Source organism: Streptomyces sp. NPDC006261 (assembly GCF_040613515.1).
Taxonomy (GTDB): Bacteria; Actinomycetota; Actinomycetes; order Streptomycetales; family Streptomycetaceae; genus Streptomyces.
This window is the reverse complement of the sequence record NZ_JBEXSI010000048.1, coordinates 1-52,686: the sequence shown is the minus strand read 5'-3', so window position 1 is coordinate 52,686 and position 52,686 is coordinate 1. Positions and strand designations below refer to the sequence as shown.

The window sequence follows — 52,686 nt, the reverse complement described above, 5'->3', positions numbered from 1 at the left end:
CCTGACCGACCGCCTGGACCAGGACTGGGCGCAGCGCGCCTGAGCCGGACCGCCTCTCGGGAACCGAGACCCGTGCCAGGGTCGGGGCTCCCCACGCGCCGAGCCCCGACCCTGGGAGCGACCCCTCGCGGCGTCCCCTGCGCCGTGCCAGAACGACAGGGGGTTTGAGCACGCCATCCCGGGAGACGTGCAGCCCCCCGAACCGTCGTGGTGTGCACCGTCATGCGATGCGCCGTTCTGGCCGTCGCCGCCCGCGGCGGGTGGCAGAACCGGGCATGATCGCATGACCCCGGGTGTCGCCGCTGCCCCTCAGGCACTGCAGACCGGCCGCCCTATCACCGCTTCGTCGACTGGCACGCGGACTACCGGCCTTTACGGGCAGGTGGGACCCTCGGGAGGAGCTCCCACAAGGGGCGCCCGCCGCTCGCCCAGGTGGCGAGGGTACGCCGGTCGGCGAGGTGCATGTGCAGCTGCTGGGCCAGGGGCGCGCAGCGGGTGGTAGAGCGGCCGTTGGTGACGACGAGGACGATGTCGGCGCCGTAGAGCTGGCGGGCGGTGCCGTTGACGCGCTGGAGGTCGGGGGTGCCGACGGCTGAGCCGCGGTCGCCGTCCTTGCGGTGTTTCGCCTGGATGACCCAGGTGCGGCCGAGAGGGTCGGTGGCCAGGACGTCGGCGCCGTTGTCGCCGGCTCCGCCGATCCGGCGGGCGTCGGCGCAGCCGTCGCGGAGCATCAGGTCGCGGATGGCGTATCAGAAGTCGCGGTGGTGCAGGGCGTCCAACTCGGGCAGCCCGTAGCGCAGCGCTTGCTGCCGTACCCGGTTTCGTGCCTGCTGCTGGCGGTACCGGTGGACCCACCCCGTCCCGCCGACGGAAACGAGGGCCCCGAGCACGACCAGCGCCCACCAGTTCACCAGGAGCCAGGAGATCACCGCCCAGACCAGCGCGAGGCCCGCGACGGCACCGAACCCGAGCAGGAGCAGCTGGGTGTCGCGGCGCTGCTGCCGGCGCGAACGGCGGCGCGGAGGTGCGCTGCGGCGTGCGGGACGACGTGCCGCGGGCCTGCGGCGGGGCGGCGGGCGGCGGGCGGCCATCGGGCGCGCTCCGGTTTCAGCGGGAGGAGTCGGTGACGCCGGAGGCGAGCTGGCCCAGGAAGTCGCCGACGCCCCCACCCAGCGGGGTCGGGGCGATGACGACGCCGAGAGCGAGCACGGTGATCACGGTCAGCTTCTCCTCGTTCCGGTTCCGGGACTCCGTGCGCCGGCGCAGCCACGACAGGACGATGACGGCGACGGCGACGGCGACGGCGAGCAGCACTCCCACATTGATCGTCGGCACGTTCTTTCGCCCCCGGATCACCCTCGGTCTCGTTTCGACCCCTGTGTATCCACATCCCGCATCCCGCGCCTCCCGGTCACCGGATGATGACGCAAAGACACCGATTGGCTGGATCAGGCACAACAAGGCGCAGGTGGCGCGTCGAACGGCCGCACCGGGCACTGGCGCAAGAGAAGGTCGCCGTGGCACAGCAGGAGGTCATCACCGATTCGGGCGTCGCCCCGGGGACCGGCAGCATGCAGGCCGCCGACAGCGAAGGGCCGATGCCGGTGGCGCTGTACGAGACGGAACGCAATGCGCGATACCGGCCTTCGAGCGGGCGCGCGGTGGCCCCGGTCAGTACAGCGGTGACTGTGGCATGTGGTGGTCGGGCCAAAAGGGATCGGTGGAGGCGGGAGTGGGTTGGTCCAAGCCTCCGCAGCGGCGTTCAACCGCAACGGGGGCGTCCGACAGCGGCGGCGTCAGACAGCCCGCGGCCTGTCGGGGACAAGGTGGCGAGGCGGCAGGTATGGGCGCACGGCCTCATCACAAACTGGTGCTCAAGGTTCTGTGAGACGAACCCTCCGACCAAGGGCGGTGCTCCGGTCGGCCGGAGCACCGCCCTGGTGTCTCGTCTCGGGTTAGCTGGTGGGGAACGTGTCGGGGGTGCTGATGCGGTTCATCAGCAGCGCGCCTGACTCGGTCAGTACGTTGCTGCTGCTGTAGTCGCGGCCGTTGCAGGTGCCTGGCTTGAAGGACGCGCTGCTCTCGTCCGCGTCGGAATAGGTCCAGTTGGCGTAGCCGATCTTCAGCTGGTCGAGCAGGTCCAGCCAGGCCGTCGTGCTCGCGCGGTCCATCGCTCCCCCGCCGGTGGCGCTGACTGTGCCGAACTCGGTGACGAACAGTGGTAGCTGGGTGGCTGCGCGGCTCAGCGTCGTGCGGTAGGAGTCCTTGTGGCTCGCGGCGTAGAAGTGGAAGGCGTACATGATGTTGGCCGCTCGGACGGGGTTGTTGACGACCTCGCTCTCGTTGGAGCCGTCCGAGACGCCCAGTGAGGACCAGCCGCGGGTACCGACGATGATGACGGCGTCCGGGTCCGCGGCCCGGATCACCGGGATGACCTGCTCTGCGTAGTTCTTGATGGCCGTCCAGCTCACCCCGTTGGGTTCATTGGCGATCTCGTAGATCACGTTGTTCTTGTCGGCGTTGCGGGCCGCGACGGACGCGAAGAACGTCTTGGCCCGGTCGAGGTTGTAGTTCGGATCGCCCGGCGTCAGGGTGTGGAAATCGATCATGGCGTACATGCCGCGCGCTTCGGCCATGTCGACGAGGCCGTTCACCCGGCTGGTGAAGCCCGCCGGGTCGGTCTCGTAACCGCCTTCCTGGACGTACATGGCCACGCGCAGCAGGTCCGACTTCCAGTCCTCCGCGAGCGCGTCCACGGATGCGGTGTTGTAGCACTTGCTGAACCACTGGATGCCGTGGGTGCTCATGCCCCGCAGTTGTACGGGGCGGTCGTACTGGTTGCACAGGTGCACGCCGCAGACGTGGAGCTTGCCGTTGATGTCCACGGGTGTTCCGGCGCCCGGGACGGGCGGGTCGACGGGCGGGGGCTCCTCCACGGAGCCGGTACAGGCGACGCCGTTGAGCGTGAACGCCGTGGGTTTGGGGTTGGTGCCGGTGAAGGAACCCACCATCCCCAGATCGGCTGACGTATTGGTGGCCAGTGTGCGGTTCCAGTCGGCTCCGGCCGCGGAGACTGCGGAACCGGACTGCGACCAGGTCGCGTTCCAGCCCTGGACGAGCTTCTGCTCCACGTCGGGCATCGCGAACTTCAGGGTCCATCCGGTGACCGGTTCCCCCAGGTTGGTGACCTTCACTCCGGCCTGGAAACCACCCTGCCACTGGCTGGTGACCGTGTAGTCGACCTTGCATCCGGTGGCGGCGACCGCCTGTGGGCCGGGCAGGGCGGTGAAGCCCAGGGTCATCGCGCAGGTGGCCAGTAGAGCCAGAAGACGTTTCACAGCGATTCTCCTCGTTCGCAATGGGACGGGTCGGCCACTCATCGTCGTGATGTCGTCCCGCAGGCCTTGCCGTTCAGCCTGAAGACCTGGGGGTCGTGCACGAGGCCGGTGGGGCGGCCGTTGAAGCCGAACCGCACGGTGGCGCCGGGCGCGAGAGAGGCGTTCCAGCTCAGGGCCTCGGCGGTGACGCGTGGGCCCGTCTGCCCGATGTCGGCGCCCCAGGTGTCGGTCACCTGCTGCTGGTCGGCGAACGTCCAGTCGAGCCGCCAGGGCTGGACGGGGCGGTCGCCGGTGTTCTTCAGCGCGATGTGGGTGGTGAAGCCGTTGTGCCAGCGCTGCGAGGTGTACGTCACTTCGCAGCGCGCCGCCACGGGCTCACCGCCGCCCAGATCGTCCACGTAGGAAGCGACCCAGGCGAGGGGGGCGTTCCAGTTGATGGTGATCTCGTTCGTGGCCCAGGACTCGATGTCGTCGATGTAGCACATCGCCGGTGCGCAGTTCTTCAGCTTGGCCTGCGCGACCGGGTCCTCGATGGACGCGTTCGGACCGCCGGCCAGGGAGCCGGGAGCGGGATTCGGCAGGGCCGGGTCGAGCTGATCGGCCCAGAACCGGTGGTGCTGGTTGCGCGAGTCCCGCTCACCGTACCCGGTGACATAGGACTGGTTCAGCGCGTTGCGGCCCAGCAGGTAGTCGAGTCCGCGCAGTACGGCGTCACGGTAGGCGGTCCTGCCGGTCAGGTCGTGCGCGGAGCCCAGGACGACCATGTTGTTGGCGACCTGACTGTTCGAGCCCCATACGTAGTGCCCGTCGTCGGGGGCGTACGGGAGGCCGTACGCGGCCCGGGCCGAGTCGGTCGCGTATCCGTCGGCGGCTTCGGTCACCATGCCGCGCACCGTCGCGAGCTGGTCGGCGGACAGCTTGCTCGGCACACTGGCGAGGTTCAGGGCGCCGAGCCCGGCGACCGAGCCCCAGGACATGCCGCCGCGCGGGAAGACCGCGTCGGTGTCACCGTGCAGCGGGGAGCGGAGGACTTCCTGGCGGTAGCTCTCCTCGCCGGTGGTGAGGAAGAGTTCCGCCGCCGCCCAGTAGAACTCGTCCCGCACGTCGTCGTCGCTGTAGGCGCCGCCGCCCGTGTCGTCCTGCGGGTCGGCGAGGATGTCCGGGTGGGCCTTGGCTGCTGTCCACGCGGACCGCGCGGCCGCCCGGCACTGCGCGGCGAACTCCGCGTCGTAGACCTGGAAGAGGCGGGCGCACTGGGCGGCGGTGGCCGCCAGGTTGAGGGTGGCCGCCGTGGTCGGCGGATGCAGTTCCCGCGGCTGGGGGTCACGGTCCGGCCGGAGCGGCAGTCCGGTCCACGCCCTGTCGTGGAGCTTGTGGTGGGCCATACCGGCGAGCGACTCCCCCGCCGGCACCTGCATCCGCATGAGGAACTCCAGCTCCCAGCGCGCCTCGTCGAGGATGTCGGGAGTAGCGTTCCCGTGCTCGGGCAGCCGGAGCTCACCGTCACCGAGCGGCCCGGCGTCGGCGGTCTCCTCGTACAGGGTCCGTTCGAACGTGGACATCAACTGGCCAACCGATATACCGCCGTTGACCACGTACTTGCCGTGGTCGCCGGCGTCGTACCAGCCCCCCGCCGCGTCGAGACGGTAGTCGCACTCACCCGGCCGGCAGGTCACGTCGTTGTCGCCCTGGTTGGGGCTCACGCCGAGATGTCCGGCCGGCCGCGCGTACTGCTCGCCCACGATGTCCGCGTCGATCTCGATGCCGCTCCGGTTGTGGTAGAAGTACGCCAGCGCGTCGGTGCGCAGGGACGCGTAGAGGTTGTCGCCGATGGCGAACGGTTCGCTCTTCTCCCCCGCAACGGTGACGGTGTACCCCTCCCCCGCGGTCTGCACCGCACTGAAGTCGAAGGTGTGGACGTGTCGCCGCGAGGCTGTGTCCACGCCCGCCGGAGTGGTGGCGCCGCCGGCCATGCGTGTCCCGGCGGCCGAGTCGAGTGTCCAGGGCAGCGGGTCGGTCGCGTCGGTGACCACCGTGCCGGCCTTGGGGCCGTGGGTGAGGTAACCGACCTGGTTGACCCGGACCGGGGACCCGGTGTCCGGTTCGTACGGCGGCGGCGCGGTCCCGCCGCGCAGCGATACGTCGTCGACGCAGAAGGTGAGGGCCTGGGCGCTGCCCCCGATCTGGAAGACGAGCTGCGCCGCGTCGTGATCGGCTCCGGCCGTGAAGGTCTCCGTGACGCGTTCGGCGGTCGTCCCGATCGGCTGCGCGGTGGCCAGTTCCGTGGTCCACGGTTCGGTCGCCATCTGCACGTTGGTGCGGATGGTGACCGGGACGGTGGACGTCGCCGTGTAGCTCAGGGTGTATCCCTCCCCGGCGGTGAGAGCGAGTCCGTTCTGCCCGACGATGGCGTCCCACGCGTTGCCCGTGCCCGCGGGAACGTCGGCACAGAGGCGACCGTCCGAGACGGTGACGGGGCTGTTGTCCGTCGACCACCAGGGGGCGGTGCCCGCGGAGAAGTCCCCGTTGACGATGACCTCGTGGGCCTCGTCGAGGGCCTGAGCCGCACCGGCGGGTGCTGCGAGGGTGCCGGCCAGCAGCCCGGCGGTGGCTGCGATGCCCGCTAACACGCTGACGCGTCTGGAGCGGTCCGGTCGGCGAAACGTGCGGGAGTAGCGGGGAACACGTGGCTGATATCGCGGCACATTGAAGTCCTTACAGGAGAGGGCAGGGCACGCGGTGTCTGGAGAAACCGGTATTGCGTCTGGTGGGGCGACAAATGGGAGCGCTCCCAACTTCGGCGCCGCGAGACGTACCGTCAAGCGGTTGGACAGGATTCGCCGCCTTGCCGGCTTCCCGGGTAACGACCGTCCGGGCTGAGGACACCACGCGACTGCGTCCCGACAGGGCCCGGCGGTGGGAGCTCTGCCGCCCCGTCAGTCCGTACTGCCGAACTCGTCCAGCCGCAGGATCGGGTGTGGGCGTCTTTGGGGGGTGAGAACAGACTGAGTCCGAGTTCGGAGCGCCACGGCAGGGTTCTCTTGGCAGGGCGTGGCGGAGCCCGGCCTCCTACGTGATGAACACGCAGCGGAGGTAAGCCGTCCGCGATGTCGTGCTGCGCGTCGCGCCATCTACGACCTGGGCCGCATGGCTCTTCGTGGCCGCTTGTCCGCCGGCCGGGCGGCGTCTGGTGCCATCGCGCCGGTGGCGACGGAGAACGATCAGCCCCGCCCCCGCACCCGGCAATCCGCACGGCGCATCGTGCGCGATGGGTTGTCAGGAGCACGGCAACGCTTCTACAGTCCGTATCCAGGGATGGGAGCGCTCCCAGCACTGGACAAGGTGGCGCTCCTCAATTACGTGATCGCCCCCATCCGGACATCTCCCGTAAACAGGCCCCGCACGCGAGCGTCACCGCACTCCGCCCCTACCACGCGTAGCCCGCTCCTCACTCCTGCCGACGTCGGCCCCACGCGGCGCCGTCGACGTCGGGTCTCGCCCATGCGGGACCGGCCCCGACAGCGCGGCCGCACATGCACTGATCCGCACACCCCCCGGACCCGACACCACCACCTCCCCCACCCAACGGGCGCGGACTCCGCGACGTAGACCGCGCTGCTCCCAACACCCCGCATCCTCCCGGTCCGCCCATAGTCGACTCCTGCGGTGCGACGGCTGGTCCGTCCACAGCCGCCGCGGCCCGCCTCCGGGGGACCGACGCTACGGCCCGTACACCAAGCACGACTCTCACGACCAGAACCTCCCCACATAGGCACAGGAGACCTCATGGCCCGACGCAAGAAGCTGTTCACCTCCCTGGCAGCGGTGCTCGCGACACTGCTCGGCGGAATCGGCCTGACCTTACTGGGCCAGGACAGCGCGCAGGCACACGGTGTCACCATGACACCGGGATCGCGCACCTACCTCTGCATGCTGGACGCCAGGACCGGGACCGGCGCTCTGGAGCCGACAAACCCGGCGTGCAAGGCCGCGCTCGACGAGAGCGGCGCGACCGCGCTGTACAACTGGTTCGCCGTGCTCGACTCCAACGCGGGCGGACGAGGGGCGGGTTACGTCCCGGACGGAAAACTGTGCAGCGCCGGTGACCGGTCGCCTTACAACTTCACCGGTTACAACGCCCCACGCTCCGACTGGCCCCGGACGCACCTGACGTCCGGGCAGACGATCCAGGTCAAGCACAGCAACTGGGCGGCGCACCCGGGCTCCTTCCGGGTGTACCTGTCCAAGCCCGGCTACTCACCCAGCACCGAGCTGGGCTGGGATGACCTCGAGCTGATCGAGACCGTCTCCGACCCGCCGCAGGCCGGCGGGCCCGGCACGGACGGCGGCCACTACTACTGGGACCTGAACCTGCCCTCGGGCCGCTCGGGTGACGCGGTCATGTTCATCCAGTGGGTGCGCTCGGACAGCCAGGAGAACTTCTTCTCCTGCTCCGACATCGTCTTCGATGGCGGCAACGGCGAGGTGACCGGCATCCGCGGCTCGGAAGGAACTCCGCATCCGACACCCACCCCCACTCCGAGCCCGACACCCACGGACCCGCACACAGGGTGCATGGCTGTATACAGCGTGACCAACTCCTGGAGCGGCGGCTTTCAGGGCTCCGTCGAGGTCATGAACCACAGCACGATGGCACGTGAGAGCTGGGCCGTACAGTGGAAGCCCGGCGCAGGCGCCAAGGTCAGCAGCGCGTGGAACGGCACGCTGACCACGGCGGCCGATGGCACGCTCACGGTCAGAAACCTCGACTACAACCGCACCATCGCCCCGGAAGGCAGCGTCACCTTCGGATTCACTGCGACATCGACCGGCAACAACTTCCCGGTCGGCTCAGTCGGCTGCGTCACTCCGTAACCGCTGGCGCACGCGGCGCCGCTGCGCGGTGACCGCCCGCACGCCGTGACCCCACGGTCAGACGATCATCCGGTCGACTGGCCGACGTGACGGGAGATCATGGCCGGGTGATGCGTCGCCATAGGCTGTCCGATGCCGAGTGGGATCTCCTGCGGCCTTTGCTGCCGACACCCTCGACGGGCCGTCCTCGGTTGGACGACCGCACAGTCCTGAACGGGATTGTGCGGAAGTTCCGGACCGGTGTGGCCTGGCGGGACGTGCCCGAGCAGTACGGGTCGTGGGCCACTCTGCAGACCCGGTTCCGTCGCTGGGCCAGGGACGGCACCTTCGAGCGGATGCTGCAGGCGCAGGCGGACGCGGCCGGTGGCATCGACTGGCTCACCTTGGTCGACTCCACCGTCGTCCGTACCCACCACACGCCGCCGGTGCCCGAGAAAAGGGCTCCGCAACCGAGCGCTCGGCCGCTCGCGCAGCGGGCTGACCAGCAAAGTCCGCCTGGCGGTCGACGGACTCGGCGACCCACTCGCTCTGGTCCTCACTGGCGGGAAGACCCATGACTGCACTCAGTGCACCACCCTGTTCGACGCGATCCGGCGGCCCGGTTGCGCGTGGGTCGTCCCCGGATCCGGCCGGCGCACGTCATCGGCGACAAGGGGTACAGCTCGGAGGCGATCCGCACCTGACTGCGGCAGCGCAACATCACCCATACCATCCCCGAGCGCGCTGACCAGATCGCCGACCGACTCCGGCGCGGCCGTTCCGGTGGCCGTCCACCGTCGTTCGACAAGCAGTTCTACAAGCGCCGCAACGGCGTCGAACGATGCTGCAAAAAGCTGAAGCAGTGGCGCGGCATCGCAACGCGATACGACAGAACGGCCGAGTGCTAGCAGGCAGCCGTCACCCTCGCCTCGCTCCTCATGTGGGTGTGATCTTTGACATCGGTCCCTAACCGACCAGACGGCGACGCCAGCCCCACCGTCTTTCTGACCGACCTCACGGGACTGATCAGTCGCGAGCCATTTTTCCAGCTCGCCGGCAGTCATGTTGACAGCCTCGTCGAAGCGGTCGAGCGTGTCCTGCCGCTCCTGGTCGCTGGTCCCGGTCACGATCCGCCCCTTTTCTTCTTCCGGTCCAGTGACTCCGGACGGTGGACGGCCTTCTTGCCCGTCTTGGCGCTCTTCACCTCGTACTGCGGCTCTTCCTCCGAGGCGTCCACCGTCCGGCCGCCCGCCTCGGTCCGCCTATCGATCTTCGCGTTACAGAACCGTCGACCGTCTGCCCGTGGCTTTTCCAGGAGACGTCGTCCCCCTGGGACAGTTTCTTCCTCTTCTTGGTCATGGAAAGCTGCCTTCCGCTCGCCGACTGTTGCCGGACTCCGGGCCGGCGGGCGCCGGCCCGGTTCCGCCAGGATCGCGGCTGCGCGCCTTTCACGCGCGGCGGAGCGAAGGCGGGTACTCCGCTCGGCCCACGCCGGGTGAGGCTTTCCCGATGGCCGACCTGAGACCGTGTCCTACATGGTCAGTTTGAGGAATCGTCTGTAGCAGCAGAGAGCGGAAGCCAGTCCGAGAAGGGCCAGGTAGTTGCCTGGTTTCCGCTCGTAGCGGGTTCAGTCGGCGGTAGCCGCAGGAGCTGCAGAGTTCTCTGGTGCAGCCGGCCTCACCCTCCGGCTCTGGCCCAGATGACGAACCGTCGGTGCACGGTCGACTTCGACGCCCCGAAGCACGGCGGCAAGGCCCGCCGAGCGCACCCGCTGACCAGCACGTAGACGGTCGCCGCGAAGGCCGCCTCATCATCGATGTTCGCGACCCCACCGCCCTGCGGACGAACTCTGGCCGGCGGCAGTAACGGCCTCGCTATCTCCCGCAGTCCGTCCGGAACGATCCATCCCCACCGTCCACTTCCCATGAACAGCACAACCGCCGACTCGCCATGTAGGAGACGGTCTAAGCGTGGGCCACGACCACGACCTGGACGTCGTCTTCGTAGATGATCCGCCCTGGATCTGCGGATCGCAGGAGTTGGCAGTCGACGCCGTGGGCGGCCAGGACCTGGAGATAGCCGGGGACCCGTTCAAGGAGATGGGTGGCCGAAGGCTTGAACCATGCCGAGGCGCCGGGGTTGATCTCGTGATCGTAGACGGTGGGATCAACGGTCGAGGGGTCTGTGTACGCGGCGTTGTACCAGCTGTTGTTGCTCCGGCGGAAAGCTTCCTGCTGCTCCGTGAGCCTTCCCTCCCGCGCAAGGGTGTTGATGAGCCCGAAGACGCCGGTGAAACGTCCCCGCCGGTTCCGGTGCGGCGACTGGAACCGCACGTAGTGCACGACCTCACTGCCACTGTCAGCCAACTCCATGAACGCATCCTCCCACCCTCGCACCCGTGCAACGGCTGGCCCCTCCTGCTACCTCCCCGCACCGCCGCGTCAGTTGGTGCTGAGGACCTGGACCTCACCGACCCACGCCGTCCATGCGGTCTCGTGGGTCTCGGCGAAATCCCCGGAGGCGCCCAGCGCGGGGCGTTCCCGGCGATCGACCACGTCGCGGCGGCCCGGGTAGCGTCCGTCCGGCTTGTCGGAGGCGGGCCGTTTGGTAGCGGTGGCCGCCGTCCGGCGACATCGGCATGCCCTGCGCAGGGGGGTACGGGGTGCCGGGACCGTGGCAGGTGACCGTGGCGCCATCGCCCACCGGGCCGTGCTGACCTTCGCGGTCGCGGTGACCGTGACGCCGCCGGCCGTCGCGGATGCCGAGATGGGACCGGACGTCGTGGGGGACGGGTCCGTCCACATCCACATCGGCATCCCGACCACGTACTTCCCCGCCGCGCGAGGACTCGCCACGGCCGGACCGGTGAGCTTCATCGAGGCAGCGGCGCGGCGTGCACGGCTTCGGGGTCGATGTCCGGGGCGGCGTCCGGGGCCTGGCCGTCCGGCAGCCATACAGTCCGCGCCCCGCGCCTGCCCGCGCAGTACAGCCCGTAACCGCGCCCTTCTCCGACCGGTCGGGGCCCCTCCAGAACATGTTGTCCGGCGGCGGCTGCGGATCGAGCCGGGTGTACGTACACGTCGGCTTCGAGCTGCCACCGTCACAATCGCCGGCGGGCGTGGCCGCCGTGTCGCTGGCCGGGGCACCGGGCGGGCTGCCGCCGTCCGACGCGCAGACCGTGACGAACATCGTCGCGCCCTTGAAGACTCCGCCGCTGCGGCCGTCGTCCGCGTGCGCGGCCGGGGCGAGGACGCCCGCCAGCACCACCGCGGCTGCCGCCGCTCGCCTCAGCGGGGCCGGGCTCCGTCCGGGGTGAAGGATGATCCAGCGGACGGCTTCGCGCCGTCGTCGCCTCCCCCCGCAGCCCGTCAGGGCCAGCGCGAGCGGGCCTACGGAGTGACGGCCCCGCCCGACAGCTGGGGCCTCTCCAGCTTTCGGGGGCCCCGGAGAGCTGTACCCGTAGCCCGCTCTTCCAACTCGCCGGCCCTACTGGGCCGCGGAAGGTCGAGTCCCGCCCACCAGCGGCGTCCGTCTGGTGTGGTCTCGACGCCGACATCGCGGGGGCCGAGGGCGGCCACGGTGCGCATGTGCTCGGTGTCCCGGAGGACCTGGTCGTCGTCACCGGGCGGCATGTCCTGCCGGTGGCTGAGCGCCAGGATCAGCACCTGGTTCCGCTTCTCGTCGTCGGCCAGGTGCAGGGAGACGCGCCTGCCGCCGTCCTCCGCTGCCGAGCGGAACAGCAGTTCGACGACCTTCTGAGGTCGGTCGTCCTTCGGCCGGTAGCCCCAGCGGTGCAGTGCCTGCGCGACTTCCCGGCCCGCGCGGGCGGCAGCGGCCGGACTCGGAGTGAAGGCCCAGTTCCGTACGCTGCGGCCGCGGATCGTGACCGGGGCGGGGGCCTCGTGCTGCTCCGGCCGGGGAGGCTCAACGGGGCGTTTCGGCGGCGGCGGAGTCTTCGGCGGGAAGTCAGGACGGTGTGGCGGCACAGCAGCCTCCCGGCGGGGAACGGGGGTACCCATCGTAGAGCGGCCGCCCCAGGCTAGGGGTCGCTTTGGTCAACACTCGGGAGGCCCGTACTGCGACCACTCTGGGAGCCTGCCGGCAGTCTCACTGTGCACGGCAAAGCGTCGGGCCCCTCAACCCGTCTGAGGAAGCCTGACCGCAGTTTCGGCGGCGCGGCCGCCTAGCTTGATCTTTGACCTGTGCGGCAGGCCGCGGGGTGGTCGGCTTCTTGGCCCGGGACGCAGTGGTGCCCGTATTGCGGGGTGTGTGGACGTCGTGGCGTGGGGTGGGCCGGATGTTCCTGCGTCCGGGAGGTCGTCCGGGTCCGGGGCGGGCGGGTTTCGGTGCTCCGGCCGGGCAGGCGGTCTTGGCGCGGATGCGCCGGAAGTCGCGGCGGACGCGCGCTGGGGTGAGCCTGCCCACGGGAACGCGCCTCTCCCCTGGACGGTGCCGGTCGGCTGCCAGTGGCCGGGCGAGGGGGAGTTGGGTGCAGGCGGCGAGGATCAGCCAGGTCCAGCGGTCCGCTGCCTCGGGGGTGCGGATCTTCGGGCAGGTCCAGCCGAGGGTCTGCCTGAACAGCCGGAAGGTGTGCTGGACGTCGAAACGACGCAGGTATGCCTGCCGGAGCCGGTCGCTGTCGGCTGCGCTGGCACCGGTGCCCGACCACCACAGCCAGACCGGCTTCGGGGTGGCTCCGCTGGGAAGGTGCTCGATGTCCAGGCGGATCACGGTCCCCTCGACGACTGGAAGGGTGCCGTCGGCCGCAGCCCAGGACGAGCGGTGGGTGAGCTCGGGGCGGAGCCGGTCCCACGAACGTGCTCGGGCGGTGCCCGTAGAGGCGTGTGTTGGTGCGGTTTCGTTGTCTGGGTGCCTCAGGTGTCGGGCAGGTGTCGGGCTGTCCGAGGACGAACTCGCCGCCGTGCCGGGGGGCCGGCCCATGGTGTGAGGCTGCCGCGGCGGGGCCGGCCTGCGCGGGACACGGTCCGAGGCGTCCTGCGAGTAGTGAGCCACTTGCCCGCGGGTTAGGTCCTGTTGCGGAAGTCGATCTTGGTCATGGATGATCAGGGCCTGTCGGGCGTGGCGATCTGACGAACGGTCAGCGAGCTCAGCTGAGGCCGCCGATACGGCAGGGCATCAAACCCGGCCGTCCGCCGGCGTGGACGCGGCGGCAATTGACAGATGGCATACGGTGGCGCACTCGAACCGGTGCTCCCTGGCGAGACGTGCCGGAGCGTTACGGGCCGTGGGACCGGGTCGTTGACCTGTTCCGGCGCTGGCAGCGGGATGGCATCTGGGCGAGGATCGTCACCCGGCTCCAGGCCGAGGCGGACGCGCAGGGGCTGATCACCTGGGATGCGACCGTCGACTCGACCGTCTGCCGGGCGCACCAGCACGCCGCCGGGGCGGCGAAAAGGGGGACACGTGAGGCAACGCGGGAGGGTTCTCGAAGCTCAGAGGAGAACGCATTCCGCGAGACTACGCGGGATGCATCCCGCAGGCGCCTGCCGCCGCCCCAATCCGCGAGGCGGGGCGAACGTCGCCTGATGCGGCACTAGCCGGCGGCGTGCATCACGAACACTGACCAGGCGGCAGGGAAAACACCGAACAGGGAGGCGCCCGGCAGTACATATGCCCCATGGCAAACTTGGGTGTAATGTCTCATTTGGCCGCGTCGGCTGTGCCGCGCCCACCGGACGACGAAGAAGGCTTCCGCCCTCCGTGCCGCTCGGTCGGCTGAAGGATCGCCGAACTCATCCTCCACATCCGCCAGGCGGAAGGGTCTGCCATGAGCAAGGTCACCATGAGCGACGGGACGAGCATCTTCTACAAGGACTGGGGTCCGCGCGACGGCCGACCGATCGTGTTCCACCACGGCTGGCCGCTCAGCGCAGACGACTGGGACAATCAGATGCTGTTCTTCCTCGCGGAGGGCTATCGCGTGATTGCCCACGACCGTCGAGGACATGGGCGTTCCTCCCAGAGTCAGAGCGGTCACGAGATGGACACCTATGCCGCCGATGTGGCAGCGGTGACCGACGCTCTCGACCTGCGGGACGCCGTCCACATCGGCCACTCCACCGGCGGAGGCGAAGTCGCCCGGTACGTGGCGCGCGCAAAGCCGGGACGGGTCGCCAAGGCGATCCTGGTCGGAGCGGTGCCACCGATCATGGTGCGAACACCGTCCAACCCCGGCGGCCTGCCCATCGAGGTGTTCGACGGCTTCCGCGCGTCCCTCGTCGCCAACCGTGCGCAGTTCTACATCGATGTCCCCTCGGGGCCGTTCTACGGGTACAACCGGCCCGGCGCCGAGGTGTCCCAGGGAGTCATCGACAACTGGTGGCGCCAGGGTATGCGGGGAGCCGCCAACGCACACTACGAGTGCATCAAGGCGTTCTCCGAGACGGACTTCACCGAGGACCTCAAGGCGATCGACGTCCCCGTCCTGGTGGCACATGGCACCGACGACCAGATCGTGCCCTACGACGACTCGGCGCCGCTGTCGGTCGAACTCCTCAGGAACGGCCGGCTCAAGAGCTACGACGGTTTCCCTCACGGCATGCTCACGACGCACCCCGAGGTGCTCAACCCCGACCTGCTGGCCTTCATCAAGGAGTAGACAGCTCAGCCTTTGACCGTCGGCTCCCGACGGCGCACCGGACCTCCGGTGCGCCGTCACGGGCATGCGCGGGCCGAGCGGGGCGGGGGCGTTTCAGTCGGACCTCGTCTCCGGCTTCGGGCACCAAGCTCCCGAGTGGCGTGGGCCGCCTCCCGGGGTGAAGAGCGGCGTGCCCGCAGTCGGAGCGATTCGCCTTCGATCGCGGGCCGGCAGCCAGGGCGAGCCGGGTGAGTAACGGCAGCCCTTCAGGGACCGGAGTGACCGAGAAGCGGTGCGGGCCTCCTACCTCGCGCTCGTCGGACGCCCCGCTACGGAGCGTCCACCAGGATCCGCCCGTCGGCCGGGGTGCGGGAGGCGAGGCCGTTGGCGTAGAAGGATTCGACGCGGAACTGCTCCGTCGCGTTCGGGACGGCGTTCCTGCAGCTGGTACCGGCGCTCGAGCCCGACATCAGCTGGGAGCAGGGACCGGGCTTGGTGTCCGGCAGGCCCAGACTGTGGCCGATCTCGTGGGCGGCGATGCGGGTCTTGTCGTGCCCCTCGGTGACCGCCCGGCTGCCCAGTTCCACCCTGACCTGGCCGCCCGGGCGGACCGGTCCGAGTGTGGCCTGCGGCCAGCCGCTGGTGGCCACGATCTGGATCTCGGCGCGCGCGCCGGGCGCGGCCTCGACCAGCTTGACGTTGCCGACGTTCGCGTTCCACGAGGCGACCCCTGCCGCGATCGCCGCCTCCCAGCCGCCCGCACGACTGTCGTCGTATCGGAGTGTCACCACCGCTGCCGCTCCTTCCGCGACGTGCGGAGCCGGCGCCTGCGTGGCACTCGCCGCCGTGACGGTGGTCAGGGTGATCGCCGCGACGATGCCGGCTGTCTTCAGCGCTATCGAATTGAGCATTGCTGTCCCTTCACTCATGGGGGCTCGGCTCCGGACGGAGCCGAGAGTGCGGGAGGACGGTTGCTGCCAACCGGTCCGGCTGGAAGGCCAGTTGCCGAGTTTCCGGGAGCCGCAGAACCTATGCCCACCGAGAGGCTGTCGCCATGCTCCTGTCATGCGAGACAGGCCGGAAATCGCCCGTACGGATCGCAGGTCGGCAGCGTCTTCCCGTACCCGTCGGTCCACCCTTTCCCAGCCGTGGCCGGATAGGGTCGGCTTCCCACGGGCGCGGGACAGGAACGGTGCGCCCGTGGCGCGGTGGCGGCGCCGGGTTCCGGCGGCTCGTTCCGTACGCTGGGGGCATGCGCATGCGCCCCACCCTGAGCTGGACCCCCACCGAGGATCTGTCGCCGGGCACCACCGATCTGGAGCCGGTCGCCGACGCGCTGAGCAGGGGCGGTGTGCTGGTGCTGAGCGGGGCGGGTATCTCCACCGAGTCGGGCATCCCCGACTACCGGGGTGAGGGCGGGAGCCTGAGCCGGCACACCCCGATGACGTACCAGGACTTCACCGCCGACGCCCGGGCCCGTCGCAGGTACTGGGCGCGCAGCCATCTCGGCTGGCGTACCTTCGGCAGCGCCCGCCCCAATGCCGGGCACCGGGCCGTGGCCTCGTTCGAACGGCACGGCATGCTCTCGGGCGTGATCACCCAGAACGTCGACGGTCTGCACCAGGCCGCCGGCAGCGAAGAGGTCGTGGAACTTCACGGAGGCCTGGACCGGGTGGTCTGTCTCTCCTGCGGCAGCCTCAGCCCGCGCCGCGAGCTCGCCCGGCGGCTGGAGGAGGCCAACCAGGGTTTCGCGCCCGTGGCCGCCGTGATCAACCCGGACGGCGACGCCGACCTCACCGACGAGCAGGTCGGGGACTTCCGCGTGGTGCCGTGCACCGTCTGCGGCGGCATCCTCAAACCCGACGTGGTGTTCTTCGGGGAGGCCGTACCCGCCGAGCGGGTCGCGCACTGCCGCGCACTGGTCCGTCAGGCCACCACCCTGCTCGTCCTGGGTTCCTCGCTGACAGTGATGTCCGGGCTCCGGTTCGTCCGCCAGGCAGCCCAGGCCGGACAGCCCGTGCTGATCGTCAACCGGGATCCGACGCGGGGCGACCGCCACGCCGTCACCCGCATCGCGCTGCCACTGGGCGCGGCCCTGACCACCTTGGCCGGCCGACTGGGCATCCCCGTCGACGACGGGTCGGCCGGGGCCGGCTGAGCAGCCTGGTGGCGCCGGAGTTCGCGGCGCCGCACTTACGCCACGCTCGGTGAGAATTTTCGCCGCATGTGCATGCTCGCCTCATGTTCGTGCGCGGGTGTCATGAGTAGGCGTACTCGTGCCGTTCGGCCCTCCCGGCGCCATGCTGTGGCTTCCTGCCGAGTGACTGAGGAGTGAGTATGACGGGTGTACGGAAGACCGCGACGATGGCGCTGCTGACGGTGTTCGCGATCGCGGGTGCAGGCACGGTACCCGCCGCCGCGGCGACGGCCGGGGGACTGCTTCCCCATCCTGGCCCGGACGGCCTGGTGTGGGTGGAGGAGAGCAGGGGGGACGGCGGTGTCGCGTCGGGGGGTGCGTCGGACAGGTTGCCGACCGTGCTCACGGTGGCTTGTGAGGGCGGCGGAGATGTGCGGGTGACGATGGAGTCGCAGGCAATCCAGGTTGCGGCGTTCGCGGTGGACTGTCCGGTGGGCCGTGCGGGCGTGGGCTCGGTGGCGATGGACCCGGGGGTGGTGCGCTGGGGGTCGTTCTCCGTAGAGGTCGACGCCTCCGAGGACGACGTCCGGTGGGCGTTGACCGTGACACAGCCCGAGTAGGGCGTCCGGGTTGCCGGAACGGCCGGTCGGCTCGTTCTCGTACGCTGCGGGACCGCTGCTCCTTCCGTTGAGCGTCGTACGGCAGGATGAGGCCATGAGCGTAGTCAAGATCAATGTGCTGACCGTCCCCCAGGAACAACGCGAGACGCTGGAGAAGCGCTTCGCGTCCCGGGCCCATGCCGTCGAGAGCTCCGACGGGTTCGAGTGGTTCGAGCTCCTCCGGCCCGTCGAGGGCACGGACGACTACCTCGTCTACACGCGGTGGCGCGACGAGGCGTCCTTCCAGGCCTGGATGGAGGGTCCGATGAAGGCGGCCCACCAGGGAGGCGGCGCCGGCGGCGGCGACCGCCCGAAGCCGGCGGCCAGTGGGTCGACGGTGTGGTCCTTCGAGGTCGTGCAGCAGGCCGGTCCGGCCGGCGCGTAGGAGCCGTCGGGTGTCCTGCCCGGCCAGGACACCCGACGCCACCGGTCCGCCGCGCCGGTTCTCCCTGGCCGGTACCGGCGGTCTGATCCGGTGCTGTCACATCACGCGTACTCCTCCGGCCTCGCCGGAGAGCCTGCCGCCTCCGTCACCCGTCGCCGGAGCCCGGGTCAGCCTCAGGGCGCACGCGGTCTCCTCCCGGCGGTGGATCCCCCGGGACCTGGGCGTTTTTAAGATCATCACTAGGGGCCGGTGACCGGCCGGGAATCTGATCGACACGTGCGCCGCCGCGCGGGTGGAGAACGAACCGACGGGGACCGGTGGACAACAACATGACACTGCTGGACGTACTGCTGAGCGCGGTCCGTGAGGTTCCCGGACAGGTCGTCGTCCATGTCCGCGGCGACGGGAGCGAGCTGACCGTCACTCTGCGCGAACTCCTCGACGACGCGCTGCACGTGGCCGGCGGCCTCCGGGAGGCCGGCGTCGTGCCGGGGACCTGTGTGCCCTTGCTCGCCGACCGCAGCGAGGACTTCCAGCCCATGTTCTGGGGCGCGCTCGCCGCCGGTCTCGTCCCCGTGCCGCTCGCTCCCGACGCCCGGCGTGTCCTCCCGGTCTGGGAGCACCTGGGCCGGCCTCCCGTCGTCGTGGACGCGGCGACCAGTGCGGTGGCCGGTGAACTTCCCGGTGACGTGAGCGTTCTGACGCTCGGTGTGCTGCGGCAGGGGCCGGTGCTGCGGGAACCCGTCGTCGCCGGGCCGGACGACGTCGCCTTCGTGCAGTTCTCCTCGGGGAGCACCGGTGCACCCAAGGGGGTGGAGGTGACCCATGGTGCGGTGCTGGCCAATCTGGAACAGATACGCAAGGCCTCGGCGCTCGGTGCGGACGACGTCGTGGTCAGCTGGATGCCGTACTTCCATGACATGGGGCTCATCGGTACCCACCTCGCCCCGCTGGCCGCCCGGGCCAAGCAGGTGAAGATCGGGCCGCTGTCGTTCGCCAAGCGGCCCCGGATGTGGTTCGAGGTGGCGGACCGGCACCGGGCCACCGTGCTCTCCGCGGCCAACTTCGCCCTGGCGCTGGCCGTCCGGCGGGTTCCGGACGAGGTCATCGCACGGCTGGACCTGTCGGCCGTACGGCTGATGCTGGTGGGCGCGGAGCCGATCGCGCCCGCGGTGTGGCGGGAGTTCGCCGACAGGATGCGCCCGGCCGGGCTGGATCCGTCGGCGGCCCAGCCGGTCTACGGGCTGGCGGAGGCAACGCTGGCGGTGACGTTCCCGCCGCCGGGGGAAGTGGCCGAGCCGCTGGTTCTGGACCGGGAATCGCTGAGCCGGGGTGTGGCGGTGGACTCGGTGGCGGGCGAGGGGGCCGTCGAGCTGATGGATGTCGGGCTTCCGGTGACGGGCTGCGCCGTGCGGATCGTCGACGACGGGGACGCGGATCTCGGGGACCGGCGGATCGGGCACATCATGGTGAGCGGTCCTCAGCTGGCCCGCGGCTACCACGGGCTTCCCGGCGTGAGCGCCGGTGTGTTCGCGGGCGGGTGGCTGCGTACCGGCGATCTCGGGTTCCTGCGGGACGGACGGCTGTGCGTCACGGGGCGGCACAAGGACGTGCTGTTCCTGAACGGCCGGACCTTCCACGCCCCGGACATGGAGGCGGTCGCGGCGGCGACGCCCGGGCTGCCGCCCGGTGCTCCGGCGGTGATCGGCTCGACCGATCCTGTGACCGGTGGGGAACGCGTCGTGGTGTTCGTCCCGTGGGCCCGGCCGCCGGGCGAGGCGGCGGAGGTGCTCGAACGGGTCGCCGCCCGGGTGCGCGAGGCGCTGCTCCACGACGACGTACGGGTGCTGGCCCTGCCCCCGGGGGCCTTTCCCCGTACGACGAGCGGGAAGCTGCAACGGCAGCGGCTGCGGGAGCGGTTCGAGGCGGGCGACCGGGGCCCGGGGAAGGCTGTCGCGTCTTCGACCGGTGCGGGGCCCGGGTCCGCGTCTCCTGTGCCTCCCGCACCGGCCGCGGCGCCCCGGTCGCGGGCCGCGGCCGAACAGGCCGTACGGGAGGTGTGGGCGCGTGTGCTGGGGCGGGCCGCGGGGTCGATCGGGCGGCACGAGCCGTTCGAGAGCCTCGGGGGGACGTCCCTCAAGGCCATGGAGGCTCTCGTGGCGCTGGAGGACACGTTCGGGCTGACGCTGCCACCGGCGGTGATACGTGACCACGGCACGGTCGCCGCACTCTCCGGTCATCTTCTGGCCACTGTTCCCGCACTCCCGTCGGCCGCGCCTGGGAGTGCGCAGCCCGGCGGGAGGGCCGGGGCCGGTTCGGACGCGTCAGCGGCCGTCATCGGGATGGCGTGCCGGTTCCCCGGCGCCGACACGCCCGACGCCTTCTGGGACCTGCTCATCGACGGGCACGACGCCGTCACCCCCGTACCGGACGGGCGATGGGACGACCCCGGGACCCGGCCCGCAGCGGCCCGGAAGCGCTGGGGCGCTCTGCTCGACGACCCCGCCGGTTTCGACGCCGGCTACTTCGGCATCGCCGAGGACGAGGCCCGAGCGCTCGATCCGCAGGCGCGGCTCTTCCTCGAACTCGCCCATGAGGCCCTCGAACGTGCCGGATACGCGGGGCCCCGGCGGCGCGGGCGCAGGATCGGGGTCTTCGCGGCCGTCGGGGAGAGCGGCTACCGGGAGGTGCTGGACCGTGCCTCGGCCGACGGGTCTCCCCTGTCCGCCACGCTCACCGGGAACCTGCCCAGCCTCGTCGCCGCCCGCGTCTCCCAGTGCCTCGACCTCGACGGTCCCGCGCTCGCCGTGGACACCGCGTGCTCGTCGGGGCTGGTGGCGCTGCACCTGGCGCGGCGCAGCCTCCTGGACGGGGAGTGCGATCTCGCCGTGGTCGGCGGGGCCAACCTCCACCTGACGTCCACCGGTCACCGTCTGCTGGAGGAGGCTCAGGCCCTCTCCCCCACCGGCCGCAGCCGCGCCTTCAGTGCCGACGCCGACGGCTTCGTGCCCGGTGAGGGCGGCGCGGCCGTCGTCCTGACGCGCCTCGATGCCGCTCGCACCGCCGACGACTCCGTACTCGCGGTGGTCCGGGGCACGGCCGTCAACAACGACGGCCGTTCGATGAGCCTCATGGCCCCCAACCCGCTGCGGCAGCGCGAGGTCATCAGCCGGGCGTACGAGGCGGCCGGTGTCGATCCCGCTTCGGTCACCTATGTGGAGGCTCATGGAACGGGCACGCCCGTGGGGGATCCGATCGAGTTGCGCTCGCTCGCCCACGCGTTTCCCGCACGGGCCGACGGCGAGCCGCGGCTGCTCGGTTCGGTGAAGACGAACATCGGGCATCTGCTCAACGCGGCCGCCCTGCCGGCTCTGGTGAAGGTCGTGCTGGCTCTGCACCACCGCAGGCTTCCTCCGTCGCTGCACCACGCGCCTGCCTCGCCGGGCCTCGCGCCCGCCGGTTTCTCCGTGGTGACCGAGGCCCGGGACTGGACCGCTTCCGGGCCGCTCGTGGCGGGCGTCAACGCGTTCGGTTTCGGCGGCACCAACGCGCACGCCGTGCTGGAGGAGGCCCCGCCCCGCACCCCGTACGAGGGCGCCTCGGCCGGGCCGCATCTGCTGACGCTGTCGGCCCGGAGCGCGGACGGGCTGCGGGAGGCGGCAGCGCGGCTCGCCGCCCACCTGGACGGCCATCCGGAGCTGGGCGAAGGGGATGTCTGCCTGACCGCGAGCACGTCCCGGGACGACGGCCCCTACCGGCTGGCGCTCGTCGCGGACGGTGATCTGCGTGCCAGGCTCACGGCACGTGTCCCGCATGGGGAGGCTGCCGTCCGTTCGCGGCCGCGGCTCGTCTTCCTGTTTCCCGGGCAGGGCGCGCAGTTCCCCGGGCGGGACCGGGCGCTGTACCGTACGGCGCCGGTGTTCCGGGACACGCTCGACGAGGCGTCCGCGCTCCTCGGGCCGGTGTGTGGGCGGCCCCTGGTGGACTGGGGCCTGGATCCGGAGGCGGGCGCCGACGCGCAGGCCATGACGGAGGTGGCGCAGCCGCTGCTCGTCGCCTCCGGGATCGCGCTCGCCCGGCAGTTGCGGGAGTGGGGCGTGGAGCCCGACGCGGTCGCCGGACACAGTGTCGGGGAGATCGCCGCCGCCTCTGTCGGCGGGGTGCTCACCCTGCGGGACGCCGTACGGTTCGCGGCCGAGCGCGGCCGTCTCATGGGCGCGTTCACCGAGCCCGGCGCCATGATCGCCGTCCGCGGCGATGAGGAGGCCGTCGCCGCGGTGGTGGCCGGGGCGGACGGTGACCTCGCCGTGGCGGCGTACAACGGACCCGGGCTCCAGGTTCTCTCCGGTTCCGTTCCCGCCGTGGAGCGCGCTGCCCGCGACCTCGGTGCCCAGGGCATCGCCGTACGGCGTCTGCGGGTCTCCCGCGCCTTCCACTCACCGCTCATGCGCCCGATCGCCGAGCGGCTCGCCGACGCGGCACGTGCGCTCACCCTTCATGACCCGTCCGTCCCGCTGATGAGTACGGTCACCGCCGCGTGGCAGCCGGTCCTGGACCCCGAGTACCTGCGCGAACACGCCCTGCGGCCGGTGCTGTTCGGAGCCGCCGTGGAACGCATGGCCGGCGAGGGGTACGACACGTTCGTGGAGGTCGGGCACGGGGCGCCGCTGTCCGGCGCGGCGCGGGCGGCGGCGGCCGCGGGCGCAGGGCAGGGGGCGGTCCCCGAGGACCTCCTGGCCGGGGGAGGGACGGCCGGTGCCGTGATGGTGATCCCCGCTCTCCCCGGCGGTGCCGACGCCAGCACGCCGGGCGGTGACGGGCGCCGGGCGCTGCTGGAGACCATCGGGCGGCTGTGGTCGCGTGGTGTGCCGCTGGACCGCACCACACTCCACGCGGGCCACCACCGGGTTCCCTTGCCCACCTACCCCTTCCGGCGCGACCGGTACTGGGCCGATCCGCCTGTGCGTCCGCTCCTGCACCAGGTCCTGTGGGAGGACTCCACGCTGCCCGCGACGTCGGCGGAGGCTGCGGCGGCGGTGCGTTCCGTGCTGTTGACCGGCCCTGACGCCGCGTCCGTCAGCCGGCTCGCCGGGCAGCTCTCCGCCGAGGGCATCCGACTGCACACGGGGGGCGAGGCTCCGCCGGACGCCGTGGTGCTGGTGGCCGGTCCCGCACCCGCCCACGAGGACGCCGACGCACTCGGCCGGGCGCAGGAGACCGCGCTGGCCGCCTTCGGGGAGGCTCTCGCCCGGCTGGACGAGACCCGGGCGAACCGGATGGTGGTGCTGACGGAGGACGTCCACACCACCGGGGCCGTGTCCGAGCGTCCGCGGCCGGCCCATGCGGTGCTGGGCGGGCCGTTGCTGGCTCTGCCGCAGGAGACGCCGGGCTGTTCGGCCACCGGTGTCGACCTCTGTTCGCTGGACACCCCGGCCCAGCGGCTGGCCGCCGTACTCGCCGAACTGCGGGCGGGCGGCACCCCTGGCGGGGCCACCACGGTCGCCTGGCGGGCGGGCCGCCGGCTCACCCGCGGCGTCGCGCCTCTGGCGCCGACGGGTGCGGCGACGTCCCCGCCGCCGCCCGACGGCACCTTCCTCATCACCGGAGGCGGCGGCGGGATCGGGGGCGCACTTGCCCGGGACCTCGCCGGAAGGGGCCGCCCCACCCTCGTACTCGCCGGGCGCTCCCCCCAGCCCCCCGCGGGGCTCGTCGAGGAGCTCCGCGCCATGGGCGCGACCGTCCACTACCGCATGGCCGATGTGTCGGTGGAGCGGGACGTCGACCTGCTTCTCGCCCAGCTTCCCCGTCTGGACGGCCTCTTCCACGCGGCTGGGGTGGTCCGCCCCGGCACGCTGCGGAACAGAGACGCGGAAGAGTCCGCTCACGCCTTGTCCGCCAAGACCCGAGGCACGCTGCTGCTCTCCCAGGCCCTGCGACGGCACGGGCTCGCCCCGGCCGTGTGTGTCACGTTCTCCTCGGTCTCCGCCCTGCTGCCCGGCCTGGCGGGCGCGTTGGGCGACTACGCGGGTGCCAACGCCTTCCTCGACGCGTTCGCCGCGTCGGAGCGGCAGGCGGGCAGGCCCTGGCAGTCCGTGAACCTCGCCGCGTTCGCCGAAACGGGCATGGCCGCCGCGCTCGGCGCAGGGGCGGGGCAGGGTTCCGCCGCCGGACAGCGGGCCGGCGGCAGGCCGGTGGCCACCGCTCCCGCGCTCGCGGCACTCCGTACGGCGTGGGGCGTCGACTCGGCACAGCTGCTGCTGGCGGATCTGGCGCCATCGGACCGCGGCACCGAGGTCTCGGCGAACGCGGCGCCGCTGTCGGCACCGGGGTCCGTACCGGACGCACAGCCGCAGTCCCTCCCGTCTTCCACCGAGCGGTCCGCAGCTGCCGTTACGCGTACGGGCACGGGCACCGCCGCGCTGTTGCGCCGGCTCCTGGCGGCGGCGTTGCGGCTGCCTCCCGCCGAGATCCCCGACGACGCGCCCTTTCTCACCCTCGGCCTGGACTCGCTCGCCGCCGTCGACCTCGTCCGGCAACTGGAGCGGGAGCTGGGCGCCTCCCTGCCCGCCACGCTCTTCTTCGAGTTCCGGACCGTCCGCGAACTGGCCGCGCACCTCGATGCCCCGGCCGACGCGCCACCGGCGCCCCCGGCGGCCCCCTCCTCCGTCGCGGACGGGGTGCCGTTCCCGCTCACCCCCGTCCAGCTGGCCCTGCACACCAGCGGCCGGCTCCACCCGGACATCCCGGCCCACGGATATGTGCGCCAGACCGTCCAGGGCCCCCTCGACAGCGAGCTCCTCGGCCGCGCGCTCACCGCGCTCGCCGACCGCCACACCATGCTGCGGGTCCGCGTCGAGGACCGCACGGACGAGAACGGCACGAACGCCCCCCGGCAGTACATCGCGCCGCCCACCGACCTGTTCGCCTGGTATGAGGTGCGGGAGTGCCCCGACCGTCTCGAGGACCTCGAGAACGCCCTGCGCAACCGGCCGTTCGACCTCTCCGCCGAGCCTCCCGTGCGCGCGGTCCTCGCCCGGCAGAGCTGGGACCTGGCCCATCTGGTGCTGGTGATCCACCACACGGCCGGTGACGGCTACAGCCTCAATGTCCTCGCCGAGGAACTCTGGTCGCTCTACACGGCTCTCGCCCACGGGCAGGACCACGTGGACGAGCCGTCGCTGCCGGCTCTCGCCACCGACTTCGCGCGGTACCGCGCCGCTGTCGCAGAGGAGCGTTCCTCCGCGGCCGGTGCCCAGGCTCTCGCCGACGGCCTGCGCTACTGGTCGGACCGGCTGGCCACCCGGGGCGAGGAGCTGCGGCTGCCGTACGACGGTGATCCCGCCGCCCTCCCGACCGCTCCCCTGGCCTCCCGTCAGAGCGCCCTCGACGCACAGCTGACCGCCGCGCTGGAGGAGCGTGCCGCGGCGCACGGCGTGAGCCTGTTCCATCTGCTGCTCGCCGCCCATGTGCGGTGTCTGGGCCGGTGGAGCGGACAGCGCGAGGTCCCGGTGAACGTCGCCCGCGCCCGGCGGGACGTCCGGCTGCCGGGCCTGGACCGGCTGGTGGGACCGCTCGCCGACACCCTCCCCCTGCTGTGCGAGGCCGACCCGGACGAGTCGGTGTGGGACCTCGCCGCGCGGATCGGGCAGCTCTGGCTGGAGGGCGAGCGGCATGCGGCGCCCACCAGTCTCGACCTGGCCCGGCTGCTGCCGGGGCGCCCCGCCGGGGCCGGGCCGCGGACGGTGAGCCCGGCCGGTTTCAGCTTCGCCCGCTTCCCGGCGGCCCTCGACGCGCGGTGCCCGGTGACCGTGCGGCCGACCGCGGCCGGGACCGGGACCCCCGCGACCCGCCTCAGCCTGCTCTGCTGGCAGGACGGCCCGGTCCTGCGCTTCTCGTGGAACTTCCCCGTCCACCTCTTCGACGCGGGGACGGTGGCCCGTCTGGACCGCGACTTCCACGACGAACTGACCGCCCTGGCCGGGGCCGAGACCGCCCGCCCCGGGACCGGCTCCGCCACGATCGTGGAGCGGCTGCTCGCCCGGTTCCGGGCCACCCCGGACGCGGTCGCCGTCGATACGGGCGCCGAGACCCTGACGTACGCCGGACTCGACCGCGCCTCCCACGCCCTCGCGGCCCGGCTCACGGCCCACGGCGTCACTCCGGGAAGCCTGGTCGGACTCCTGACCGAACCCGGCGCCGACGCCGTCGTCTCGGTCGTCGCCGTCCTGCGCGCCGGGGCGGGCTGGGTGCCGCTGGACTCCGGCCACCCGACCGCACGCCTCGCGGACCAGCTCGACCGCTCCGGTGCCCGTACGGTTCTCTGCCACGCCGCCACCCGTGCGGCGGGCGAGGCCCTCGGTGACGGCGTCGCCCTGGTGTCCGCCGACATGACGGAGCCCGCCCCGCAGGGGGCCGCCGACGAGCCGGCGGGGCCCGTCGACGCGGACTCGATCGCCTACGTGATCTTCACCTCCGGCTCCACCGGGCGCCCCAAGGCCGTGCCCATCACCTACCGTTCGATGGAGAACTACCTCTCCTGGGCCATCTCCACCTTCGGGTACGACGAGCACGACCGTCTCGCCCAGACGGCGTCGCTCTGTTTCGACGCCTCCGTCCGCCAGCTCCTCGCCCCTCTGCTCGTCGGCGCGGCCGTGGTGACGGTGGACCGGGACCTCCTGCGTGATCCCGGCCTCCTGCTGACGCATGTCGAACGCACCCGGATCACGGTGTGGAGCTCCGTACCCACCCTCTGGGAACAGCTCCTCGCCGCCTCCGAGGAGCGGGTACGGCACGGCGCGCCACGGCCGGACCTGTCCTCCCTCCGGTGGATCCACGTCGGCGGCGAGGCCCTGTCGCCCGCCCATGTGCGCCGCTGGTTCGATCTCTTCGGCAGCGGACAGCGCATCGCCAACCTCTACGGGCCGACCGAAGCGACCATCAACACGACCTGCCACATCATCAGCACCCGGCCCGGTGACCACGTGCGTCAGCTGCCCATCGGCCGTCCCGTGGCCGGGACGGAGGTCGAGGTCGTCGGGACCGGCGGGGAGGTGCGGCAGCCCGGCGAGGCCGGTGAGCTCCTCATCGCGGGGATCGGCCTGACCTCCGGGTACCTCGGCGAACCGGCCCTGACCGAGGCTGCGTTCACGAACCGGCGGGGGCGGCGCTGGTACCGCAGCGGCGACCGGGCACGGGTTGCCGAGGACGGCACCCTGGAGTTCCTCGGACGTCTGGACGACCAGGTGAAGGTCCGTGGCAACCGGGTCGAGCCCGGCGAGATCGAGGCCGTGCTCCGAGCCCGTGCGGACATCGCCCAGGCCGTCGTCCTCCTCCAGGACGGCCGCCTGGTGGCATTCGTGACCCCGACGCCGGGAGCGTCCGGCGCGGACGCCGTGGCGCTTCGGCTCTATCTCGCGGAGACGCTGCCGCCGTACATGCTTCCGTCCCGCATCACCTTTGTCGGCAGGATGCCGCTCACCGGCACGGGCAAGATCGACCGGCGTGGGCTGCTCGCCCTCCGGGCGGGTGCTCGGGGGGAGGGCGGCGACGAGCCGGCGGGGCCCGGGGACGGCTCCCGTACCGCGCCCCTGACGCCGACCGAGGTCCGGCTGGCCCGAATCTGGTCCGTGCTGCTCCAGGCCGACGACGTGTGCCGCGAGGACGACTTCTTCGCTCTGGGCGGCGACTCCCTGCTCGTACTGGAGGTGTTCGCCCGGCTGGAGAAGGAGGGCGGGCCGCTCCCCCGGCCGACCGTGATCTACCGTCACCGCACCCTGGCCGCCCTCGCCGGCGCCGTGGACGCGGCCGCCGCGGACCCCGCTGACCCGCCCGTCACCGCCGTGGGCCCCTCGCTCCGGGACGCGGGGGCGGACGGGGCCGGCCCCCTGCCCTTCCCTCTCACGCCCACCCAGCGGGGCTTCCTGCTGGCCGAGGCCATCGCGCCGGGTGAGGCATCGTCCTGGCTCACGCAGCTGCGCCTGCACGGCCCGCTCGACACCGCCCGGTTCCAGCTGGCGGTGGACGCCCTCGTCGTACGGCATCCCATGCTGCGCACCGTCTTTCCCGCCGGAGCACGCCCGGCCGTCCAGCAGGAGCTGCCGCCGTCGCTGCGCCTGCCGGTCGACTTCGAGACCGTCGTCGGACCGCACGGCATCGACGACGCGACCGCCGCCGAACGCAGGCGCCGCTTCGAACCCTGGGCCTGGCCCCTGCTGCGTCTGCGGGTACTCACCCTCGCCCCCGAGGACCACGTCCTGCTGGTGCACGCGCACCACATCATCGGTGACGGCTACAGCGCGGCACTCCTGATCCGGGAGTTGACGACCGTGTACGACGCGCTGTCCCGCGACGAGGAGCCGGCTCTGGCCCCGCTGCGCAGCACGTTCCGCGACCACGCCGCCCGTCTGGCCGTACGGACGGACGCGACCGCCCCCACCGGTGCCGATGCCGACGCCGTCACGCCGGCGACGACGCGCGACGGGAGCCGGTGGGCGCTGCTGAGCGCGCCCTACCGCCCACCGGTCCTGAGCGCGGGCACCGACCGGAGCAGCGGTAAGGCGAACCGCCACGCGCCGTTCCTCACCGACGGGTTCACCATCGGGGCCGACCAGGTGGAGAGGCTGCGCGGCCTCGCCTCCCGCACCGGCGCCACCCTCTACGCCCCCGTGCTGACCGCCTACTACCGGGCGCTCGTGGCCACGACCGGCCGGGAGGACCTGGTGCTCGGTCTCGCCGTCAGCGGCAGGGACCTCGCCCTGCCGGACGCACACCGGGTGTTCGGCCCCTACGCCACGGCCGTACCCCTGCGGCCGGCCGGTCCGGACTCCGGGCGGCCGTCGGGCGCGGACTTCGAGGACGATCTGCGGCGGATCGTCGCCGATGCGACGTCGGCGCAGGTCCACGACGGTCCCGTGCCGCCGCTGCCCGGCGGGCTGCCCCTGGCCTCACAGTTCTTCTTCACCTACCTGGACTTCTCCGCTCTGGGGCCGGAGAGCGGGCGGACCCTCACGGTCGGCCGTCAGGACAGCGCCGGCGAGTACGCCCCGCCTCCGGTCGGTACGGAAGTGTTCCTGGCAGCCGGCCTGGACTCCGGGCGGCTGCGGCTCACCGTCCGCGCGTCGGCGGCCGCGTTCACGCCGCGGGCGCTGGCCGCGTTCACGGAGGCGGTACGGGATGCGCTGACGTGCGCGGCGGCCGCGCCGGTGCCGAAGCAGCGGCGCGCCGGGAGCCGGACCGTGGCGAGCCCGAGCGGTCCCGGCCAGGAGCCGTGCATGGATGCCGCACTCATCGGCTACCTGCCGTCCCCGGCCCACCTCGCCCGGCTGGCCCGCCTGCCGGAGTCGGCGCTGCCCCGCGAGGAGCTGCGCACCCTGCTCTTCCCGGACGGGCGCCCACGGCTCCTCGAAACCCTGAGCACCCCGCTGGGGCGTTCGGGCTTCGTGTGCGTGCCCCTGTTCGCGGACGAACTGGCGCCTGGATCCGCCCTGCTGGGGCACACCGCACACGGCGTGGAACTCGCCTCGTCCTTCGGCGCCCGGTCCGTCTCGCTCGCCGGCATGATCCCTTCGCTCACCGGCTACGGGTTCGATGTCCTGCGCGCCCTCGGCACCAGCGCAGCGGCCACGGCCGTGACCACCGGCCATGCGGCGACCGTCGTCTCCGTCGTCAAGACCGTCCACGCCGCGCTCGACGCCACCGGGCAGAAGCTGGGTTCCCTCACCGTCGCGTTCGTGGGGCTGGGCTCCATCGGTTCCTCCTCGCTGGAGCTGCTGCTCGGCCAGGCGGAGTCCCCGCCCGCCCGGCTCCTGCTGTGCGACGTGGCGGGCAGCGGACCGCGCCTGAAGGAACTGGCCGAACGCCTCCGCGAACGCGGTCTCGCCGACGCCGTCGACGTACTCGCGTCGGACGGGGGGCTGCCCGACGCGGTGTACGGGGCACGCCTGATCGTCGCGGCGGTCAGCGGCGGCGGCACGCTCGTGGACGTCGACCGTCTCGAACCCGGTACGACGGTGGTCGACGACTCGTTCCCGCACTGCTTCGACACCGGGCACGCCATGAGCCGGATGGGCCGGGCGAGGGATGTCCTGGTCGTGGGCGGCGGGCTGCTGAGCGTCGGAACCGTCGAACGGCAGGTGGCCGACGGTCTGCCCGCCGCCGCGGTGGCCGGATACCTCGCGCAGCCCTCGCTCCCGGGGACCATCGCCTCCTGCCGGCTGGAGTCCCTGCTCCACGCTTCCGGAGCGGACGTACCCCTCGTTCGCGGGCCGGTCGGCGCGGCCACCGGCCTGGCCTACTGGGTGGCGGCGGAAGCGGGCGGAACGGACGCGGCGCCGCTCCATCTGCTCACCCACACCATCGACGTGGCGATGGCCCGGCAGATCCCGGGCAGGGCATTCCCGGAATGAACGGAGAAATCGTCTCTCCGCGCGCAGTGCCGGGACGATCTGGCGATGAGGTCTTCGAGACCTCGACGACCTGGACCAGCCGCTCCGGTACGCACTGCCGGTCGGCCGCCACCCGGCGACGCCCGTGGTGGAGGAACTGCGGCCGGGCGGCTAGGCGAGCGCGTCGAGGGCTACCTTCGCGGCTCCGGCGATGAGGGCGTCCTGAGGTTCGGCGTTCTTTGTGTCGCGGCGGGAGAGAACGGCGAGCGCGATCGGGGCGGCGCCGGCCGGAGGCCACACGATGGCGATGTCGTTGCGGGTCCCGTAGCCGCCGGTGCCGGTCTTGTCGCCGACCTCCCAGCCACGGGGCGTGCCCGCGCGGATGGTGTGGTCGCCGGTGGTGTTGCGCTTCAGCCAGTCGGTGAGCACGGCCCGCTTTTCGGCGGGGAGGGCGGATGCGAGGACGTACGCACGCAGGTCCGTGGCCAGGGCGCGGGGTGTGCTGGTGTCCCGGAGGTCGCCGGGGGTCCCGTCGCTGAGGGCGACTTCGTAGCGGTCGCAGCGGGTGACGCGGTCCCCGACGCCGCGCAGGGCGTCCTGGAGGCCCCTGGGGCCGCCCAGTTCGCGGAAGAGCAGGTTGGCGGCGGCGTTGTCGCTGTACCGGATGGCCGCGTCGCACAGTGCCCGCAGCGTCATGCCGGTGGCGACATGCTGTTCGGCGATGGGCGAATGGCTGACGAGATCCTCCTTGTCATAGCGGACGAGGCGCTCCATCTCCGGAAGGGTCTTCTTCGCCAGTACGGCCCCGGCGAGGAGAGCTTTGCAGGTGGAGGCGTAGGCGAACCGTTCGTCGGGGCGGTGGGCGATGATCCGTCCGTCGCCCGTGTCGACCGCGTACACGCCCAGCCGGGCGTCGAACGTCCGCTCCAGTCCGGCGAAGGCGCGGTCCGTACGGGGCAGGGCCGAGGGCGACCGCGTAGGTGCGGGGCCGGAAGGGCTCGGCCCGCTCCTCCCATCGGTGGCGGTGTCCGGTCCGGCCGTCGAACAGCCGGCGAGCGGGAGCAGGGCGGCACCGGCCAGCGCGGCGAGCGCGGAACGGCGTGAGACATGGGCGTGCGTACGGAAGGGCACGGCGGAGGGCCTCTCTCGGCGGTGGTCGTGCAGCGCGGTCGCCCGGTCGCGGCCGGGCTCCGGTGCCAGGTGCGGGCCGCGTCGTCGGCCTTTGCGGAGTCAAACCCGCAGTCGGCCGGCATGTCGAATACGATCTCGGCATAGGAGTGATTCGCCCGCCATATCGCCGCATGCCAGGGAGAGGGAGTGCTGACGCAACGGCACCTGGAGATCTTCGTCGCGTTGGCGGAGGAGGAGCATTTCGGTGCCGCCGCCCAACGGGTGGGGATCACGCAGCCGCCGCTCTCCCAGGGGCTGCGCCGACTGGAGGCGCTGCTCGGCGTCCGCCTGTTCGAGCGGGAGCGCGGGGTGTTCCTCACCGAGGAGGGCGCCCTGCTGCTGCCGCACGCCCGCAGAGCTCTGGCCGCCCTGGCGGAGCTTCGTGAGACCGGCGCCCGCGAACACGCGGACGGCCGCCGCCTGCGGCTGGGGCTGGCCCCCGAGGTGCCGGCACCCCTGGCGGCCGATGTGGCGGCCGCCCCGGTCCGGGCGGGTGACCGGGTCCGCATCAGCACGGTGACGGCTCCCTCCGCGACCCTGCTCTCCGATGTCGCGTCGGGCCGCCTGGACCTCGCCGTGGTCCGGCACCCCTCCGTCCTGCACGGCCTCGCCGCCGGGCAGGTGATCCTGCTGCCGACCTGGATCCTCACACCGGCCCGTTCGGCGGAGTCCGGTGGTGCGCCTGCGGGTACCTCGCCCCGGCGGCTGCCCGTCGCGGTACGCCCCCGAGGCGAGGCGCCCGCCGCCCATGACCTGTTCGTCGACACGCTGGCGAGCCGGGGCCGCCGGGTGGAGACGGTGGTGGTCACCGACGAGCGGGCCGGGCTGGCGCTGGTGGCGGCGGGCCAGGCCGTCCTGGTCACGGCGGACGAAGCGCTGACGGCCTCCCAGGTCGAGCGGCGGCGGGCGACCGACCCTCCCCTCCCCCTGCGGCTGCGAGTGGTCTGGAATCCCCGGCGCTCCGGTTCCGGTTCCGGGGATCACGCCAAGACGGCACAGCTGCTGGAGGACGTCCTCGCCCGTAAAAAGGCGGCACGGTGAACGCCCCGCCGCGCTCCGGCGGGGTGGAGCGGACCATCCGCTCCCTGTTCGACGACGCCGGCGTCCGGGGCTGGCTGCACGTGGCGGAACTGGACCGCCCCTCGGCCCGCGTGGCTCTCGACCCGGACGAGCAGGTGCCGATGGGCTCCGTCTACAAGGTCGCGCTCATGGCGGCCTTCTGCCGACTGGCCGACGCGGGACGGGTCGACCCCCGGCACCGGCTCACGCTGGAGGCCGCCGACCGGGTGCCCGGCCCCACGGGCCTGTCCGTCCTGCGCGACCCGGTCACGATGTCGCTGCGCGACCTGGTGGTGCAGATGATGAGCGTCTCCGACAACACGGCGGCCCATGCCCTTCTGCGTACGGTCGGCCCCGAGGTCGTCGACGGAATGTGCGCCGATCTCGGCCTGCCGCACACCCGGATCCACGGAGGGGTCGTCGGAACCTTCGACCGGCTGGTCGCCGATACGGGCGCCGGGTCGCTGGACGCGGCCCTGGACCGAGTCGCGGACAACGACACCGTCGTACCGCCGGACGTCTACGACCCCGCGTACAAGGCGTCCTCCACGCCGGCCGAGACCGCCCGGCTGCTCCGGGCGATCTGGACGGACGAGGCCGCGTCCCCCGAGAGCTGCTCCTTCATGCGGGCAGCGATGCGCACCCAGCCGTGGACGCACCGCCTGGCCTCCGGATTCCCGTACGACGATGCCACCGTCTACGGCAAGACCGGCACGTTCGGCTCGATGCGCCACGAGGCGGGGGTGGTGGAGCTCGGGGACGGCAGCGTCTACACCGCCGTGGTCTTCACCCAGGCCGCCCGTGCCGACAGGAAGCTCCCGCGCGCGGACGCCGTGATCGGCGCGGTGGCCAGGGTCGCCGTGGAGGCTCTCCGCACGGGCCAGGGTGTCTGACCGGGCGCTGGGGGTGGAGGGCGGCATCCTGGGCGCAGGAAAACCACACGATGGAGGAAGTACCTGTGGCTCTGACCCGTGGAGAGCGTGAACAGTTCCTGGCCGAACCGCATGTCGCCGCGCTGGCCGTGGACCCGGCGGAGGAGGGGCGCGCCCCTCTCACCGTGCCCATCTGGTACCAGTACGCACCCGGCGGCGACATCTGGATCATGACGGGGCGCGACTCCCGCAAGGGCCGGCTGATCGCCGGGGCGGGCCGGTTCTCCCTGATGGTCGACCGTGTCGAGCCGACCGTCCGCTATGTGTCCGTCGAGGGCCCCGTCGTCGCGACACTCCCCGCCACCCGTGAGCAGCTGGTGGAGATCTCGTCCCGCTATCTGCCCGCGGAGAAGGTCGGCGGCTACGTCGACCTCGCCTGGAAGGAACACGGCGAGCAGGTGGTCATCCACATGCGGCCCCAGCGCTGGCTGAGTTCGGACCTCGGCGGGCTCTGAGCCGCCGGGGCCCCGGCGGCACGAACAGGGCCCGCCCCCGAGGGGGCGGGCCCTGTTCAGCGCTGGATGACCAGCGTTCACGGGTGGAGGATCAGCTGCGGCCCTGCAGGTACTGGGCGTAGAAGTAGCCGTGCTCCGCCGCGATGTGCTCCCGGCTCTCCGTGGCGTGGGTGATCCCGTACGGGCCGCCGAGGTTGGTGTATTCGGCGGTCCCGCGGTGTCCTTCGACGGCCCCGTAGCCGGCACCGGCCTTGCCGCCCTCCCACTCGTCGGCCACGGCGGGAGTGGCCGCCATGAGGCCGGCCGCGGCGACGGTCGCAAGAGTGATGGCGATACGACGAAGCATGGGTGCTCCTTCTCAGCAACTGCGTAACGGATGGTGCGGAGCCCAAACCATGACGCAGGAGGGCCGCGGCGGACGGGCGGACACGCACATGCCGGAGGCAATACACCTGGACGGGCGCACCCCTTCCGGCGTCGTGACGGACGTGCCGCCTGCCTGGGCCGATGCCTGCTCCCGCCCGCGGACCCCTCGCGCAGGAAATCCCCGGTCCGCAATTGCGTACCAGGGATTTTCGCCGTATATTTGATTCTTCTGTGCTCATGCAGAAAGGCCCCACGCGGAGGCCTTATAAGAGAAACCATATCCGTCAGGGAGCCGTTTTGTCAAACCGGGAAGCCGTCGAATTGCGGGAAGAACAGGAATTCACCGACCGTGTCCACGCGCGCGTCGACGAGCTGCGCGGGGTCACGGCCCGGCGTGTCGAGGAGGCGCTGACGCCGGTCGGGACCGGTCTGCAGGCCAAGCTCGAGCGTGATGTGCTCGTCACGGAGCGGTCGGGGCTTCTCGCCGCGCTCAACGCGGTGGACGGCTCACTGTGTTTCGGGCGCATCGATCTTTCCGACGGCGCCGCGCACCATATCGGGCGCATCGGGATCCGCGAGGACGACGCCGCGCACACGCCTCTTCTGATCGACTGGCGCGCGCCGGTCGCCCGGCCTTTCTATCTGGCCACCGGGCACATGCCGATGGGGCTGCGGCGGCGTCGGCACATCACCTCCGAGGGGCGTACGGTCACCGAACTCCATGACGAGATCCTGGACCTCGGGGACGACGACCGCACCGGTTTCGAGGACCGCAACGGCGACGCCGTTCTTTTGTCCGCGCTGAATTCCGCCCGCACCGGCCGCATGGGAGACATCGTGCGGACCATCCAGGCGGAGCAGGACCGCATCATCCGCGCCCCGCACCGCGGTGTCCTCGTCGTCGAGGGCGGGCCCGGCACGGGCAAGACGGCCGTCGCACTGCACCGGGCCGCCTTCCTCCTCTACGAGCACCGCGAGGTGCTGGCCAAGCGTGCCGTGCTGATCGTGGGGCCCAATCCGGCCTTCCTGCGGTACATCGCGGAGGTGCTGCCCGCCCTCGGTGAGACCGGCGTCCTGCTCGCCACACAGGCCGAACTCTTCCCCGGTGTCCATGCCACCGGCACGGACACGCCCCGCGCCGCCGCGGTCAAGGGCGGCGCGCAGATGGCCGAGGCGCTCGCCCTCGCCGTACGCGACCGGCAGGAATTGCCCGAGCCCGGTGCGCCGTTGGTCATCCCGCACGACGACGGGGACCTCATCCTGGACTGGGAGATCGCGTACGAGGCCCGGCAGTCGGCCCGGGAGACCCTGCTGCCGCACAACCTCGCCCGCCCGCACTTCGCCTTCCGGATCATCGACGCCCTCACCGCGCAGCTCACCGAGCGCATCGGCGCCGACCCGTACGGCGGGCCCAACTTCCTCGGGCCGGACGACATCGCGCAGCTCGGCAAGGCCGTCGCGATGAGCGGGGAGGTGCACGAGGCCATCGAGTCGCTGTGGCCCCCGCTGGCTCCGGAGGAGTTCCTCGCGGCGTATCTGGCCGAGCCCGTGTACGTGAGCGAGGAGGATGCCGACGCCCTGCGGCGGGCGCCCGCCGACGGGGCGTGGACCCCGGCGGACGTTCCCCTGCTCGACGAGGCGGCCGAACTGCTGGGGGCCGACGACAGCGCCGCGCGGGCCGCCGCCGAGGCCGAGCGGCAGGAGCGGATCGCCTACGCGCAGGGGCTGTTGGAGCTGTCACGGGGGTCGGAGACGTACGAGTTCGAGGACGAGGAGTCCGAGGTCCTCGCCGCCCACGACATCATCGACGCCGAGCGCATGGCGGAGCGGCACGAGGAGATCGACCACCGCAGCGCGGCCGAGCGGGCGGCGGCCGACCGCACCTGGGCGTTCGGCCACATCATCGTGGACGAGGCGCAGGAGCTGTCGCCGATGGCGTGGCGCCTGTTGATGCGCCGCTCACCGACCCGTTCGCTGACCCTGGTGGGGGATCCGGCCCAGACCTCCGAGGAGGCCGGCGTCGGTTCATGGGAGCAGATCCTCGAGCCGTACGTCGGTGACCGCTTCGAGCATGTGACGCTCGGGGTCAACTACCGTACGCCCGCCGAGATCATGGGGCTGGCCGCCCGCGTCGTACGGGAGAGGAACCCCTCCTTCGTGGCGCCCGGTTCGGTGCGGTCCACCGGCGAGGAACCGTGGGTGCGGGACGCCGGTGAGGACCTGGCGGGCGCGGTGGCGCAGGCCGTCGCGGAGCTGACACCCCGGGAGGGACGTCTCGCGGTGATCGCTCCGCGTGCGCTGCACGAGGAGATCGCCGCGTCTGTGGAGGGGCTCACCGCGGGGGTCGAGCCCGACCTCACACGCCCGGTGGTCCTGCTCGATCCGCGGCAGGCCAAGGGGCTGGAGTTCGACCATGTGCTGGTCGTGGAGCCCGCCCGGTACGGGACGAGCGACCTGTACGTGGCGCTGACCCGGGCCACCCAGCGGCTGGGCATCATCCACCGGGAGGCGCTGCCCTCGGCGCTGCGCTGATCACTGCCGCCCCTTCCCCTTCCCGTCCGTCACGCCCCCCGGTCCGCACCGGGGGGCGTTTCCGCGTCCTGGCGCGCACTCCCGCAAGCCGTACTGCTTGATAATGCTCGAAACACGGCACTAATATGCACCTTCGAGCATTCAATGTGGGATGGGGAGATCAGATGACGCATGTGGCACGCGAACTGGCCAGTCAGCCTGACTGCTGGCGACGGGCGGCGGGGATGACCGACGGACTCGCGGGACAGCTCCCGGCGACCGGCGAGCGCATCGCCGTCGTCGGCTGCGGCACCTCGTACTTCATGGCCCAGGCCTACGCGGCCCTCCGCGAGGGCAGTGGCCAGGGCGAGACCGACGCCTTCGCCGCATCGGAGTTCCCCGTCGGCCGCCGCTACGACCGGATCGTGGCGCTGAGCCGCTCCGGCACCACGACCGAAGTGCTCGGCCTGCTCACGCAGGCCAGGGGCACCACGCGACGGACCGTGATCATCGGGGACCCCGACACGCCCATGGCGGCGATGGCCGACGACACCGTAGTCCTCGGCTTCGCCGACGAGCAGTCCGTCGTGCAGACGCGGTTCGCGACCTCGGCGCTGACCCTGCTCCGCGCCCACCTGGGCCTGCACACCGAGGCGGTCGTGGAGGACGCCCAGGTCGCGCTCGCCGAGCCGCTGCCGGCCGGTCTGGTGGAGTGCACCCAGTTCACCTTCCTCGGGCAGGGCTGGAGTGTGGGGCTCGCCAACGAGGGGGCGCTGAAGATGCGTGAGGCGGCGCTGGCATGGAGCGAGGCGTATCCGGCGATGGAGTACCGGCACGGCCCGATCAGCATCTCCACCCGTTCCACCGCCACCTGGATGCTCGGTGACGCACCGGCGGGGCTGTCCGACGAGGTCCACGCCACCGGTGCCCGGTGGGTGGCCGGCGGGCTCGACCCGCTGGCGGAGCTGGTCCGGGTGCAGCGGCTCGCGCTGGCGATCGCGGAGGCCCGCGGCCTCGATCCGGACCGGCCGCGCCATCTGACGCGCTCGGTCATCCTCAGCACGGCCTGACGGCCTCTCACCGACGGAGTTGCCATGCCCATCGCCGCCACCGGCGAGCTGATCGCCGACGCCGCGGTCCGGCGCGGAGCGGTCGCCGCGTTCAACGTCATCACCCTGGAGCACGCGGAAGCCATCGTGGAGGGCGCCGAGGCCGCACGGTCGCCGGTGATCCTCCAGATCAGCGAGAACGCGGTCAAGTACCACGGCGGCCGGCTCCGCCCGCTGGCCCGCGCCGCGCACGAGACGGCCCGGGCGGCCGCGGTTCCGGTCGCCCTCCATCTCGACCACGTCCACTCCCCCGAGCTGCTGCACCAGGCGGCGGAGTGCGGGTTCAGCTCGGCGATGTTCGACGCCGCCCGGCTGCCGTACGCGGAGAACCTGGCGGCCACCCGCGCCGCCGTCGTATGGGCGCACGGAGCGGGTCTCTGGCTGGAGGCCGAGCTCGGGCAGGTCGGCGGCAAGAACGGGCAGGCTCCGCTGGACGCCCATGCGCCTGGTGCCCGTACGGATCCGAAGGAGGCTCTCGCCTTCGTCGCCGCCACCGGGGTCGACGCGCTGGCCGTGGCGGTCGGCACCTCCCACGCCATGACCTCGCGGGACGCCCGCATCGACCACGGCCTGCTGGCCCGACTCCGTACGACTGTGCCGGTTCCCCTGGTGCTGCACGGTTCGTCCGGCGCTTCCGACGACGAGCTCGGGCGGGCGGTCGCCGGAGGGATCGCCAAGGTCAACATCGGCACCGCGCTGAACATCGCGATGACCGGGGCGATACGGGAACGCCTCGCGCAGGACGAGCGCGGCGTCGATCCTCGTGCCTACCTCGCCCAGGGCCGGGACGCGATGGCCCGGACGGTGAGCCGCCTGATATCCGTACTGCCCGCGCCCGCGGCGAAAGCCGCCTAGGTTCCGTACGGCCCCCAGGTGTGCAGCAGCGCCGTGAGGCCGCCGACCACCCTCCGGCCCGGGGCCGCCTGGACGGGTGCCGCGGAGGGCACGGCCACCACCCGGCAGCCCGCCGCCTCGGCCGCCGCGATGCCGGTGGGGCTGTCCTCGACCACCAGGCAGGCCCCGGGCGGGAGGCCGAGGCGTGCCGCCGCTTCGAGGTAGGGGTCCGGGTGGGGCTTGGAGCGGTCCGTCTCGCCGTCCGCCACCGTCGTACGGAACACCTCGGCGCCCAGTGTCCTGAGCACCGCATCCACGACCCGGCGCGGGGAGGCCGAGACCAGGGCCGCGGGTGTGTTCCCGTCGGCCAGCCGGCCGAGCAGGTCGCGGGCGCCGGGGCGTAGCTCGATGCCTGCCTGGACCGCTGCCAGGAACGTGTCCTCCAGGGCGGATTCCAGGACCCGGTCGCTGACGGCCCGTGGACACAGCGTCGCCAGGTAGGCGGCCGTGTCGGCGCAGGTGCGTCAGAGGACAGCGGCGCCCTCCTCGTCGGTCAGGGTGTGGCCATGGGCGGTGGCGGCCTCGCGGGCGGCGGCGAGCCACAGGGGCTCGGTGTCCACCAGGGTGCCGTCCATGTCGAGGAGGACCGCCTGGGGCAGGGTCGGTACGGCGGTGCCGTCGAGGGTCCAGTGCGAGTCGGGAGCCCGGTCGAGGGCCGCGTACACCTGGGCCGCGACGTCCTCGTGCCGGACCGGACGCAGCGGGCGGGCGCCCGCCGTGATGTCGGGGCCCGCGCAGGCCAGCCACGCCGTGCGTTCGGCCTCGCTCGCCCCACCGTGGCCGCCCTCGTCCCGGTGCCCGTGGTCCGTGACGACGAGGACGCTCCAGGCCTCCGCCTCGTACGACGGGCGGGCGCGCAGGGCGGTCAGGAGGTGGCCCAGGCGGCGGTCGGCCGAGGCGATGGCCTGCTCGTACGCGGCGCCGCAGCCGAGGTGGTGGGCGGTCTCGTCGGGGGCGCCGAGGTAGACGAAGGAGGCCTCGATGTCCTCGTGGGTGAGTACGGCGACGGCGTCGCGTACGGTCGCCTCGTCCGCGTCCTCCCAGGCCTGCGGGGTGTCGGCGGCCGGTGCGTGGTGGGTGAGGCGGGTGGGGCGGCGGAACATCGGCCCGCCGTCGGCCACGGTGACCAGGGGTTCCCAGGCCGCCGCGACATAGGTGCGGCGGCCGTCCTGGCGGGCCAGGCGGGTGGTGAAGTCCGGGAACACGCCGAGGCGATGGCCGCTGAAGTCGTTGGACAACACCGCGTGTTTGGTGACCCGCACACCGGTGACGATCGTCGCCCAGCACGGGCCGGACATCGTGGGGGTGGACTCCTCGATCGTCACGGGGGCCAGGAATCCGGCGTCGGCGACCGTATCGAGGTGCGGGGTGGGGACCCGGGCGAGGGTGTCGAGGCGTACGCCGTCGATGCCGACGACGAGGACGCGGCGGGCACGGGGCATGGCGGTCTCCCGGGGTGATGCTGGGCGGCGGCAGGAGTACGGGGTCAGGCCTGCTGGTGCAGGGTGCGGGGGTCCACCGCGTGGGCGAACGGCAGACCGTGGGCGTACCGCTCGAGCTCGTCGACCGCCGCGTCGGCCAGCCGGTGGAGTTCGCCGCCCTGGGAGCCGGCGATGTGCGGGGTGAGCAGCACGTTCGGCAGGTCGTACAACGGCGAGTCCACGGGCAGCACTTCGGGTTCCGTATGGTCCAGTACGGCGTTCAGCCGGCCGGTGACCAGCTCCTTGACCAGCGCGTCGGTGTCGACCAGCGAACCGCGTGCCGTGTTGACGAGTGTCGCGCCGTCCCGCATGAGCGCGAGGCGGCCGGCGTCGAACAGGTGGCGGGTCTGCGGGAGTTCGGGGGCGTGGATGGTGACGACGTCGCTCTGCGCGACGAGCGCTTCCAGACAGGTCAGCTCCACGCCGAGGGACTGTGCGCTCTCCTCGTCCAGATACGGGTCGTGCACGAGGAGGCGCAGGTCGAAGGGGCGCAGCAGTTCGACGACGCGCCGGCCGATGCGGGAGGCGCCGACGATGCCCACCGTACGGCGGTAGTTGCCGATGGACGGGAACGCGGTGAGCAGGTTGACCCGGGTCCGGGACTCGCGGTAGACGCGGGCGCTCTCCAGGATGTGCTTGTTGGCGAAGAGGATCGCCGCGACCGTGTACTCCGCGACCGGGAGGGCGTTGGCCGTGGCGGCCGTGGAGACGGTGATGCCCCGGTCCCAGACGTCCTGGGTGATGTGGTGCTTGACCGAGCCCGCCGCGTGCACGACGGTCCGCAGGCGGGGCATGGCGCTCAGGGCGTCGGCGGTCAGAGGCGGGCATCCCCAGCCGGTGAAGAGGGCCTCGGCATCCCGCAGTGCGGCGCGCTGGGCCGGGTCGTCGGCACCGAAGTCGGTGACGAGCAGGGCAGGTTGTACGTCCGCGACCCGGGCGAGCCGCTCCAGGGCGAGCGGGGGGAGAATCGCGTCGCGGGTCTCTCCGCTCATCGCCAGGACGGTACGGGGGCGGGTGCGGAGCCGGCCGGCGGTGGGGGCGGGGCTGCTCACTTGACGGCTCCTGCGGTGAGGCCCGAGCGCCAGAAGCGCTGCAGGCAGAGGAAGGCGATGATCAGGGGGACGACGGCGACCAGGGAGCCGACGATGACCAGCGGGTACAGCTCCGGCTGCTGGTAGACGTTCTGGTTCCACATGAACAGGCCCAGGTTGACGGGGTAGAGCCGCTCGTCGTTGAGCATCATCAGCGCGCCGTAGAAGTTGTTCCAGTTGGCGGTGAAGGAGAACAGGAAGATGGTCACGAAGCCGGGCGCGAGCATCGGCAGGGCGACCTGGGTGAAGGTCTTGATCTCTCCCGCCCCGTCGACCCGGGCCGCTTCGAGGACCTCGCCGGGGACGTACCCCTCGGAGAAGACGCGGGCCAGGTAGACGCCGAACGGGTTGACCAGGCTGGGGATCAGCACGGCCCAGTAGGTGTCGACGAGACCCAGCTCCGAGGCCATCAGGTACAGCGGGAGCTGGACGACGGTGGAGGGGATCAGGACGCCGACGAGAACGACGCCGAACAGCTTCTCCTTTCCCCGGAAGACGTACTTGTCGAAGGCGTAGCCGCACGCGACGGAGACCAGGGTGGAGAGGACGGCCGCGACCAGGGTGTAGAGGAGGCTGTTGAGCAGCCAGCGGCCGTACAGCCCGTCGTTGTAGGCGAACAGGGCTTCCAGGTTGGACAGGAGGTGGAAGTCGCCGAGGCTGAACGGGTTGGTCGCGAACAGGTCGCGGTAGTTCTTGGTGGCGGCGATGAGCAGCCAGGTCAGCGGCATGAGGGTGTAGACGGCGACGACGGCGAGCACGGCGTTGACCGCGACCTTCGAGATGAGCCCCTGGGTACGCCGGGGGCGCGGGGCCGGGGACGGTCGGTGCCCGGCCTTGGTACGGGGCTCGGGGGCGGGCGGTGCGTCGGGGGTGGCTGTCTGGGTGCTCATGAGGCCTTCCACCGGTTGCCGAGCTTGGTGACGACGAAGGACAGCAGGCCGGCGACGAGGGCGAGCAGCAGGGAGCTCGCGGCGGCCAGGCCGTAGTCGTGGCCCTTGAAGGCCGCGGTGTAGATGAACATGGTCGGCGACCAGTCCTCGCCCATGGTGTTGGCCCGGAGCTGGACGAGTTTGGGGGCGTCGAAGAGCTGGATGGCGCCGACGCAGGTGAAGAGCAGGGTCAGGACGACGGTCGGTCTGATCATGGGGACCTTGACCTGGAGGGCGGTGCGCAGGGCACCGGAGCCGTCGACGGTCGCGGCCTCCAGGACCTCGCGCGGGACCGCCTGGAGCCCGGCGTAGAAGATGATCATGTTGTAGCCGGTCCACTGCCAGGCGGAGATGTTGACGACCGAGTAGATCGCCTCGTCCTGGCCGAAGAAGTTCCAGTTCGCGCCCAGGGCATCGAGTACGTCGGTGATCGGGCTGAGGCCCGGCGTGTAGAGATAGAGCCAGATGAGCGAGGCGATCAGGCCGGGTACCGCGTGCGGCAGGAAGTAGGCGATCTGGAAGAAGCGGCGGGCCCGGGCCATGGCCGAGTCGACGAGCAGGGCGAGGATGAGCGCGCCGCCGACCATGGCGGGGATGTACAGCACGCAGTAGAACGCGATGTGGCCGAAGGAGCGGAGGAACGCCTCGTTGCCGAGGGCCTCGGCGAAGTTGCCGAATCCGGCGAAGACGCGCTGGGTGCCGCCGAATCCGAGGCCGGAGGACTCCTCGCGGAAGAGGCTCATCCAGGCCGCGTAGAACATCGGCAGGACGGTGACGGCGGTGAAGAGGGCGAAGAACGGCACCATGAACAGGGCCACGGCCCGGCGCTGTCCGCGCCGCGCGCCCGGGCCGCCGGGGCCTTTCGGTGCGGCGGTGCCGTCCGACGGCGACGCGGTTCGGCGGGGCGGTGGGGTCTTGGCCGGCCGGGTGAATGGGGCTGCCACCTGGTGCTCCTTCGGCAGGATGGGCGGGAGGGGAGAGGGGGCCCAGGGCGGGGCGGCGTACGCGGAACGGCCGGTCGTCTGCTGTGCCGTGTTGCGCGCGCCCCGCCCGGCCGGGTGGCGGGCTACTTGGCGAGCTTCAGACCGCGGTCCGTGACCGCGCTCTCACCCTTCGCCTGTCCGGCGCTCAGCATCCTGGTGTGGTCCCCGCCCGCGGCCATCTGTGCCGAGGTGACCTGCTGCTGCACCGGGCCCCAGGTCCAGCCGGGCACGATCGTGCCCGCGGCCTCACCGGCGAGCCGGTAGACGTCCTGGTCGCCGAAGTAGGAGCTGTCGAACTCCTTGGCCGCGGCGGCCCGCATGCCCTCGTTGGCGGGCAGGGCGCTGCTGGGGGTCTTGAGGGAGCTGAGGCGGGCGGTCATGGCCTGGGGGTCGGTGGTGACCCACTTGATGAACTCGGCGGCCGCGTCGGTGTGCTTGCTGCCCTTGGGGACGATGTAGGAGGTGCCGCCGTACATGCCGGTGCTCGGTGTGCCGTCCCAGGTCGGGAGCGGGGCTATGCCCCACTTGCCCTTGCTGTCGGGGTAGCTGACGGGGAAGTTGCCCGCGCTCCAGGCGGCGCCGATGATGGTGGCGACCTTGCCGGTAGCGCGCTCCTTGGTCTCGCCCTCGCCCCAGAGCGGGGTCCTGGAGGCGAGGCCGTCCTTGAGGAGGCCGTCCCAGTAGCCCGCGACCTTCTGGGACGCCGGTTCGTCGATGTTCACCTTCCAGGCGTCGCCCTTCGTGCCGTACCACTGGGCGCCTGCCTGCCAGGCGAGCCCGGAGAGGAGAGCCGGGTCGCCGCCGCCGAAGTTGGTGATGGTGAGGCTCGGATCGCCCTGCTGGATCTTCTCGGCGGCCTTGCGGTACTCGGCCCAGGTCGCCGGGACCTCGACATCGTACTTCTTGAAGAGGTCCTTGCGGTAGTAGAGCTGGATGGGCGTCACGTCGAAGGGGACGGCCCAGGTGGAGCCGCCGAGGTTCACCAGGGACTGCACCGCCTCGGGGAACTCCTTCTTCACCAGCTCGCCGGAGCTCGGGGTGAGGTCCTCCAGATTGCCCTCGCTGGCGTACTCGGGGAGGGCGGAGTAGTCCATGGTGGCGATGTCGGGGGCGTTGCCGCCCTTGACCGCGTTGGAGAGCTTGGTGACGCCCTCGGGGCCCGCCGGGACGAGCGAGAACTTCACCTTGATGCCGGAGTGCGTCTTGTTGAACGCCTCGGCCGTCTCCTTGGCGCCCGCGGTGGCCGACCAGAAGGTGAGCGTGACGGGCTTCCCGTCACCGGGGCCTGAAGCGTCCGAGCCCGAGTCGCCACCGCAGGCGGCGGTGAGCAGGGCCAGTGAGGCGGCGGACGCCACGAGGGCGAGGCGGGTGGTGCGGTGCGTACAAGGCATGGGCCGGCTCCTACGGGACCTCGAACTGCGGGAGATGAGGTGAACGGCACACATCATTTTGCGCGGAACCGATCAACGTCAAGAGGAAACGACCAATTCAATCGAATCGATCAATTGATGGTGTGCGGACGGACCTCCGGTGCGACGCGTCGGGGCAGGCGATGAGCCGTCCCCGCAGGGCCCGTTGACCCGGGGTACGGCTGGTACGCGTCAGGTCAGGCGCGGGCGGCAGCCGCTCCGCAGGAGACCCGGACGCGCAGCGTGGGCAGGATGTCGAGGTGGCGGCGGGCGGCGGGGCCCTCGTCGGGCACGCCCAGCCGGGAGAGCAGGAGCCGGGCCGCCGCCGCGCCGACCCCGAGCTTGTCCGGTGCCACGGCGGTGAGCGGCAGATCGGCCAGGCTCGCCACCTCGTCGTCGTACGCGATCACCGCGAGGTCCTCAGGCACCCGCACGCCGCGGGCCTGGAGGCGCGGGATGAGCACGATCGCGTCCGCGTCGCTGTGCACGATCGCGGCGGTGACGTCGCCGTCCGCCACCCCCTCGCACAGATACTCCAGCGTCCGCTCGAAACGGTCGGTCTCCGAGCGTGACGGCGCGTCCTGAAGGGGCGATGCTGCGACCGGGCTCAGCCCGAGAGCCGCGACGGCGGCCGCGTAACCGGCCCTGAGCCGGGGGGCGGTGGGGCTTTCCTGCACGGCGAGCGCGATGGACCGGTGGCCGAGCCGGGCCAGGTGCGCGACCGCCTCCGCGGCACCGTGGGCGTGGTCCGAGCGCACTCGGTCGAGCCCCGCCACCGGGTGGCCGAGCGGAGCCCAGCGCTCCACCAGGACGACCGGGGTCTCCTGCTCGGCCACCCACAGCCCGTCGCCCGGCTTGGGGTGGCCCCGCTCCCAGCTGGGCGTCAGCAGAAGGCCGTCGGCGCCGGTGGAGAGCAGGCGGCGGGCCTGGGCCTCGTCCTCGTCGGGGAGGTACCGGGAGAGCCCGATCGTCAGGCGCGCGCCCGCGGCCTCCACCGCTTCCCGGGCACCGCGCACGACATCCGCGTAGTAGTAGTCGGTGGTCGGGACCACCATGCCCACCACGAGACCTTCGGCGGAGGGAACGGCGGCGGGGGCCGGGCCGGACGCCCCGGAGGGCCAGACCACCGCACCGTGCAACCGCTCCACCAAGCCCTGTGCCGCGAGCGCCTCGACGTCCCGGCGCAGGGTGACCGCGGACATGCCGAGCTCCTCGGCGAGTTCGGCGACACGGAGGCTGCCTCGTTCGCGGACGAGCTGGAGCACCCGCTCGTGGCGCTGGTCGACGTGGAGTCGCATGGATCCCCTTGGTCTCTGATCGGTATCGGAAGACGGCTGCGGCTGTGTGGCCGGTGGCGCGGGGTGGAGTCGGCATTGACGCCTCCGTCCGGCCCCCTCAACCATATCGATCACATCCGCTCGAAACGATCCCACCGACGACTTTGCCTCTGCCGCAGGGAAGCACGCCGATACACCCGAACCAGCGACCTACCCCCACACCGAACCGATCAACACGATCAATTCGGCCAAAGTTGTTGAGCGGATTGCCGGGCGGCTGTTAGAAAGTGCCTGCCCGCTCAGAACAGTCGGATCCAGGGATCTGGTCAGCGCTCGGCGCACCGGTTCCGCCGGAAACGAGACACCCGACCCGGAGAGCCCACCCATGACATCTGCCTGGTCCCGCCGTACGTTCCTCGCCGCCTCCGCCGTGCTCACCGCCGCAGGCGGCAGCACCTTCGTGCTGGCCGCGCCCCGCACCGCCACCGCGGCGGACGACGATCCGTACGCCGCGCTGCGCGCCACCTGGAGCGCCCTGATCCTCGGCGAGGGGTTCAGTCCGACCGCCGAACCCTTCAAGACCCGGCTGGCGACGCTCGGCACCCAGGCCCGGCAGTGGCTGGACAGCATGGCTCCGGCGAACGGGTCGCTGTGGCCGGACGCCGTGTACGCGGACCCCGACCCGAACACCGACCCGGAGTCGTACGGCTTCTCCGCGAGGATGGCCGACAGCTTCGTCCGCCTCAACACGATGGCCCAGGCCTACCGGCAGCAGGGCACCGGCCTGACGGGGAACACCGCCCTGCGCGATGCGATCGTCACCGGTCTCGAACACCTCGACAGCCAGGTCTACAAGGCCGGGCGGAGCCGGTACGGGAACTGGTACAGCTGGCAGATCGGCGCCCCCCAGGCCCTGCTGGACGTCTGCGTGCTGATGTACGACGCCCTCACCCCGGCGCAGCTCGGGCGCTACTGCGCCGCCGTCGACCACTTCGTACCGGACTCCGCCGTCGCCTCGTACACGGGCACCAGTACCGGGGCGAACCGGGTCGACCTGTGCCGGGTGCTGGCCCTGCGCGGGGTCGTCGGCGGGACGGACGCCAAGATCGCACTCGCCCGGGACGCCCTCTCCCCCGTCTTCCCGCTGGTCACGAAGGGCGACGGCCTCTACGCCGACGGCTCGTTCATCCAGCACACCACCGTGCCCTACACCGGCAGCTACGGGTCGGTGATGCTCGGCGGGCTCGGTCTGCTGTTCGCGCTGCTCAAGGGGACGGCGTGGGAGGTGTCCGACCCGAAGCGGCAGGTGGTGTTCGATGCGGTGGAGAACGCCTGGGCGCCCTTCCTCTACAACGGGCTCGTCATGGACACCGTCGCGGGCCGCGCGATCAGCCGCGGACAGACCGACGACCACCGGCGAGGCCACCCCGTCCTCGCCTCGATCGTGCTGCTCGGCCGGGGCGCGTCGGCCGCCGAGAACGCCCGGTGGCGGGCGCTCGTCAAGGGCTGGGCCCAGCGCGACTACTACAGCCCGCCGCTGAGCAACCCGTCCCTCAACCTCACCGCCCTGTCCCGCCTCAAGTCCGTACTGGACGACGCCTCGCTCACCCCGCTCCCCGAGCCGGAGGGCCACCGCCTCTTCCCCGACATGGCGAGGGCCACCCACCGCCGCCCGGGCTGGGCCGCCGCCCTGAGCATGGCGGACCGGCGGATCACGTACTACGAGAGTGGCAACGGCGAGAATCTGCGCGGCTGGCACACCGGCTCGGGAATGCTCTACTGGTGGGGCGACACCTTCGCCAACGGCCAGTACAGCGACGCGTTCTGGCCCACCGTCGACCCGTACCGGCTCCCCGGCACCACGGCCTCGCGCAAGCCGCTGGCCGACGGGGCGGGCGGCGACTGGGGCGTGGCGCTCCCTGATGTGAACTGGGTCGGCGGGGTCACCGACAAGAAGCGGGCAGCCTTGGGCCAGTACCTCAAGGGGCTGTCCAGCACGCTTCTGGCGAAGAAGTCATGGTTCTTCCTCGACGACACGGTGGTGTGCCTGGGCGCCGGCATCCGCTGCCAGGACGGCGCGGCGGTGGAGACCACGGTCGACAACCGCAACCTGGGGCCCACAGGCAACGCCCCCTTCACCGTCGACGGCTCGGCGAAGCCCGTCACCCGCCCGTGGTCGGCGACCCTGACCGACGCCTCCTGGGCCCATCTCGGCGGGCACGGCGGCTATGTGTTCCCGGGCCGGGCGAGCGTCAAGGCACTGCGCGAGAACCGGTCCGGGCGGTGGCGCGACATCAACACCGGGGGTTCCACGGACACGGTGACGCGCACCTACCTCACCCTCTGGGTCGACCACGGCCAGAACCCCACGGACGGCGGTTACGCCTACCAGCTGCTGCCCGGCGCCTCCGAACAGCGGACCGCCGCCCGGGCCGCCGACACCGGCTGGCTGCGGGTGCTCGCCAACACCGACGACCAGCAAGGTGTGTCGGTCCCCTCGCTGGGGCTGACCGCCGTCAACTTCTGGTTCGGCGGAAGCGTCGGGCCGCTCACCGCGAACGCCCCCTGCTCCGTCATGGCCACCGAGCACCCGGACGGCACGGCCACCGTCTGCGTCAGCGACCCCATGCGGATGCGGACGAGCCTGACCCTTACCTGGAACAGGGCCGTCTCCTCCGTCGTCTCGAAGCCGCCGACCGTGACGTCGGCGGCCACGGGGGCGTCCCTGATCCTGGTGTTCGGTGATCTCTCCGGTACACGCGGGGCGACGCAGACGGTGAAGGTGCGGCTGGCCTGACAGCAGGGACGGGTCAGACGGAAGGGATACTGACCGCCGGCACAACGCAACGAGGGACGCGGCCATGACACAGGACCACCGGACAGGCCCCCCATCCTTCGGGAGCGAGCGCGACACCCTGCGGCCTTCCTCGACTACCACCGGGCGACCCTGGCCATGAAGTGCGCGAGCGCGTCGACCCGGGTGCAGGCGTTCACCGCCTGGGAGGCCGAGGTCGAGACCTCGCGGCGTATCGAGCGGGCGGCCGGCTCCCTGGACCTGGCGGGCTACCAGCCCCGGGGGGGGCGAAGAGGTCTCGCTGCGGATGGTGATGGTGCATGTCCTCCTCGAGTACGGCCGTCACAACGGGCACGCGGATCTGCTGCGCGAGGGGGTGGACGGGACGGTGGGCGCGTGAGCCGTACGAAGGCGGTCGCGGGCCAGGCCGGCGGGGTGGCGGGCCCCGTCGTCTTCGGCGACCGGGCTCGTAAACTCGCCCGCATGACCCCGCAGCAGATAGCTCCGGCCCTTGTTCCCGCGTTCGCGCCCGACGGCACCCTGCGCGCGTCCGTCAACCTCGGCAATCCGATCCTGGCCAGCCGGGACCCGGCGGGCGGCGACCCTGTCGGTGTGTCGGTCGACCTCGCGTACGAGTTCGGGCGGCGGCTCGGGGTGCCCGTCGAACTCGTGGTCTTCGAGAAGGCGGCCACTTCCGTGGACGCGGTGAAGGCGGAGAAGGCGGACATCGGCTTCTTCGCCGTGGACCCCGCGCGCAGCGAGGGGCTGCTGTTCACCGCTCCCTATGTACTGATCGAGGGCAGTTACCTCGTACCCGAGTCGTCCGCGCTGGGTGAGAACGGGCAGGTGGACCGCGAGGGCACCCGCATCTCGGTCGGCTCGGGCAGCGCCTACGACCTCTTCCTCACCCGGGCGATCGAGCACGCCGGGATCGTGCGGCTGCAGGGCGCCCCCGCCGCGCTCGCCGCCCTGCGGGAAGGACGGGTCGAAGTGGCTGCCGGGATCCGCCAGTTGCTGGAGTCCGAAGCCCGGCGCGCACCCGGCGTACGGCTGCTGCCGGGGCGCTTCATGGTGATCCAGCAGGCCATGGGCATCCCGGCCGCCCGCGGTGCGGCGGCGCAGGAGGTGCTGGCGTCCTTCGTGGAGGAGATGAAGGCGAGCGGGTTCGTGGCCGAGGCGCTGGAGCGGCACGGCATCGAGGGTGCGCGCGTGGCCCCCGCGGCTCAGCTTCCGTCCTGACCTGTACGGGCCGGGCCCTGCTCCTGGCCTCCGCCTGTCAGCTCCGCTCCTGACCCTTTCCGCTCAGTTCCCTTCCTGGCCCTCCAGCTGTTCACCCAGCAGGCGGCGGGCCTTCTCCCGCAGGCGCTGCCGGTGCTCGGGGTCGGTCGCCCGGTCGGCGGCGCGGCCCAGCTCCTCGGCGCGTTCGCGGATGCGGCGGACTCGTTCCAGCGGGGTGTCGGGCAAGTTCATGGGGATGTCCTCCGTCGTGGTTCCTCCGTCGGCAACAGGAGTTGCGTGCGGGACCGGAGCCCCAGCGTCACCGGAGTACGGCCGGATCGCATCTCGTGGGGTCACCTACGGTGACCGCATGCGAGAGGGCCCCACCGGGCGGTGAGGCCCTTCTCGTCGCAGCCCGTCAGTCCAGCGGACCGCGCAGCGCTGTGGAGTTGCTCCGCCAGGCGGCGAGCAGACGCGCGGCGAGGCGGTCCTCCAGCAGTCCGGTGGCCTCGATACCGAAGGCGATGTCGGCTTCCAGATGCGGCTCGTCGGCGAGCAGCCCCCCGATGACATCGCGGCGTACCACCTGTTCGTGCACCGCGTCGGCCTCCACGTGTTCGGCGTAGAACCGCTGGGCGGCCGGTCCCGCGCCGACGCGCTTCAGTGCCGCGGCGAGCCGGCGTGAGCCGGGTGATGAGGTGACCTCGACGGCGGCGAAGTGGCCGACCAGAGCGCCCCGGAGGGAGCGGTGCAGCCCGAACAGGGACATCAGGTTGACGGTGGCGAGCACGTCGGCGGGCGCGGCGTCGAGGTAGTGCCCGTACGCCGTCTCCAGCGACAGGTCGCTCAGCAGGTCGGCGTACAGGCGGGCGTGGATGTCCGCTTCCCGTCCGGCGCCGAACTCGTCGAACTCGACCGCCACCATCGCGGCCTTGGCCCGTCCGTACAACCGCGGGAGCACCCAGGCGTGCGGATCGGCTTCCTTCAAATGGTAGAGCGAGCGCAGGGCGGCGTACTCGCGCAGCTGCCACAGCTCGCCGTCGTGCCGCAGGAAGTGGCTGACACTGCGGCCGTCGTCGCCGACGGGCTCGACCAGCAGACCGGCCAGCGCGGTGTCCACGGTCCCGTCCGTGCGGACACCGGCGCGGAGCGCGGCGAGGAAGGGATGCTCCAGGGAGCGGCGCAGTCCGAGCAGGGCGGGATCCCACTCATGCTCCTCGTCCACGTCCTCGAAGCCCTGGTAGTGCAGTTCGTACAGGACGTAGAGGGCGAGCTGGAGGTCGTCGCCGAAGGGGTCCGCGTCACCGGCCGTGTCGGCCCGGGGGGCCGCCCCGGTGCGCAGGGCGGCGATGACCTCGCCCGAGAGCGGTCCGCGCGGGGCGGGCAGCGGGGGGCTCCGGCGCCTCGGCTCACGGTAGGCAGGCATCAGGCGGCTCCATCGGTACGGTCGGTCCCGCCGTCGGCGGACTCCGCCTCCGGCTTCACCCGGCGGCGGTGGCTGGTATCGCACCACGGGTACGTACGGGTCTTACGGCAGGTGCAGATGGCGGCGGTGAAGCGGCGGGAGGTGTACAGGGTGCCGTCGTCACCGACCACCTCGACCGGACCCTCCACCAGGAGCGGCCCGTCGGCAGCGAGGGTGACGCGGGCTGGAGGGCCCGACCGTTCAGGGCTGCTCGGCACGGATGACCACCAGCTTCTCCTCGTCGGTGTGATCGTCCAGGAGGCCCCGGCCGCGCAGCCAGGAGAGCCGCGAGAGCAGGACCGGTCCGAACGGCACGCTCGCCGTGTCGCTCACCGCGGCCTGCAGCCCGCCATGGGACAGGCGCCGCAGGGTCTCCTCGGTACCGGTGAGCTCGGAGTGGACCATGAGCAGGACGCCTCCCCTGCGCAGCAGGTACGGGGCCGCGTCGCAGATGCGGTCCACCACCGCGCGCCCGTCGTGCCCCGCGTCCCAGGCGCGCGCGTCCCCGCGCCGGGGTGGCGGGCCCAGCGGCGAGGGGACGTAGGGGGGGTTGCTGAGCACCAGGTCGTACGTCCGGCCCGGGACCGGGTCCGCCAGATCGCCCCGGTGGACGGTCACCCGCTGCCGGGCGAGCCGGGCGTTGAGGCGGGCGGTGAGTACGGCGCGGCGGCCGACGTCGACGGCCGTCACGTTCGCGCCCCGGCGTGCGGCGGCCACCGCGAGGAGGCCGCTGCCGGTGCCGAGGTCGATCGCCTCGGAGCCGGGGCGTACGGTCTCGCGGGCCAGGGCCCTGAGCAGCAGATGTGTGTCGTACTGGGGCGCGTAGACACCCGGCAGGATGCGGACGCCCAGCCTCCGGGGAGCGGTCGGCGTGGACACAGCAGCGGACACGGGTACCTCCTGCACACGTCGGACGTGCGAATCGTGGGTCATGCCACCCGTCAAGGCTCCGCTCCTTCGGTCCGGGGCGCCAATCGTGAGTTGGCCCAGCGTGACCGGTCTTCCGGTACCGGCCGACGTATCGAGTTCCCTTGCCGGTCCCGTTCACACCTGCGAAACCCGTCGCCGACGGAAGCCCGCACAGGACGCGGAACACCTGGCAGGGCGGGTCCCGGGGCCCCCCCGCGGGGCGGCCGCCCCCCCCGATCTGGCCGCGCTCACGCCCGCTCGTCAGCCCCGGTCGCCCCCG

The 52,686-nt window shown here is 71.9% G+C and carries 33 protein-coding genes and 8 pseudogenes; 17 read left to right on the top strand and 24 right to left on the bottom strand.

Annotated features, from left to right (window positions below):
- Nucleotides 1–362: 362 nt before the first annotated feature.
- From ABZ154_RS26730 to ABZ154_RS26715, 4 genes and pseudogenes are all read right to left on the bottom strand, one after another.
- A pseudogene (locus tag ABZ154_RS26730) lies at nucleotides 363–1,091 on the bottom strand (restriction endonuclease).
- 16 nt (nucleotides 1,092–1,107) lie between these two features.
- Nucleotides 1,108–1,335: a hypothetical protein gene (locus ABZ154_RS26725; RefSeq protein WP_356836679.1), complete on the bottom strand. Its 228-nt coding sequence runs from the start codon at nucleotides 1,333–1,335 to the stop codon at nucleotides 1,108–1,110.
- Between the two features lie 620 nt (nucleotides 1,336–1,955).
- A complete protein-coding gene (locus tag ABZ154_RS26720; protein ID WP_356836678.1) occupies nucleotides 1,956–3,338 on the bottom strand; it encodes a cellulase family glycosylhydrolase in 1,383 nt (460 codons plus the stop codon).
- Nucleotides 3,339–3,376: 38 nt separating this feature from the next.
- A complete protein-coding gene (locus tag ABZ154_RS26715; protein ID WP_356836676.1) occupies nucleotides 3,377–5,968 on the bottom strand; it encodes a glycoside hydrolase family 9 protein in 2,592 nt (863 codons plus the stop codon).
- Between the two features lie 1,156 nt (nucleotides 5,969–7,124).
- On the opposite strand from ABZ154_RS26715, the gene ABZ154_RS26710 reads away from it, so the two are divergent.
- Together ABZ154_RS26710 and ABZ154_RS26705 are read left to right on the top strand one after the other, a co-directional pair.
- Nucleotides 7,125–8,213, top strand: coding sequence for a lytic polysaccharide monooxygenase (locus ABZ154_RS26710; RefSeq protein WP_356836674.1), 1,089 nt, complete (start codon nucleotides 7,125–7,127; stop codon nucleotides 8,211–8,213).
- Nucleotides 8,214–8,323: 110 nt separating this feature from the next.
- A pseudogene (locus tag ABZ154_RS26705) lies at nucleotides 8,324–9,100 on the top strand (IS5 family transposase).
- 96 nt (nucleotides 9,101–9,196) lie between these two features.
- Here the strand turns inward: ABZ154_RS26705 and ABZ154_RS26700 are convergent.
- The 7 genes and pseudogenes from ABZ154_RS26700 to ABZ154_RS26670 form a co-directional block, all read right to left on the bottom strand.
- Nucleotides 9,197–9,319, bottom strand: a pseudogene (locus tag ABZ154_RS26700) (DUF3140 domain-containing protein); the annotation flags it as partial.
- Nucleotides 9,316–9,551, bottom strand: a pseudogene (locus tag ABZ154_RS26695) (DUF2945 domain-containing protein). The pseudogenes ABZ154_RS26695 and ABZ154_RS26700, both read right to left, overlap by 4 nt.
- 321 nt (nucleotides 9,552–9,872) lie before the next feature.
- Nucleotides 9,873–10,118: pseudogene (locus ABZ154_RS26690) on the bottom strand (transposase); the annotation flags it as partial.
- A gap of 38 nt (nucleotides 10,119–10,156) precedes the next feature.
- Nucleotides 10,157–10,564 carry a hypothetical protein gene (locus ABZ154_RS26685; protein ID WP_356836673.1) on the bottom strand — a complete coding sequence of 136 codons (408 nt, stop codon included), beginning with the start codon at nucleotides 10,562–10,564 and terminating at the stop codon, nucleotides 10,157–10,159.
- A gap of 69 nt (nucleotides 10,565–10,633) precedes the next feature.
- A complete protein-coding gene (locus ABZ154_RS26680) occupies nucleotides 10,634–11,068 on the bottom strand; it encodes an ATP/GTP-binding protein (RefSeq protein ID WP_356836672.1) in 435 nt (144 codons plus the stop codon).
- Nucleotides 11,069–11,581: 513 nt separating this feature from the next.
- On the bottom strand, nucleotides 11,582–12,178 hold the full coding sequence (locus ABZ154_RS26675; RefSeq protein ID WP_356836671.1) for a hypothetical protein: 597 nt from the start codon (nucleotides 12,176–12,178) through the stop codon (nucleotides 11,582–11,584).
- A 223-nt stretch (nucleotides 12,179–12,401) separates the two neighbouring features.
- A pseudogene (locus tag ABZ154_RS26670) lies at nucleotides 12,402–13,181 on the bottom strand (transposase); the annotation flags it as partial.
- A 98-nt stretch (nucleotides 13,182–13,279) separates the two neighbouring features.
- Here ABZ154_RS26670 and ABZ154_RS26665 point away from each other — a divergent pair.
- Nucleotides 13,280–13,750, top strand: a complete 471-nt coding sequence (locus ABZ154_RS26665; RefSeq protein WP_356836689.1) for a transposase — start codon at nucleotides 13,280–13,282, stop codon at nucleotides 13,748–13,750.
- A gap of 230 nt (nucleotides 13,751–13,980) precedes the next feature.
- Nucleotides 13,981–14,811 carry an alpha/beta hydrolase gene (locus ABZ154_RS26660; protein WP_356836669.1) on the top strand — a complete coding sequence of 277 codons (831 nt, stop codon included), beginning with the start codon at nucleotides 13,981–13,983 and terminating at the stop codon, nucleotides 14,809–14,811.
- 308 nt (nucleotides 14,812–15,119) lie between these two features.
- On the opposite strand, the gene ABZ154_RS26655 is transcribed toward ABZ154_RS26660, so the two are convergent.
- The gene (locus ABZ154_RS26655; protein ID WP_356836668.1) at nucleotides 15,120–15,701 is read right to left on the bottom strand and encodes a snapalysin family zinc-dependent metalloprotease; all 582 of its coding nucleotides are present in this window, start codon (nucleotides 15,699–15,701) and stop codon (nucleotides 15,120–15,122) included.
- A gap of 341 nt (nucleotides 15,702–16,042) precedes the next feature.
- Here ABZ154_RS26655 and ABZ154_RS26650 point away from each other — a divergent pair, with 341 nt between their 5' ends.
- The 4 genes from ABZ154_RS26650 (at nucleotide 16,043) to ABZ154_RS26635 (ending at nucleotide 30,375) form a co-directional block, all read left to right on the top strand.
- Complete coding sequence (locus ABZ154_RS26650; protein WP_356836666.1) at nucleotides 16,043–16,948, top strand: NAD-dependent protein deacetylase; 906 nt, start codon at nucleotides 16,043–16,045, stop codon at nucleotides 16,946–16,948.
- A 179-nt stretch (nucleotides 16,949–17,127) separates the two neighbouring features.
- Nucleotides 17,128–17,547: a hypothetical protein gene (locus ABZ154_RS26645; RefSeq protein WP_356836664.1), complete on the top strand. Its 420-nt coding sequence runs from the start codon at nucleotides 17,128–17,130 to the stop codon at nucleotides 17,545–17,547.
- A 94-nt stretch (nucleotides 17,548–17,641) separates the two neighbouring features.
- Entirely contained in the window at nucleotides 17,642–17,971 is a 330-nt protein-coding gene (locus ABZ154_RS26640) for an antibiotic biosynthesis monooxygenase (RefSeq protein ID WP_356836662.1), read from the top strand.
- A 317-nt stretch (nucleotides 17,972–18,288) separates the two neighbouring features.
- Nucleotides 18,289–30,375: an amino acid adenylation domain-containing protein gene (locus ABZ154_RS26635; protein WP_356836660.1), complete on the top strand. Its 12,087-nt coding sequence runs from the start codon at nucleotides 18,289–18,291 to the stop codon at nucleotides 30,373–30,375.
- 150 nt (nucleotides 30,376–30,525) lie between these two features.
- On the opposite strand, the gene bla is transcribed toward ABZ154_RS26635, so the two are convergent.
- Nucleotides 30,526–31,485 carry a class A beta-lactamase gene (gene bla, locus ABZ154_RS26630; protein ID WP_356836658.1) on the bottom strand — a complete coding sequence of 320 codons (960 nt, stop codon included), beginning with the start codon at nucleotides 31,483–31,485 and terminating at the stop codon, nucleotides 30,526–30,528.
- Between the two features lie 186 nt (nucleotides 31,486–31,671).
- On the opposite strand from bla, the gene ABZ154_RS26625 reads away from it, so the two are divergent.
- The 3 genes from ABZ154_RS26625 (at nucleotide 31,672) to ABZ154_RS26615 (ending at nucleotide 33,970) form a co-directional block, all read left to right on the top strand.
- Entirely contained in the window at nucleotides 31,672–32,565 is an 894-nt protein-coding gene (locus ABZ154_RS26625; RefSeq protein WP_356836656.1) for a LysR family transcriptional regulator, read from the top strand.
- Complete coding sequence (locus tag ABZ154_RS26620) at nucleotides 32,562–33,476, top strand: serine hydrolase (RefSeq protein ID WP_356836654.1); 915 nt, start codon at nucleotides 32,562–32,564, stop codon at nucleotides 33,474–33,476. Before ABZ154_RS26625 ends, ABZ154_RS26620 begins: the two co-directional genes overlap by 4 nt.
- 65 nt (nucleotides 33,477–33,541) lie before the next feature.
- The gene (locus ABZ154_RS26615; RefSeq protein ID WP_356836652.1) at nucleotides 33,542–33,970 is read left to right on the top strand and encodes a pyridoxamine 5'-phosphate oxidase family protein; all 429 of its coding nucleotides are present in this window, start codon (nucleotides 33,542–33,544) and stop codon (nucleotides 33,968–33,970) included.
- A 91-nt stretch (nucleotides 33,971–34,061) separates the two neighbouring features.
- On the opposite strand, the gene ABZ154_RS26610 is transcribed toward ABZ154_RS26615, so the two are convergent.
- Nucleotides 34,062–34,316: a hypothetical protein gene (locus ABZ154_RS26610; protein WP_356836650.1), complete on the bottom strand. Its 255-nt coding sequence runs from the start codon at nucleotides 34,314–34,316 to the stop codon at nucleotides 34,062–34,064.
- 341 nt (nucleotides 34,317–34,657) lie between these two features.
- Between ABZ154_RS26610 and ABZ154_RS26605 the strand changes: the two genes are divergently transcribed.
- The 3 genes from ABZ154_RS26605 to ABZ154_RS26595 all read left to right on the top strand — a co-directional run bounded on the left by ABZ154_RS26605 (nucleotide 34,658) and on the right by ABZ154_RS26595 (nucleotide 38,811).
- Complete coding sequence (locus ABZ154_RS26605; protein ID WP_356836688.1) at nucleotides 34,658–36,868, top strand: AAA family ATPase; 2,211 nt, start codon at nucleotides 34,658–34,660, stop codon at nucleotides 36,866–36,868.
- 164 nt (nucleotides 36,869–37,032) lie between these two features.
- Nucleotides 37,033–37,917 (top strand): SIS domain-containing protein, encoded by an 885-nt coding sequence (locus ABZ154_RS26600; protein ID WP_356836649.1) that lies wholly within the window; start codon nucleotides 37,033–37,035, stop codon nucleotides 37,915–37,917.
- 24 nt (nucleotides 37,918–37,941) lie between these two features.
- Nucleotides 37,942–38,811: a class II fructose-bisphosphate aldolase gene (locus tag ABZ154_RS26595; protein WP_356836647.1), complete on the top strand. Its 870-nt coding sequence runs from the start codon at nucleotides 37,942–37,944 to the stop codon at nucleotides 38,809–38,811.
- Here the strand turns inward: ABZ154_RS26595 and ABZ154_RS26590 are convergent.
- From ABZ154_RS26590 to ABZ154_RS26565, 6 genes and pseudogenes are all read right to left on the bottom strand, one after another.
- A pseudogene (locus ABZ154_RS26590) lies at nucleotides 38,808–40,292 on the bottom strand (HAD-IA family hydrolase). The gene ABZ154_RS26595 and the pseudogene ABZ154_RS26590 overlap by 4 nt on opposite strands.
- A 44-nt stretch (nucleotides 40,293–40,336) precedes the next feature.
- Entirely contained in the window at nucleotides 40,337–41,323 is a 987-nt protein-coding gene (locus ABZ154_RS26585) for a hydroxyacid dehydrogenase (protein WP_356836686.1), read from the bottom strand.
- Nucleotides 41,324–41,379: 56 nt separating this feature from the next.
- The gene (locus ABZ154_RS26580; RefSeq protein WP_356836645.1) at nucleotides 41,380–42,312 is read right to left on the bottom strand and encodes a carbohydrate ABC transporter permease; all 933 of its coding nucleotides are present in this window, start codon (nucleotides 42,310–42,312) and stop codon (nucleotides 41,380–41,382) included.
- Nucleotides 42,309–43,157: a sugar ABC transporter permease gene (locus ABZ154_RS26575; RefSeq protein ID WP_356836684.1), complete on the bottom strand. Its 849-nt coding sequence runs from the start codon at nucleotides 43,155–43,157 to the stop codon at nucleotides 42,309–42,311. Before ABZ154_RS26575 ends, ABZ154_RS26580 begins: the two co-directional genes overlap by 4 nt.
- A 260-nt stretch (nucleotides 43,158–43,417) precedes the next feature.
- The gene (locus tag ABZ154_RS26570) at nucleotides 43,418–44,725 is read right to left on the bottom strand and encodes a sugar ABC transporter substrate-binding protein (protein ID WP_356836643.1); all 1,308 of its coding nucleotides are present in this window, start codon (nucleotides 44,723–44,725) and stop codon (nucleotides 43,418–43,420) included.
- 215 nt (nucleotides 44,726–44,940) lie between these two features.
- Nucleotides 44,941–46,041: a substrate-binding domain-containing protein gene (locus ABZ154_RS26565; RefSeq protein ID WP_356836641.1), complete on the bottom strand. Its 1,101-nt coding sequence runs from the start codon at nucleotides 46,039–46,041 to the stop codon at nucleotides 44,941–44,943.
- 364 nt (nucleotides 46,042–46,405) lie between these two features.
- Between ABZ154_RS26565 and ABZ154_RS26560 the strand changes: the two genes are divergently transcribed.
- From ABZ154_RS26560 to ABZ154_RS26550, 3 genes and pseudogenes are all read left to right on the top strand, one after another.
- The gene (locus ABZ154_RS26560) at nucleotides 46,406–48,817 is read left to right on the top strand and encodes a polysaccharide lyase 8 family protein (RefSeq protein ID WP_356836639.1); all 2,412 of its coding nucleotides are present in this window, start codon (nucleotides 46,406–46,408) and stop codon (nucleotides 48,815–48,817) included.
- 64 nt (nucleotides 48,818–48,881) lie between these two features.
- A pseudogene (locus ABZ154_RS26555) lies at nucleotides 48,882–49,214 on the top strand (DUF664 domain-containing protein).
- 83 nt (nucleotides 49,215–49,297) lie between these two features.
- Nucleotides 49,298–50,053 (top strand): transporter substrate-binding domain-containing protein, encoded by a 756-nt coding sequence (locus tag ABZ154_RS26550; RefSeq protein ID WP_356836682.1) that lies wholly within the window; start codon nucleotides 49,298–49,300, stop codon nucleotides 50,051–50,053.
- A 63-nt stretch (nucleotides 50,054–50,116) separates the two neighbouring features.
- On the opposite strand, the gene ABZ154_RS26545 is transcribed toward ABZ154_RS26550, so the two are convergent.
- From ABZ154_RS26545 to ABZ154_RS26530, 4 genes are all read right to left on the bottom strand, one after another.
- A complete protein-coding gene (locus ABZ154_RS26545; protein WP_356836637.1) occupies nucleotides 50,117–50,284 on the bottom strand; it encodes a DUF6381 family protein in 168 nt (55 codons plus the stop codon).
- A gap of 166 nt (nucleotides 50,285–50,450) precedes the next feature.
- Complete coding sequence (locus ABZ154_RS26540) at nucleotides 50,451–51,458, bottom strand: iron-containing redox enzyme family protein (RefSeq protein WP_356836635.1); 1,008 nt, start codon at nucleotides 51,456–51,458, stop codon at nucleotides 50,451–50,453.
- Nucleotides 51,458–51,715 (bottom strand): CDGSH iron-sulfur domain-containing protein, encoded by a 258-nt coding sequence (locus ABZ154_RS26535; protein WP_356836633.1) that lies wholly within the window; start codon nucleotides 51,713–51,715, stop codon nucleotides 51,458–51,460. Before ABZ154_RS26535 ends, ABZ154_RS26540 begins: the two co-directional genes overlap by 1 nt.
- Nucleotides 51,699–52,430 (bottom strand): HemK2/MTQ2 family protein methyltransferase, encoded by a 732-nt coding sequence (locus ABZ154_RS26530; RefSeq protein WP_356836681.1) that lies wholly within the window; start codon nucleotides 52,428–52,430, stop codon nucleotides 51,699–51,701. Before ABZ154_RS26530 ends, ABZ154_RS26535 begins: the two co-directional genes overlap by 17 nt.
- Nucleotides 52,431–52,686: the final 256 nt, after the last annotated feature.

Excerpts from the sequence above, each read along its gene's own strand:
- ABZ154_RS26710 (WP_356836674.1), top strand. The coding sequence starts at position 7,125 with ATGGCCCGACGCAAGAAGCTGTTCACCTCCCTGGCAGCGGTGCTCGCG.
- ABZ154_RS26685 (WP_356836673.1), bottom strand. The coding sequence starts at position 10,564 with ATGGAGTTGGCTGACAGTGGCAGTGAGGTCGTGCACTACGTGCGGTTC.
- ABZ154_RS26680 (WP_356836672.1), bottom strand. The coding sequence starts at position 11,068 with ATGAAGCTCACCGGTCCGGCCGTGGCGAGTCCTCGCGCGGCGGGGAAG.
- ABZ154_RS26660 (WP_356836669.1), top strand. The coding sequence starts at position 13,981 with ATGAGCAAGGTCACCATGAGCGACGGGACGAGCATCTTCTACAAGGAC.
- ABZ154_RS26655 (WP_356836668.1), bottom strand. The coding sequence starts at position 15,701 with ATGCTCAATTCGATAGCGCTGAAGACAGCCGGCATCGTCGCGGCGATC.
- ABZ154_RS26650 (WP_356836666.1), top strand. The coding sequence starts at position 16,043 with ATGCGCATGCGCCCCACCCTGAGCTGGACCCCCACCGAGGATCTGTCG.
- ABZ154_RS26645 (WP_356836664.1), top strand. The coding sequence starts at position 17,128 with ATGACGGGTGTACGGAAGACCGCGACGATGGCGCTGCTGACGGTGTTC.
- ABZ154_RS26640 (WP_356836662.1), top strand. The coding sequence starts at position 17,642 with ATGAGCGTAGTCAAGATCAATGTGCTGACCGTCCCCCAGGAACAACGC.
- ABZ154_RS26610 (WP_356836650.1), bottom strand. The coding sequence starts at position 34,316 with ATGCTTCGTCGTATCGCCATCACTCTTGCGACCGTCGCCGCGGCCGGC.
- ABZ154_RS26600 (WP_356836649.1), top strand. The coding sequence starts at position 37,033 with ATGACGCATGTGGCACGCGAACTGGCCAGTCAGCCTGACTGCTGGCGA.
- ABZ154_RS26595 (WP_356836647.1), top strand. The coding sequence starts at position 37,942 with ATGCCCATCGCCGCCACCGGCGAGCTGATCGCCGACGCCGCGGTCCGG.
- ABZ154_RS26585 (WP_356836686.1), bottom strand. The coding sequence starts at position 41,323 with ATGAGCGGAGAGACCCGCGACGCGATTCTCCCCCCGCTCGCCCTGGAG.
- ABZ154_RS26580 (WP_356836645.1), bottom strand. The coding sequence starts at position 42,312 with ATGAGCACCCAGACAGCCACCCCCGACGCACCGCCCGCCCCCGAGCCC.
- ABZ154_RS26575 (WP_356836684.1), bottom strand. The coding sequence starts at position 43,157 with ATGGTGCCGTTCTTCGCCCTCTTCACCGCCGTCACCGTCCTGCCGATG.
- ABZ154_RS26570 (WP_356836643.1), bottom strand. The coding sequence starts at position 44,725 with ATGCCTTGTACGCACCGCACCACCCGCCTCGCCCTCGTGGCGTCCGCC.
- ABZ154_RS26565 (WP_356836641.1), bottom strand. The coding sequence starts at position 46,041 with ATGCGACTCCACGTCGACCAGCGCCACGAGCGGGTGCTCCAGCTCGTC.
- ABZ154_RS26560 (WP_356836639.1), top strand. The coding sequence starts at position 46,406 with ATGACATCTGCCTGGTCCCGCCGTACGTTCCTCGCCGCCTCCGCCGTG.
- ABZ154_RS26550 (WP_356836682.1), top strand. The coding sequence starts at position 49,298 with ATGACCCCGCAGCAGATAGCTCCGGCCCTTGTTCCCGCGTTCGCGCCC.
- ABZ154_RS26545 (WP_356836637.1), bottom strand. The coding sequence starts at position 50,284 with ATGAACTTGCCCGACACCCCGCTGGAACGAGTCCGCCGCATCCGCGAA.
- ABZ154_RS26540 (WP_356836635.1), bottom strand. The coding sequence starts at position 51,458 with ATGCCTGCCTACCGTGAGCCGAGGCGCCGGAGCCCCCCGCTGCCCGCC.
- ABZ154_RS26530 (WP_356836681.1), bottom strand. The coding sequence starts at position 52,430 with ATGACCCACGATTCGCACGTCCGACGTGTGCAGGAGGTACCCGTGTCC.